Source organism: Ruegeria sp. CF8 (assembly GCF_056537285.1).
Genome location: NZ_JBQFRG010000003.1, coordinates 109,222 through 166,119, shown reverse-complemented (window position 1 = coordinate 166,119; position 56,898 = coordinate 109,222). Strand labels below are relative to the sequence as shown.

At 57.3% G+C, this 56,898-nt stretch carries 50 protein-coding genes and 3 tRNA genes (2 of these 53 cut by a window edge); 28 read left to right on the top strand and 25 right to left on the bottom strand.

Going from position 1 to position 56,898, the window contains the following annotated elements; genetic code table 11:
• The 4 genes from ACR0EV_RS08675 to ACR0EV_RS08660 all read left to right on the top strand — a co-directional run.
• Nucleotides 1-1,119: the 3' portion of a TrkH family potassium uptake protein gene (locus ACR0EV_RS08675; protein WP_480799723.1), read on the top strand. It extends 420 nt beyond the left edge of the window; 1,119 of the gene's 1,539 nt are visible here — the last part of the coding sequence; its start codon lies beyond the left edge, outside the window; its stop codon occupies nucleotides 1,117-1,119.
• A gap of 132 nt (nucleotides 1,120-1,251) precedes the next feature.
• On the top strand, nucleotides 1,252-1,491 hold the full coding sequence (hfq, locus tag ACR0EV_RS08670; protein ID WP_005982826.1) for an RNA chaperone Hfq: 240 nt from the start codon (nucleotides 1,252-1,254) through the stop codon (nucleotides 1,489-1,491).
• The gene (hflX, locus tag ACR0EV_RS08665; protein WP_480799722.1) at nucleotides 1,491-2,762 is read left to right on the top strand and encodes a GTPase HflX; all 1,272 of its coding nucleotides are present in this window, start codon (nucleotides 1,491-1,493) and stop codon (nucleotides 2,760-2,762) included. Before hfq ends, hflX begins: the two co-directional genes overlap by 1 nt.
• A gap of 18 nt (nucleotides 2,763-2,780) precedes the next feature.
• The gene (locus tag ACR0EV_RS08660) at nucleotides 2,781-3,089 is read left to right on the top strand and encodes a putative quinol monooxygenase (RefSeq protein ID WP_480799721.1); all 309 of its coding nucleotides are present in this window, start codon (nucleotides 2,781-2,783) and stop codon (nucleotides 3,087-3,089) included.
• 1 nt (nucleotide 3,090) lies between these two features.
• Here the strand turns inward: ACR0EV_RS08660 and ACR0EV_RS08655 are convergent, their stop codons facing one another.
• From ACR0EV_RS08655 to hemB, 4 genes are all read right to left on the bottom strand, one after another.
• Nucleotides 3,091-3,486 carry a nuclear transport factor 2 family protein gene (locus ACR0EV_RS08655; RefSeq protein WP_480799720.1) on the bottom strand — a complete coding sequence of 132 codons (396 nt, stop codon included), beginning with the start codon at nucleotides 3,484-3,486 and terminating at the stop codon, nucleotides 3,091-3,093.
• A gap of 109 nt (nucleotides 3,487-3,595) precedes the next feature.
• The gene (locus tag ACR0EV_RS08650) at nucleotides 3,596-6,058 is read right to left on the bottom strand and encodes a penicillin acylase family protein (protein WP_480799719.1); all 2,463 of its coding nucleotides are present in this window, start codon (nucleotides 6,056-6,058) and stop codon (nucleotides 3,596-3,598) included.
• Nucleotides 6,059-6,228: 170 nt separating this feature from the next.
• Complete coding sequence (locus ACR0EV_RS08645) at nucleotides 6,229-6,804, bottom strand: lipid-binding SYLF domain-containing protein (protein WP_480799718.1); 576 nt, start codon at nucleotides 6,802-6,804, stop codon at nucleotides 6,229-6,231.
• 144 nt (nucleotides 6,805-6,948) lie between these two features.
• Nucleotides 6,949-7,947 (bottom strand): porphobilinogen synthase, encoded by a 999-nt coding sequence (gene hemB, locus ACR0EV_RS08640; RefSeq protein ID WP_480799717.1) that lies wholly within the window; start codon nucleotides 7,945-7,947, stop codon nucleotides 6,949-6,951.
• A gap of 119 nt (nucleotides 7,948-8,066) precedes the next feature.
• Here hemB and ACR0EV_RS08635 point away from each other — a divergent pair, with 119 nt between their 5' ends.
• Complete coding sequence (locus ACR0EV_RS08635; RefSeq protein WP_171668344.1) at nucleotides 8,067-8,591, top strand: component of SufBCD complex; 525 nt, start codon at nucleotides 8,067-8,069, stop codon at nucleotides 8,589-8,591.
• Between the two features lie 21 nt (nucleotides 8,592-8,612).
• The gene (gene mfd, locus ACR0EV_RS08630; RefSeq protein WP_480799716.1) at nucleotides 8,613-12,071 is read left to right on the top strand and encodes a transcription-repair coupling factor; all 3,459 of its coding nucleotides are present in this window, start codon (nucleotides 8,613-8,615) and stop codon (nucleotides 12,069-12,071) included.
• Between the two features lie 145 nt (nucleotides 12,072-12,216).
• Here the strand turns inward: mfd and ACR0EV_RS08625 are convergent, their stop codons facing one another.
• From ACR0EV_RS08625 to ACR0EV_RS08610, 4 genes are all read right to left on the bottom strand, one after another.
• The gene (locus ACR0EV_RS08625; RefSeq protein WP_480799715.1) at nucleotides 12,217-13,875 is read right to left on the bottom strand and encodes a tetratricopeptide repeat protein; all 1,659 of its coding nucleotides are present in this window, start codon (nucleotides 13,873-13,875) and stop codon (nucleotides 12,217-12,219) included.
• Nucleotides 13,876-13,933: 58 nt separating this feature from the next.
• Nucleotides 13,934-15,142, bottom strand: a complete 1,209-nt coding sequence (locus ACR0EV_RS08620) for a multidrug effflux MFS transporter (RefSeq protein ID WP_480799714.1) — start codon at nucleotides 15,140-15,142, stop codon at nucleotides 13,934-13,936.
• A gap of 76 nt (nucleotides 15,143-15,218) precedes the next feature.
• Nucleotides 15,219-15,878 (bottom strand): DsbA family oxidoreductase, encoded by a 660-nt coding sequence (locus ACR0EV_RS08615; RefSeq protein ID WP_480799713.1) that lies wholly within the window; start codon nucleotides 15,876-15,878, stop codon nucleotides 15,219-15,221.
• A complete protein-coding gene (locus tag ACR0EV_RS08610; protein ID WP_480799712.1) occupies nucleotides 15,875-17,392 on the bottom strand; it encodes a class I adenylate-forming enzyme family protein in 1,518 nt (505 codons plus the stop codon). Before ACR0EV_RS08610 ends, ACR0EV_RS08615 begins: the two co-directional genes overlap by 4 nt.
• Before the next feature lie 65 nt (nucleotides 17,393-17,457).
• Here ACR0EV_RS08610 and ACR0EV_RS08605 point away from each other — a divergent pair, with 65 nt between their 5' ends.
• On the top strand, nucleotides 17,458-18,081 hold the full coding sequence (locus ACR0EV_RS08605; protein ID WP_480799711.1) for a helix-turn-helix domain-containing protein: 624 nt from the start codon (nucleotides 17,458-17,460) through the stop codon (nucleotides 18,079-18,081).
• On the opposite strand, the gene ACR0EV_RS08600 is transcribed toward ACR0EV_RS08605, so the two are convergent.
• Nucleotides 18,070-18,309 carry a hypothetical protein gene (locus ACR0EV_RS08600; RefSeq protein WP_480799710.1) on the bottom strand — a complete coding sequence of 80 codons (240 nt, stop codon included), beginning with the start codon at nucleotides 18,307-18,309 and terminating at the stop codon, nucleotides 18,070-18,072. The two genes, ACR0EV_RS08605 and ACR0EV_RS08600, sit on opposite strands and share 12 nt — an antisense overlap.
• 550 nt (nucleotides 18,310-18,859) lie before the next feature.
• On the bottom strand, nucleotides 18,860-20,689 hold the full coding sequence (locus tag ACR0EV_RS08595) for an extracellular solute-binding protein (protein ID WP_480799709.1): 1,830 nt from the start codon (nucleotides 20,687-20,689) through the stop codon (nucleotides 18,860-18,862).
• 302 nt (nucleotides 20,690-20,991) lie between these two features.
• Between ACR0EV_RS08595 and ACR0EV_RS08590 the strand changes: the two genes are divergently transcribed.
• Together ACR0EV_RS08590 and ACR0EV_RS08585 are read left to right on the top strand one after the other, a co-directional pair.
• The gene (locus ACR0EV_RS08590; RefSeq protein WP_480799708.1) at nucleotides 20,992-21,765 is read left to right on the top strand and encodes a 3-hydroxybutyrate dehydrogenase; all 774 of its coding nucleotides are present in this window, start codon (nucleotides 20,992-20,994) and stop codon (nucleotides 21,763-21,765) included.
• Between the two features lie 64 nt (nucleotides 21,766-21,829).
• The gene (locus ACR0EV_RS08585) at nucleotides 21,830-22,855 is read left to right on the top strand and encodes a patatin-like phospholipase family protein (RefSeq protein ID WP_480799707.1); all 1,026 of its coding nucleotides are present in this window, start codon (nucleotides 21,830-21,832) and stop codon (nucleotides 22,853-22,855) included.
• Here the strand turns inward: ACR0EV_RS08585 and ACR0EV_RS08580 are convergent, their stop codons facing one another.
• The 3 genes from ACR0EV_RS08580 to ACR0EV_RS08570 all read right to left on the bottom strand — a co-directional run bounded on the left by ACR0EV_RS08580 (nucleotide 22,856) and on the right by ACR0EV_RS08570 (nucleotide 25,414).
• Complete coding sequence (locus ACR0EV_RS08580; protein WP_171090313.1) at nucleotides 22,856-23,533, bottom strand: DUF502 domain-containing protein; 678 nt, start codon at nucleotides 23,531-23,533, stop codon at nucleotides 22,856-22,858.
• A gap of 79 nt (nucleotides 23,534-23,612) precedes the next feature.
• Entirely contained in the window at nucleotides 23,613-24,524 is a 912-nt protein-coding gene (locus ACR0EV_RS08575; protein WP_480799706.1) for a pseudouridine-5'-phosphate glycosidase, read from the bottom strand.
• Complete coding sequence (locus tag ACR0EV_RS08570; RefSeq protein ID WP_480799705.1) at nucleotides 24,521-25,414, bottom strand: PfkB family carbohydrate kinase; 894 nt, start codon at nucleotides 25,412-25,414, stop codon at nucleotides 24,521-24,523. Before ACR0EV_RS08570 ends, ACR0EV_RS08575 begins: the two co-directional genes overlap by 4 nt.
• A gap of 169 nt (nucleotides 25,415-25,583) precedes the next feature.
• On the opposite strand from ACR0EV_RS08570, the gene ACR0EV_RS08565 reads away from it, so the two are divergent.
• A complete protein-coding gene (locus ACR0EV_RS08565; protein ID WP_480799704.1) occupies nucleotides 25,584-26,726 on the top strand; it encodes a HupE/UreJ family protein in 1,143 nt (380 codons plus the stop codon).
• Nucleotides 26,727-26,733: 7 nt separating this feature from the next.
• Here the strand turns inward: ACR0EV_RS08565 and ACR0EV_RS08560 are convergent, their stop codons facing one another.
• Nucleotides 26,734-27,354, bottom strand: coding sequence for a thiamine phosphate synthase (locus ACR0EV_RS08560; protein WP_480799703.1), 621 nt, complete (start codon nucleotides 27,352-27,354; stop codon nucleotides 26,734-26,736).
• Between the two features lie 163 nt (nucleotides 27,355-27,517).
• Here ACR0EV_RS08560 and ACR0EV_RS08555 point away from each other — a divergent pair, with 163 nt between their 5' ends.
• From ACR0EV_RS08555 to ACR0EV_RS08540, 4 genes are all read left to right on the top strand, one after another.
• Complete coding sequence (locus ACR0EV_RS08555; protein WP_171668331.1) at nucleotides 27,518-28,261, top strand: RNA methyltransferase; 744 nt, start codon at nucleotides 27,518-27,520, stop codon at nucleotides 28,259-28,261.
• Nucleotides 28,262-28,320: 59 nt separating this feature from the next.
• Nucleotides 28,321-29,466, top strand: coding sequence for a heme A synthase (ctaA, locus tag ACR0EV_RS08550; protein WP_480799702.1), 1,146 nt, complete (start codon nucleotides 28,321-28,323; stop codon nucleotides 29,464-29,466).
• Nucleotides 29,467-29,470: 4 nt separating this feature from the next.
• Nucleotides 29,471-30,940, top strand: coding sequence for a carboxypeptidase M32 (locus ACR0EV_RS08545; RefSeq protein WP_480799701.1), 1,470 nt, complete (start codon nucleotides 29,471-29,473; stop codon nucleotides 30,938-30,940).
• A 439-nt stretch (nucleotides 30,941-31,379) separates the two neighbouring features.
• Nucleotides 31,380-32,075 (top strand): THxN family PEP-CTERM protein, encoded by a 696-nt coding sequence (locus tag ACR0EV_RS08540; RefSeq protein ID WP_480799700.1) that lies wholly within the window; start codon nucleotides 31,380-31,382, stop codon nucleotides 32,073-32,075.
• Between the two features lie 108 nt (nucleotides 32,076-32,183).
• Here the strand turns inward: ACR0EV_RS08540 and gyrA are convergent, their stop codons facing one another.
• Nucleotides 32,184-34,907, bottom strand: a complete 2,724-nt coding sequence (gene gyrA / locus ACR0EV_RS08535; RefSeq protein ID WP_480799699.1) for a DNA gyrase subunit A — start codon at nucleotides 34,905-34,907, stop codon at nucleotides 32,184-32,186.
• Between the two features lie 192 nt (nucleotides 34,908-35,099).
• Here gyrA and ACR0EV_RS08530 point away from each other — a divergent pair, with 192 nt between their 5' ends.
• Entirely contained in the window at nucleotides 35,100-35,369 is a 270-nt protein-coding gene (locus ACR0EV_RS08530; RefSeq protein WP_171090293.1) for an usg protein, read from the top strand.
• Nucleotides 35,370-35,470: 101 nt separating this feature from the next.
• Nucleotides 35,471-36,166: a lipid-binding SYLF domain-containing protein gene (locus tag ACR0EV_RS08525; RefSeq protein WP_480799698.1), complete on the top strand. Its 696-nt coding sequence runs from the start codon at nucleotides 35,471-35,473 to the stop codon at nucleotides 36,164-36,166.
• Here the strand turns inward: ACR0EV_RS08525 and ACR0EV_RS08520 are convergent, their stop codons facing one another.
• Complete coding sequence (locus tag ACR0EV_RS08520) at nucleotides 36,167-37,120, bottom strand: radical SAM protein (protein WP_480799697.1); 954 nt, start codon at nucleotides 37,118-37,120, stop codon at nucleotides 36,167-36,169.
• Nucleotides 37,121-37,284: 164 nt separating this feature from the next.
• Here ACR0EV_RS08520 and zwf point away from each other — a divergent pair, with 164 nt between their 5' ends.
• The 4 genes from zwf to ACR0EV_RS08500 all read left to right on the top strand — a co-directional run bounded on the left by zwf (nucleotide 37,285) and on the right by ACR0EV_RS08500 (nucleotide 42,819).
• Entirely contained in the window at nucleotides 37,285-38,739 is a 1,455-nt protein-coding gene (zwf, locus tag ACR0EV_RS08515) for a glucose-6-phosphate dehydrogenase (protein WP_480799696.1), read from the top strand.
• On the top strand, nucleotides 38,736-39,407 hold the full coding sequence (gene pgl, locus ACR0EV_RS08510) for a 6-phosphogluconolactonase (protein ID WP_480799695.1): 672 nt from the start codon (nucleotides 38,736-38,738) through the stop codon (nucleotides 39,405-39,407). Before zwf ends, pgl begins: the two co-directional genes overlap by 4 nt.
• A gap of 4 nt (nucleotides 39,408-39,411) precedes the next feature.
• Entirely contained in the window at nucleotides 39,412-41,016 is a 1,605-nt protein-coding gene (gene pgi, locus ACR0EV_RS08505; protein WP_480799694.1) for a glucose-6-phosphate isomerase, read from the top strand.
• Between the two features lie 183 nt (nucleotides 41,017-41,199).
• Nucleotides 41,200-42,819 (top strand): long-chain-fatty-acid--CoA ligase, encoded by a 1,620-nt coding sequence (locus tag ACR0EV_RS08500; RefSeq protein ID WP_480799693.1) that lies wholly within the window; start codon nucleotides 41,200-41,202, stop codon nucleotides 42,817-42,819.
• 19 nt (nucleotides 42,820-42,838) lie between these two features.
• On the opposite strand, the gene ACR0EV_RS08495 is transcribed toward ACR0EV_RS08500, so the two are convergent.
• The 3 genes from ACR0EV_RS08495 to ACR0EV_RS08485 form a co-directional block, all read right to left on the bottom strand.
• Nucleotides 42,839-42,913, bottom strand: a tRNA-Asn gene (locus ACR0EV_RS08495).
• A gap of 130 nt (nucleotides 42,914-43,043) precedes the next feature.
• A tRNA-Asn gene (locus ACR0EV_RS08490) sits at nucleotides 43,044-43,118 on the bottom strand.
• Nucleotides 43,119-43,194: 76 nt separating this feature from the next.
• Nucleotides 43,195-44,109 (bottom strand): MBL fold metallo-hydrolase, encoded by a 915-nt coding sequence (locus ACR0EV_RS08485; protein ID WP_480799692.1) that lies wholly within the window; start codon nucleotides 44,107-44,109, stop codon nucleotides 43,195-43,197.
• A 44-nt stretch (nucleotides 44,110-44,153) separates the two neighbouring features.
• Here ACR0EV_RS08485 and ACR0EV_RS08480 point away from each other — a divergent pair, with 44 nt between their 5' ends.
• On the top strand, nucleotides 44,154-45,473 hold the full coding sequence (locus tag ACR0EV_RS08480; RefSeq protein ID WP_480799691.1) for an ATP-binding protein: 1,320 nt from the start codon (nucleotides 44,154-44,156) through the stop codon (nucleotides 45,471-45,473).
• A 98-nt stretch (nucleotides 45,474-45,571) separates the two neighbouring features.
• The gene (locus ACR0EV_RS08475; RefSeq protein WP_171090273.1) at nucleotides 45,572-46,108 is read left to right on the top strand and encodes a hypothetical protein; all 537 of its coding nucleotides are present in this window, start codon (nucleotides 45,572-45,574) and stop codon (nucleotides 46,106-46,108) included.
• A gap of 148 nt (nucleotides 46,109-46,256) precedes the next feature.
• Here ACR0EV_RS08475 and ACR0EV_RS08470 read toward each other — a convergent pair.
• Nucleotides 46,257-46,333, bottom strand: a tRNA-Ile gene (locus tag ACR0EV_RS08470).
• 107 nt (nucleotides 46,334-46,440) lie between these two features.
• On the opposite strand from ACR0EV_RS08470, the gene purM reads away from it, so the two are divergent.
• The 3 genes from purM (at nucleotide 46,441) to rnd (ending at nucleotide 49,352) form a co-directional block, all read left to right on the top strand.
• Entirely contained in the window at nucleotides 46,441-47,487 is a 1,047-nt protein-coding gene (gene purM / locus ACR0EV_RS08465; RefSeq protein ID WP_480799690.1) for a phosphoribosylformylglycinamidine cyclo-ligase, read from the top strand.
• The gene (gene purN, locus ACR0EV_RS08460; protein ID WP_480799689.1) at nucleotides 47,484-48,080 is read left to right on the top strand and encodes a phosphoribosylglycinamide formyltransferase; all 597 of its coding nucleotides are present in this window, start codon (nucleotides 47,484-47,486) and stop codon (nucleotides 48,078-48,080) included. The genes purM and purN overlap by 4 nt, the downstream gene beginning before the upstream one ends.
• 114 nt (nucleotides 48,081-48,194) lie before the next feature.
• Nucleotides 48,195-49,352 carry a ribonuclease D gene (rnd, locus tag ACR0EV_RS08455; protein WP_480799688.1) on the top strand — a complete coding sequence of 386 codons (1,158 nt, stop codon included), beginning with the start codon at nucleotides 48,195-48,197 and terminating at the stop codon, nucleotides 49,350-49,352.
• On the opposite strand, the gene ACR0EV_RS08450 is transcribed toward rnd, so the two are convergent.
• Nucleotides 49,349-49,879, bottom strand: a complete 531-nt coding sequence (locus ACR0EV_RS08450; protein ID WP_480799687.1) for a hypothetical protein — start codon at nucleotides 49,877-49,879, stop codon at nucleotides 49,349-49,351. The genes rnd and ACR0EV_RS08450 overlap by 4 nt on opposite strands.
• A 139-nt stretch (nucleotides 49,880-50,018) precedes the next feature.
• Between ACR0EV_RS08450 and ACR0EV_RS08445 the strand changes: the two genes are divergently transcribed.
• Nucleotides 50,019-50,429 (top strand): SufE family protein, encoded by a 411-nt coding sequence (locus tag ACR0EV_RS08445; RefSeq protein ID WP_480799686.1) that lies wholly within the window; start codon nucleotides 50,019-50,021, stop codon nucleotides 50,427-50,429.
• 2 nt (nucleotides 50,430-50,431) lie between these two features.
• On the opposite strand, the gene ACR0EV_RS08440 is transcribed toward ACR0EV_RS08445, so the two are convergent.
• Together ACR0EV_RS08440 and ACR0EV_RS08435 are read right to left on the bottom strand one after the other, a co-directional pair.
• On the bottom strand, nucleotides 50,432-51,091 hold the full coding sequence (locus ACR0EV_RS08440; protein ID WP_480799685.1) for a DUF1638 domain-containing protein: 660 nt from the start codon (nucleotides 51,089-51,091) through the stop codon (nucleotides 50,432-50,434).
• Nucleotides 51,092-51,330: 239 nt separating this feature from the next.
• Nucleotides 51,331-52,029, bottom strand: a complete 699-nt coding sequence (locus ACR0EV_RS08435) for a corrinoid protein (protein WP_171090262.1) — start codon at nucleotides 52,027-52,029, stop codon at nucleotides 51,331-51,333.
• A gap of 271 nt (nucleotides 52,030-52,300) precedes the next feature.
• Between ACR0EV_RS08435 and ACR0EV_RS08430 the strand changes: the two genes are divergently transcribed.
• Nucleotides 52,301-53,359 (top strand): PA0069 family radical SAM protein, encoded by a 1,059-nt coding sequence (locus tag ACR0EV_RS08430; protein WP_480799684.1) that lies wholly within the window; start codon nucleotides 52,301-52,303, stop codon nucleotides 53,357-53,359.
• A 133-nt stretch (nucleotides 53,360-53,492) separates the two neighbouring features.
• Here ACR0EV_RS08430 and gltA read toward each other — a convergent pair whose 3' ends face one another.
• Both gltA and gltX read right to left on the bottom strand, forming a co-directional pair.
• The gene (gene gltA / locus ACR0EV_RS08425) at nucleotides 53,493-54,788 is read right to left on the bottom strand and encodes a citrate synthase (protein WP_480799683.1); all 1,296 of its coding nucleotides are present in this window, start codon (nucleotides 54,786-54,788) and stop codon (nucleotides 53,493-53,495) included.
• Nucleotides 54,789-54,910: 122 nt separating this feature from the next.
• Entirely contained in the window at nucleotides 54,911-56,311 is a 1,401-nt protein-coding gene (gene gltX / locus ACR0EV_RS08420; RefSeq protein ID WP_480799682.1) for a glutamate--tRNA ligase, read from the bottom strand.
• A 78-nt stretch (nucleotides 56,312-56,389) separates the two neighbouring features.
• Between gltX and ACR0EV_RS08415 the strand changes: the two genes are divergently transcribed.
• Nucleotides 56,390-56,898, top strand: partial view of a ComEC/Rec2 family competence protein gene (locus ACR0EV_RS08415; RefSeq protein ID WP_480799681.1) — the start only. Its footprint extends 1,540 nt past the window's final position; 509 of the gene's 2,049 nt are visible here — the first part of the coding sequence; its start codon is at nucleotides 56,390-56,392; the stop codon falls past the right edge of the window.

Here is a 56,898-nt window from a genome sequence, read left to right as displayed (position 1 = left end):
CTTGTCGGATGGATGGGCGGTTTGGTGATGTGGATCGCCGCGGCCGCGATTTTGGCCCCGCTGTCTCTTGGCGGGTTCGAGGTGACCGCAAAAGGGCAACCCGGACGTCCGGTATCAGGTGTTGCACAAAGCGAACGCGTGGACCCGCGCGGCCGTTTGCTGCGTGTGGCGCGGGCGCTGACGCCGGTATATGCCGGGCTGACTGTAGTGATCTGGGTGCTTCTGCTGATCGCGGGTGAGGCCGGGCTAACGGCTGTCTGTCACGCGATGTCGGTGATGGCGACTTCGGGTATCTCTCCGGTTGGCGGCATGGAAGGCGCACAGGCCGGATTTACAGGTGAAGCAATCCTGTTTCTTTTCCTGTTCTTTGCCCTTTCGCGTCTGACTTTTTCGACGGACACCGCCACTACCGGATATTCACGTTTGGACAGAGACCCCGAATTTCGCATCGGTCTCATGATCGTTCTGGCCGTTGCGTTGTTGCTGTTCTTTCGCGTGGTTGCTGGCGTGACCGAGATCGGCGGGCAGATCGCTCCGCTTCAGGCGTTGCAGGTGATCTGGGGTATGCTGTTCACTGTGCTGGCCTTCCTGACCACGGCTGGGTTCGAAAGTGCGAACTGGAACGATGCCCAGCAATTATCGGGTCTGGGTACGCCAGGGTTATTGCTGATGGGGTTGGCGCTGATCGGCGGCGGGGTCGCCACCACAGCCGGGGGCGTCAAATTGCTGCGGGTCTTTGCATTGTACCTAAACGGTGCGCGCGAGATTGATCGCTTGATTTACCCTTCGTCCGTCAGCGGTGTCGGCGGTGGCAACCGACGCATTCAAAGCGACGGGGCCTTTATCGCCTGGATCTTTTTGATGCTTTTCGCGCTGACGCTGGCGGTGTTTAACCTTTTGCTGGCGGCGATGGGTTCCGGCTTTGAACAGGCAATGGTGCTGAGTGTTGCCACTTTGACGACAACGGGTCCGCTGATCGAACTGGCCACGGATGTCCCAATCCGGCTAATTGATCTGTCTTCTGGGGCGAAACTGACGCTGTGTGCGGCGATGGTGATCGGTCGGCTTGAGACGCTGGCGATCATCGCCCTGATCACACCGTCGCTGTGGCGCGATTGAGCCGAATACGCCCTGCGGACGTTACCGCCTTATTTTTCATCTGGAATATCTCTTCGCGGCACTCCATACTCGCCGGGAGGGAGCGCGTTGGTCCGCAGCGCGTAGCAAGAACAATGGCGAGATTATAAAAATATGGCTTCGGACAGACAGAATCTTCAGGATGCCTTCCTGAACAATGTACGGAAAGCTAAGGTTCCGGTAACGATCTTCCTGATCAATGGCGTGAAGTTGCAGGGTGTGATCACCTGGTTCGACAATTTCTGCGTATTGTTGCGCCGCGACGGACAGTCGCAGCTGGTCTACAAGCACGCGATTTCAACCATCATGCCATCGCAGCCGATCAATCTGTATGAGGGCGAAGACGCCTCTTGATGGAACATGACCGGAGGCGCACCCGAGCGTGGGTGCTGCATCCCGAAATCAAATCAGATGAACAGCGCCGTGTCCCTGAACCGGCGCTGGCCGAGGCGGTTGCATTGGCCGCTGCATTGCCCGACCTGGATGTGATCGGGTCCGAGATCGTGCGCCTGCAACGCGCCCAGCCGGGGCTTTTGTTCGGCAGTGGCAAGATCGAAGAACTGGCCGAACGTCTGCATGACAGCGAAATCGAACTGGTTTTGATCGACGGGCCGGTCACGCCGGTGCAGCAACGCAATCTGGAAAAGGCGTGGAAGGTCAAGATCCTCGATCGAACCGGGCTGATCCTGGAAATTTTCAGCGATCGCGCCCGCACCCGAGAAGGGGTGTTGCAGGTCGAGATGGCGGCACTCAGCTATCAGCGGACGCGATTGGTACGCGCCTGGACCCACCTTGAACGGCAACGTGGCGGGTTGGGATTCGTTGGCGGACCGGGTGAAACTCAGATCGAAGCCGACCGCCGCGCCATCGACGAGCAACTGGTCAGGCTGCGGCGTCAGTTGCAGAAGGTGGTCAAGACCCGGACCCTGCACAGGGCCGCACGTGCCAAGGTGCCGTATCCAATCGTTGCGCTGGTAGGTTATACAAACGCGGGCAAGTCGACCCTGTTCAACCGCTTAACCGGGGCCGAAGTGATGGCCAAGGACATGCTGTTTGCCACGCTGGATCCGACCATGCGACGCGTACAGCTTCCTGACGGTCCTGAGGTGATCCTGTCGGACACTGTGGGCTTTATCTCGAATTTGCCAACCGAGCTTGTGGCGGCCTTCCGGGCAACCCTCGAAGAAGTGCTGGGCGCAGACCTGATCGTGCATGTCCGCGATATCAGCCACGAGGAAACGGATGCGCAGGCGCAAGACGTTGAGGCCATCCTGACCTCATTGGGTGTCGATGAGGAACGGCCACGGCTTGAGGTTTGGAACAAGATCGACCTGCTCAACCCCGACGACAAAGACGCTGCATTGGCGCGGGCCGAACGGGACCCGACGATATTCTCAATCTCGGCTGTAACGGGCGAAGGTGTTGACCCGCTGTTGGCCGAGATCGCCACACTGCTTCAAGGGGCACGGCACGAAGTTGTTCTGAACCTCTCTTTCGCCGAAGGTGACAAGCGGGCGTGGTTGTTCCGTCAGGACGTTGTTCAGAGCGAGGATCAAACCGAAGACGGGTTCCGCCTGACCGTTTTGTGGACAGACAAACAAGCCGCGCAGTTTGGGTCGCTTTGAACAAGGCAAGGGGTGGTCATGTCAGATGCATCGGATCAAAGGGTTTTCCTGAACGGCCATATCGACGTGCCACCCGACCGGCTTGAAGCGGTGCGGTCAGCATTACCGCTCCACATCGCTCTTACACGCGCGGAAAAGGGCTGTATGTCTTTCGAAGTTGTGGAAGATCAGACAACGCCCGGGCGGTTCATGGTGTCGGAAGTGTTTGCAAATCAAGCGGCGTTTGACGCACATCAGGCGCGGGCCAAGGCGTCAGACTGGTTTCAGGTCACACAGGGAATACCCCGCAACTACACGATAGAAACGGCTGAGGATCGAGCGCGTTAAGCTATTTGCCATCAATCTGCCGTTGATAGTCATCTGCGTCGAACCAGCCCAACGATGACTTTACAAGATAGTCTGGTGTCAATTCCCACTCTTCCCAACCGCGCGCGACAACGTGGTTGCCGGTTTCGGCGTGGTGTCCTTCGCGCGTCCAAACAAAGATCGCATGAGATCCGGCCCATCGCATCATGTCGCAGCGGACCTCAAGATCGGGAAAGTCGGCACAGGCTTTGCGCACCATCTCAGCAATGGCGTTGTGCCCGTGAATGGGGTCATTGCCATTCATGGTGATCTGCCCGTCACCTGTAAAGAAAGCTGCAACTGCGTCGCCGTCGCCAGAACTCCATGCAATCGCGTAGTCCCGCGCAAGATTATTCAGGACATCCCGAATGCTGGCCATATTCGCCCCCCTTTGGTCCCACATAATCGGTGGAACGATCATAGGCGAAAAAGGTTCACGGTGCCACGACGCCCCGGAAATCGGGGCGAGGAGTTGCCGAATAGGCGGATTACCGCGGGATCAGATTGGTTACACCAACAGCAGCAGCGCGCGCCAGATCAAGGTCCAATGACATGGGAATATACTCGCCACGCCGCCAAAGCTGCGCCTGATCGTCGTAGTAGCGCGACAGGAAGTGACCCGATTGACCGGTCGCAGTGATAAAGACCGAGCTGTTGGGATCTGCAAAGTCGTACACCCCGCGATACCCGGCACCGTGCACGTTCTGAAACGGATCCGGGCCTTCGCCCGAGGTACGACCGCGGAGCAACGTGTTGTCGCCACCGCTGGTCGATTGGCGGATGTTCACGAAATAGCGCAGGACAGGCACGTCGCCCAGAACCGGGTGATCATGCGTGGCCTGATGCGCATCGCCCCAGCGCAAGGATTCAAGCGCACTGCCATAGCGTTCAGAGATCCAGATCAGGGCGTCGTCCAGCGCCAGTCGGGCCATTTCGGTGCAGGTCTCAACAGGGGCGCTTTGTCGTACATCGCACCAGACGCTTGCTCCGTCGATGTCGCGATAAACGCGTTCGATGAACAGCGGCTCGACGTGTTTGTACTCGCTGGCCAGTGGTCCAAGTTCGTCCGCGATCAGGCGGATCTGAAGGGCGCGCAACCACGCCGCATAAATCAATGGCTCGGGCAGGTGTTCGTTCATCTCACCGTTCCAATCCGCCAGCAGCGACAAGGCGATCTGGCGCTGTCGTTCCGGTGTGCCCTCGGGCGCAGACGCACCGGTGAACCACAAATCCGCTCCGATCAGTGGCAACAGGGACCGCGCCGTAAAACTAACGGTATCAAGCTGCGCTTCGATAAAGCTGTCGCGGGTATGGACCTCGCGCGATTGCATAAGGCGATCCCAGCGGTGCACGCGCTGTGTATCGCCCCATTCATACGAGACATGGTTGGGGAAGGGACGGTCGATTATCTTGTTGTTCGTATTGCCCAGAATACCGCCAACCGGGGCGACGAACTCGGGATTGTCCGCATAGGGCAACCGGCCTTGCCAGCGGTTTGTTTCAATCCAACCGGGGCTTGGAATGCGACCGCGGCTTTGGTTTTGCAAGTCGCGCTGCGGCATGGCACCGATCAGCTTCATTCCGATGGTGGTCCGGTCAACCAGCGACAGGTTCTGTGACGGGGCAATATATTGCTCGCCCGCCTGAATGGCCTGACGCACATTGTCGGAATTCATCAGGGCCATGGACGCGGTCATTGACGTGTCACGGGGGCTCAGCGCTGTCCAGGACAGAGACGCCACATGGCCGGGCGGAGTGATAGTCTCGAGCTTGTAATCCGTGCCGGGCAGCACCGGGCCGTTATCAGTCCAACGCAGCGTTAATGTAACTGGTGCCTCGTCCTTGATGGCGATGATCGATGGGCGGGTCAGAAATTCCTTATAGCCGTCCGGGGTCAGATATTCCTCGGGGTTGTCGGGGTTCAGTTGTTCTATGTGCAGGTCCTGATCATCCAGATAAGAAGAGGTCAGCCCCCATCCCAACCTGTCACTGCGTCCGGTCATAATAGCAGGCACACCGGGTATCGAAGCCCCGATCACACCGCCTTTTTCAAGATCAAGATGCGCCAGATACCAAATTCCGGGTGCCGTGAAACCCAAATGTGGATCGTTTGCAAGAAGTGTGCCGCCACTTGCCGACCGAGACGGGGCGGCGGTCCAGGCGTTCGATGCTCCGGCCAAACCGCGTTTTGGAAGCGGTGAGAGATGTGTTTCGGGTGCCTCGGTTCCGGCGGCATAGCGGGGAAGATTTGGGAAAAGGGAAGCGTATTCCGGCAAAGCCGCGATACCGGGGCCTGGGACGTCAGGCAGGATATCGGCAAGACGTTCTGGGTTGTTCAGCATCAAAGACGTGCGAGCGCGCAGAACCTCATCAGTCAAGTGCCCAGATAATTGCAACGCCATCAACTTTATGATCGCAAGGCTATCGCCTGGTTGCCAGGGCGATACGGGGGCGTTGAACAGGAACATTTCCGGCGCACCGCGACCCAGCGCCTCTTCATTGATTTCTGCCAGCCTTGCATTAACCCCGGCCGCATAGGCTCGCAACGCGGCCTTGGTGTACTCGTCCTGCACCTCGACCGAGCGATGAGCGAGGCCGTAGAGATCCAGCCGACGTAGTAACTTGTCGATGCGGAGAGTGCGTGGACCAAAGACTTCGGAAAGGCGGCCCTGTGCAGTTCGGCGCAACACGGTCATCTGCCATAGCCGGTCCTGTGCGTGGGCGTACCCCAAGCCAAAGAACACGTCGGGATCGGTCTGGCCCAGAATATGCGGCACGTTGGCGGTGTCGCGTACAATCTCGACAGGGGCGGTCAGGCCATCAACTTCAAGGGTCTGATCGTAGTCCGGCAAGGATTGGCTGGCCAAGAAGTAGACAAGGCCTATCGCGGCGAGGATCAGAAAAATCAGACCCGACGCGATGCGCACCAGCCAGCGGAAAACAAGACCCATTACTGCCCCAGATTCTTATTCGGATGAAGGTTGGGCAAAGACTAGAGGATGGTGGGTCTAACCGAAAGAGGAACGCGGCAAGAACCTGCTTGGAAACGCTTATAAATAATTGCCCCGCCGCAGTGTTGTGCTGCGACGGGGGCCATGTGTGGGGGAAGTGGTAATCCGGATTATGGAATGATGCGCGTGTACTTTGTGCCTTCGACGGTCGCGCCGAATTTCAGACCTGCCTGACCAAAGACTGCTGCTAACACCGGCGACCGTAGTGTTGTTGTGTCCGTTGATAAGGAACTCCCAGTTGCGTCAACCACGTATCCAATATCAGCGCCGGCTGTCCATCCGCTGGAACGGCGGAAATCGTTCAGCGCATCTTCGGTCATGAAGAACAGAACATGCGCATATTGCTGTGCACCAATTTGCAGGCCGGCGGTTCCGGAAATCGCGGAATAATAATCGACCGTCGCCCCGTTGATGCGCAGTGCGCCCTGGCCGTAGGCGCCTCCAAAGAAGATCAATCCGGCGTCAGTGATCAGGGGCATAACCAACATCCCGTTGGCTTTGTTCACGATCTCAACCGTGTTGGGATATTTCGCGTACATCTCTGTCAGCGTCGCGTCGACGCGAGCGTCTATCGTGGCCGCGTTCGAATTGCCGACGCCGTTGCCGCAGGCGGTGGTCAGGGTCAGACCTGCCATGCCAAAGGCAAAGCCGCGACGGCTCAGTCGGGGGGAAGGGGAACTGCTCATGGTTTTTATATCTCTGTAACTGTGCCTGATGTGTCGGGTGATCCCGATCTTGGTGGCAAGGATACGCCGATTAGGGCGATGTGTCACGGGAAAGCTGCCTGAAGCAGCGAGTTTGTCGGCGAAAAATTGCGACTCTTTGGGGTTTTAGCCCTGAAGGATGCGTGCGACCTGCGGCGAGAAATAGGTCAGGATGCCGTCACATCCCGCGCGCTTGAAAGCCAGCAGACTTTCCAGCATCACCTTGTCGCCGTCGATCCAGCCGTTCTGCGCAGCGGCCTGGATCATCGCATATTCGCCCGAGACCTGATAGGCGTAAGTCGGCGCGCCAAAATTGTCTTTTACCCGGCGGCAGATGTCCAGGTAGGGCATGCCGGGTTTGATCATCACCATATCCGCGCCTTCAGACAGGTCACGCTCGATCAGGCGCAGTGCTTCGTCCGAGTTGGCCGGATCCATCTGGTAAGTCTTCTTGTCGCCGGTCAGCGCGCCAGAGGCCCCAACGGCGTCACGGAAGGGGCCGTAAAATGCGCTCGCGTATTTCGCAGCATAGCTGAGGATCATGACGTTGTGGTGGCCAGCGCCCTCTAACGCGCGGCGCATTTCGCCAATCCGACCGTCCATCATGTCTGATGGGCCGATAATGTCTGCTCCGGCCTCGGCCTGGGCAAGGGTCATTTTGACCAATGCCTTGACGGTCTGATCATTCACTATCTCACCATCGACGACGTAACCGTCATGTCCGTTGATATTGTAAGGGTCCAGCGCCACGTCGGTCATCACGGCAATATCGGGCGCGGCAGCCTTGATCGCCCGGATGGCACGATTCGACAGGTTGTCTGGATTCCATGCCTCGGCACAGTCTTCGGTCTTCAGCGAAGTATCCGTGTAGGGAAAGATGCAAATCGCAGGAATTCCAAGCGCTTGTGCTTCGGTCGCGGCTTTGGCGATCAAATCCACCGACCGCCGCACAACACCCGGCATCGAAGGTACGGGCTCTTCGATCCCTTCACCATCTCGCACGAAAACCGGCCAGATGAGGTCTTGTGTGGTCAAGTTATTTTCACGCACCAGCCCCCGAATTGCCTCGGACTGACGGGCCCGCCGAAAACGGGTCATGGGATAGGGGGCAACGGTCGGTTTCATGGCGCGTTCTCCTTGAACATTCCAGCATTGGGTGGCATGAATTCACAAAGGTCTCAAGGGTATCAATGGACGCGCCGCCGCGATAAACCCCCCTGAGTTGTTTGAATAAAGGGTTGGGTTTGGACTGGTACTCTTCGATTTTTGAACTCATCGACATGCGCAGTTTTTCGAATCTGTGGTATTGGATTGTGCTGGCGGTGGTCTGGTCGTCGGCAAGCCATTGGGTGATGGGCATTCCGTATGATCTGGTTGTACGCGCGCGTCGGATCGGCGGGCAGGTCGAGATCGATCTTCTGGACATCGTACGCATCAACACGAACCGAATTTTGCTGATCGTTGACATGTCGGGCACCATCCTCTTGGCTTTTGCAAGTTTTATGCTGACAGGTCTGGCGACACTGGGTTTCTATTACGACGTTGAATTTGCGCAGGCTGTGTTTTTGTTAATGTTCCCAATGACGCTGGTTCTTTTGGTGAATATCTCACAGGCCAGGCGTTTGCGTCGGCAGGAACTGACGCTTGAAACCGTCACCAAAACCATTTCCCGCTGCCGTCTTTATACCCAGATCATCGGCATGATCTCGATACTGGTCACTTCGTTCTGGGGCATGTATCAGAACATTTCGATTGGCGTTCTGGGTTAGACTTATCTGAAAGGCGAGGCGATGAAGGCTCCGAACCACGTAACAGTTGGCGGCGCCCCTGAAGGGTTTGACGCACAACTTGTGCTGAACGAAATCGCCCGCAGCAACGGGCCGGTGGCCCATGTCGCGCGTGACGACAAGCGGATGGAAGCGATGCGCGCTGCGCTGGCCTTCTTTGCCCCCGACATGCCGGTCTTTGTATTCCCCGGCTGGGATTGTCTGCCTTATGATCGTGTGTCGCCGAACGCGGATATTTCGGCGGCCCGGGTGGCCACATTGGCCGCTCTGGTCCACCAGATGCCGCAGAAATTTGTGCTGCTGACCACACTGAATGCAGCCACCCAGCGCGTGCCCGCGCGTGACGTTCTGCGCGAGGCGGCTTTTACCGCACGTGTTGATCAGCGCATCGACGAAACCGCTCTGCGAAACTTTCTGGTGCGCATGGGGTTCACCCAAAGCCCAACAGTGATGGAGCCCGGCGATTATGCCATTCGTGGCGGCATCATAGACATATTCCCTCCGGGCGAATCCGGCCCCGTTCGTCTGGATCTATTCGGAGACGTTCTGGACGGCGCGCGCCGCTTTGATCCGGTATCACAGCGCACCACCGAAAAACTGGACGTGGTGGAACTTGCGCCTGTGTCCGAGGTCATTTTGGACGAGGCCGCGATCACCCGGTTCCGTCAGAACTATCGCATCGAATTTGGCGCAGCAGGCACGGATGATCCGCTCTACGAAGCGGTCAGCGCGGGTCGTAAGCATCAGGGCATCGAACACTGGCTGCCGTTTTTTCACGACAGGCTTGAGACGCTGTTTGACTATCTGCCGGACGCCACTATCACCGTAGATGATCAGGTCACACCAGCGCGTCTGGCGCGGTGGGATACGATTGCCGATCAATATGAAACCCGGCGTCTGGCTTTGGAAAACCGATCCCGCATGGACACGGTTTACAAACCCACACCCCCGGGTCTGCTCTACCTGGACGATGCCGCGTGGGAGGCGGCGGTCGCAGATCGCAGGGTTATGCAGTTCAGCCCCTTGCCGCAGGCCTCGGGTCCCGGTGTCATTGATGCAGGCGGACGGATCGGGCGCAACTTTGCGCCGGAACGCCAGCAGGAGAACATCAGCCTGTTTGGCGCTTTGGCCAGCCACATTACAGCCAAGCTCGACAAAGGCCCGGTGCTGATCGCCTCGTATTCAGAAGGTGCGCGCGAACGTCTGACCGGCTTGATCGAAGATGAAGGTCTGGCCGAGGCCATTTCGGTGACGGGCGGCACGCGTATCGGCAATCGCGGCTTGCATTTGGCCGTCTGGGCGTTGGAGCATGGGTTCGAAACCCCTGGTCTGACAGTCATCGCCGAACAGGACGTGCTGGGTGACCGCCTGATCCGCCAGCCCAAGAAGCGCCGCAAGGCCGAAAATTTCCTGACCGAGACCCAATCGCTTAGCCCCGGTGATCTGGTTGTTCACGTGGACCACGGAATCGGTCGTTACATGGGGATGGAAGTCGTCACAGCCGCGGGTGCCGCGCACGAATGCCTGTTGCTGGAGTACGCCGAGCAAGCCAAGCTGTACCTGCCGGTCGAAAACATCGAACTTCTGTCGAAATATGGCCATGACGAAGGTTTGCTGGACCGTCTTGGTGGTGGTGCATGGCAAGCCAAGAAAGCCAAGCTGAAGGAACGCATTCGCGAGATGGCGGACAAGCTGATCCGCATCGCCGCTGAACGTGCCCTGCGCAAGGCTCCGGTGATGGACCCGCCGCCCCATGCGTGGGAGGAGTTCAGCGCGCGCTTCCCGTATCAGGAAACTGATGACCAGTTGCGGGCCATCTCGGATGTGATGGAAGACATGCATTCTGGTGCGCCTATGGATCGCCTGATCTGCGGCGACGTAGGCTTTGGCAAAACCGAGGTCGCCATGCGAGCCGCCTTTGTCGCCGCTATGTCCGGTGTGCAAGTGGCCGTCGTTGCGCCCACCACACTTCTGGCACGTCAACATGCAGCGAGCTTCAAGGAACGGTTCCGTGGCTTTCCACTGGAAGTGCGCCAACTCTCACGGTTTGTTTCCGCGAAAGAGGCGCAGCAAACCCGTGATGGACTGGCACGCGGCACGGTGGATATTGTGATCGGCACTCATGCGCTTCTGGCCAAAGGCATTCGATTCAACAATCTGGGCTTGCTGATCATCGACGAGGAACAGCATTTCGGCGTGGGTCACAAAGAACGTCTGAAGCAACTGCGCAGCGACATTCACGTGCTGACCCTGACTGCAACTCCGATACCTCGGACGCTGCAATTGTCGCTGACCGGGGTGCGCGATCTGTCGATCATCGGAACACCGCCCATCGACCGGCTTGCGATCCGAACCTATGTCAGCGAATTCGATGCCGTCACGATCCGCGAGGCGCTGCTGCGTGAACACTATCGCGGTGGGCAGAGTTTCTATGTGGTGCCTCGTATTTCGGACCTGCCCGAGATCGAAGAGTTCCTGAAGGACCAGCTGCCCGAACTGACCTATGTGGTAGCGCATGGTCAGATGGCTGCGGGCGAGCTCGACGACCGAATGAACGCGTTTTACGACGGCAAATATGACGTGCTGCTGGCCACCACCATTGTCGAAAGCGGGCTGGATATTCCGACGGCAAACACAATGGTTGTTCACCGCGCGGATATGTTTGGTCTTGCGCAGCTTTATCAGATACGGGGCCGGGTAGGGCGGTCGAAGACTCGTGCCTACGCTTACCTGACCACCAAGCCGCGTCAGAGATTGACCGCCACGGCCGAGAAACGCCTGCGTGTTCTGGGCTCGCTCGATACACTGGGGGCCGGGTTCACATTGGCATCGCAGGATTTGGACATTCGCGGTGCGGGTAATTTGCTGGGTGAAGAACAGTCCGGCCAAATGCGCGACGTCGGCTATGAACTTTACCAATCCATGTTGGAAGAGGCGATTGCCAAGATCAAAGCAGGTGAAATGGAAGGCCTGTCGGATGCCGACGATCAATGGGCTCCGCAGATCAATCTGGGCGTGCCGGTTCTGATCCCGGACGACTACGTGCCTGATTTGGATGTGCGCTTGGGCCTGTATCGCCGCCTGTCCTCGCTATCGACCAAGGTAGAGCTGGAAGGCTTTGCCGCAGAACTGATCGACCGGTTCGGAAAACTCCCAAAAGAGGTCAACACTCTGATGCTGGTCGTTCGTATCAAAGCGATGTGCAAACGGGCAGGGATCGCTAAATTGGATGGTGGCCCAAAGGGCGCAACCATTCAGTTTCACAACGACAAGTTTGCCTCGCCTCAGGGGCTGGTCGAGTTCATTCAGAACCAGCGCGGAATGGCCAAGGTTAAAGACAACAAGATCGTTGTGAGGCGCGACTGGAAGAAGGATAGCGACAAGATCAAAGGGGCTTTTGCCATTGCTCGTGATCTGGCCGAAAAAGTGGTCGCAGTAAAGAAAAAGGCCAAGGCAGGTTGATATGTGAGCAGGGGGCGCTGCCCCCGCCGCGCGTTCCGCGCATCTCCCCCGAGGTATTTACGGCCAGATGAAGACGCGGATCCCAGCTTCATCTGGCTAAAAATACCTCCGCCGGAGGCATCGCGCGGCAGCGCGATCTATCCCATTAGTCACGCATCGCAGCCTGCGCACAGAAGCAAGAGGCCGCCACCATTTGGTCGGCTCGGGCCAAGGCCAAGTCGAGCCGCTGTTTGATTTGGCGGATTTCCACCTGTTCGTTCCTCGCTGCGAGGCAGTCGTGCAACCCCTTCAGGCTCCACACATTGTCGGGGTGGATAGAGGCGCGGCTGAGGCTTCCGCCCAAGCCCAGGTCTTCGCGATACACGCCTTCGGCCTCCGCGACGTGGCCTTGTTCGAAAAGCAAAGCGCCAAGCGCGTGACGGGTGGGCTGCATCCAGCCCCAGGGTTCGTCATAGGGCAGGGTGTCGTCCAATTCAACGGAGCGGCGCAAATGTGCAAAAGCAATCTCGAAGTTGCCTTTGCGATACTCGATCTCGCCGCGCAGCATTTCCCGCGCGATCTCCAGCAGGTCGATCACACGGTTGTTGTGCAGCCTGCGGGTTTCGGGGACGCATTCCTTGGCTGCGAGAAACAGGTTCTCTTCAGCTTCGGCGCGAGCGATGTCTCCGGTTGCAGCATGTGCGATAGCGCGGGCGTAATGGGTTGTGGCAGTTAAGGTTCTATACAAGTCCGGATCAGAGGGCAGATCCAGCGCTTTCGCCTCTTCCCAGCGGCCAAACCGGATCAGGATGTGTGGCCCCATGGACATGTAGCTTTCGAAGAAATCCGCCATGGGCGGGCTTTCGATGCGCAGCATTTCTTCCGGCGTCGTATCCCAAATTCCTTGGTTGGCGCGTAGGGCGGGTTCGATCTGTCCCAGAAACAACGCGCCGTAGATTGCAAAATGGTAGTTGTGTTGACGATAGCCGGTGTAGATGTTGAACGCGCCTTCACGTTCGTAATACTTCAGGTCTGCTTCCGACGCTTTTTCGTTCCAGTGCACCACATTTTGGTAGTGGCCGCACAGCACATCTATGTGAGTTGGCATATGCACCAGGTGTCCCGCATCCGGGACCAATGTGCGTAGAACGTCCCCGGCTTTCAGCGCCATCTCGGGGCTGGGAGACATTTCCATCAGATGGACATACAAATGCAGCAGCCCGGGATGTGACATGGCAGCCGGATCATTGGCCATGGCCCATTCCAGCACCTCTTGCGCTTCAAGTGTGGCCGCGCCTTCGGCGGGTCGGCCGGTTTTCAGATCCCACATCTGCCAAGGGGTCAGGTTCAGCAACGCTTCGACATAGACCGTGCGTAGGTCAAGGTGATCTTGGTGCGTTGCAAACGCCGCCCGCATCGCGTCGGCAAAGTCGTGATCCCACTGGTGCATGTCTTCGATTGGATCGGATTGCGGGTAGCGCGCGGGCAGCGCGTGAATCAGAGCCTGCTCCACAGGCGTGCAGGTATCTGCATACTCCAATGCCTTCTGCATTGCATCATAGGCGAGTGCCAGCGCTTTGCTGCGTCCTCGATCATCCTGCAATTCCCAGGGCAGGTTGTAATTCGGCCCTGCGCCATAGGCCACGCCCCAATAGGCCATGGCGCATTGAGGATCATGTTCTGCGGCGCGCTGGAAACACACGACGGCTTCTTCGTGATTGTACCCGTAGGTCCAGTTCAGGCCTCGGTCGAACCATAGTTGTGCTTCGGGGTTCGAAGTGGAAATCGGGCAGGTGTATGTGCCCAGATCGTAATAGTCATTCATCAAAAAACCTCCCCGCAACCTGGGCTTAAGGTAGCGTGTTTCGGGTAGGTTGCACAGATCAGGCTGGCAGTCGCTGTTCCACCCGGCCCATATGCAACATCAGGCCGAAAGCCAGAACGCACATGGTCAGGATGCCAAACGTCAAAGGAGCAATTGACCCATCGAACAGCAATCCGATCGGCGCGGCAATTGCCGCGGCCAACACTGTTGAAATCGATCCGATGACCGAGGCCGCCATGCCAGCAATGTGCCCCATCGGTTCCATCGCGATGGCGTTCAGGTTGCCGATCGTGATGCCTGCCATGAAGAAAACCATGGTTTGCCAAAAGACGAACAGCGCAAATGACGTTGTTGGAGACAGGTTGGTCATGTTCAGGAGAATGACCATTGATGTAATTGCGATCTGAGCGCCAAAGGCAAATGTCACCATCCGCCGCATTCCGACACGGACCACCAACGCGGCGTTCAGCAGGCTGGCCGAGCCAGACATCAGAGCGACAAAGCCGAACCAAAAGGGAAAGCTGTCGGCCCGGCCGTGGATCACATCATAGACCGGCTGTACCATGGTCAGCATGGTGAACAGCATTCCCATGCACAGGGTTTGTACAAGGATCGAGAGGCGCACCGTTGGATGGGCAAACATCTCTTGCACAGCTGCGATCATCAGGGGCAGGCGGAAGGGGCGGCGATTTTCGACAGCGAGAGACTCGGGCAGACGAACGCTCATCCAGCCGACGACGATAAGCGCAAACAAGATGAACGAAACAAAGATACCGCGCCAGCCAAACAAAGCGATGACACCTGCGCCCAGCATCGGTGCGATGGCAGGGACCAGTGTGAAAATCATCATCGCAATCGAGATGATGCGGGCCATCTCACGCCCGGAATAGAGATCCCTGATGATCGCCATGGCGACTACACGCGGACCAGCGGCGCCCAGACCCTGCACAACGCGCGCAATCAGTACCAGTTCCAGCGATGAACTGGCCCACGCAACAGCAGATGCCGCGATGTACAACAGTGCGCCGCCAAAGATCACCGGCTTGCGTCCCACCGCGTCCGAAATTGGGCCGGTAAAGAACGTGCCAATCCCCATGCCCAACACAAAAGACGTCAGGATCAGCTGCGCCCGGTTGACATCATCGGGGCTGAGCTGCGCGCCGATTTCGGGCAGGGCAGGCAGCATTGAATCGATCGAAAACGCGATTGTGGCGAACATCATTGCGATCAGAGCAATGAATTCCGCCTTCGACATGCGGTTGGCCATGAAGCACTCCTAACCCGTTCGCGCTATCATGGCGGGTCAGGTTAGACCAGACTGGAAATTCGCACAGACCTCTGTGCTATTCTGCAGGGGAGGCCTCAAGTTGAGACATGATCTCAGCGATCACTTTCTCCCACATTTCAGGGGGTTGAGCGCCCGGAACTGCATGTTGGTTGGCGACAATGTAGGTTGGGACCGAACTGACACCCATTTCACGCGAATGACTGTCACGTTTGCGAATGTCGTCCCGGTCGGCGTCAGATTTCAGCAATTTCATGACCACGGCAGCGTCCATTCCGGCGCTGTCAGCGATATCTGACAGGACCTCGGGATCACCGATATCACGGGCTTGCACGAAATAGGCATCGAACAGCGCGTCGACGACAGCGTTCTGTTTGCCCTCGATTCCAGCCCAATGGATCAGGCGGTGGGCGTCCAGTGTGTTGGGCGTGCGCTTCATACCTTCGAAATCGATCTTAAGGCCCGCGTTTTCTGCGTGTTCCACCACAGGCGCATAGGCCCGCACAGCGCCGTCTTTGCCGCCGAACTTACGCTCAAGGTATTCGCGCCGGTCCATGCCTTCATCCGGCATGTCGGGGTTCAGCTGAAAGGGATGCCATTCGATGACGAATGGATGATCAGGGATATTGGCCAGTGCCTTGTCCAGATGCGTTTTGCCGATATAGCACCAGGGGCAGATCGGATCGGACAGGATGTCGAGCTTGACGGTCTGGGTCATATGGTTGGTGCCTCGAAATAGGCCGGCAACGCGCGGCGCAGGAGTTTGCCATTGCCGCCAGTGGGCAGGGCGGGCAGGTGGATGAAGGCGCGCGGTTGTTTGTAGCGGGCCAGATTGGCTTCGACATAGGCGCGCAGGGCCGCATCGTCCAGCTTTTCCGGGCCAGTATAGAAGGCTGCTATCACAAATGTGTCCGGTTTGACCTCGACAGCGGCTGCGCCGACCTGCGTGATGCCGGGAAAACGGGACAGCGCGGCTTCGACCTCGACCGGGGACACGCGATAGCCGCCTGCGTTCATCATGTCATCGTCGCGGCCCAGATAGCTGATCTGGCCATCCACTGCCATCGCGCCCTGATCTCCGGTCAGAAACCAATCCCCTTGCATCCGCGCGTCGGCTTCGTCGGGTGCGTTGAGATAGGTCAGCATCAAACCGGGGTCCGAGCGGTGAATGGCGATGGTGCCTTCCTGTCCTTGCGGTACTGGACCATCGGAACCCAGAATGGCCACGCGACGCCCCGGCTGCGGTTGCCCTAACGCGTCGCTACGCGCGGGGTGGGCCGGGCTGGAAGAGATAAAGGTTGAGCATTCCGACATGCCGTAGGCTTCGAACAGGTCGGTGCCGGTGCTGGCAACCCATTTCTCGTGCAAAGAGCGCGACAGCTTCTCACCTGCGCATAAGCCATGGCGCAGGTCGGGCAGGTTCATCTGCTCGGACGTTTGCAGCATCTTCCGAAAGACACCGGGGGCCGCAGCAAAGATCGTAGCGCGGTGCTGGCGAAGTAGTGCGGGCAGCGCATCGATACTGGTGCCGGGTTTCGGGATTAGGGCCGTCGCGCCAATAGTCCACGGGTCCATCAATCCTGTGCCCAGCGTATAAGTCCAGTTGAACGCGCCCGCGTGGCACAAACGGTCGGTTTCGCGCAGACCGTACCAGCCATCAACCATCATCTGCCGCGCCCAAATCGCCCGGTGGGCATGGGCCACCGCACGTGGCTTGCCTGACGTTCCAGAGGTGTAAACCACGTAGGCCATACGCTCGGGGTCGCCCATGTCAAACGCGGCTTGTGGCAGCGTGCGCATGCCTTTCAACGCATCCAGTTCGATTTGTTTCGGATGCGAGATACAGGCGACGTCAGGGTCGCGCAGTATCGCCGTCGGAGAAAGATCTTCGACCATTTTGGCGGTTTCGGGTTCCGTCAGCTGCGAAGATGTCGGTACCGGAACGATACCCACAGAAATTGCGCCCAGATAGGCGATCGGAAAATCAACCGTGTTTCCCAACCGCATCAGCGCAATGTCACCCGGTCTCAGACCGGCCTGAAGCAAACCTGTGCCAGTGCCCAACACAGCGGATTTCAGATCCGAATAACGCCAATTCTGAACCTCGTCTGTGCATAGTACAGACAACGCCACCTTGTCTGCGATGCGATCTGCGTGACCCAGAACATGAGCTGCCAGGTTGAAAGGTTGCGGGCAGGGCGCGGGTGCCCCTTGATCAAAGATGGACAACATGGCCCTTGGCTATCCCGGAGCCTGCCGCGTTGCAAGCGCGGCAGACCGGGCCTATAGAGAAGGGCATGAGCACTCAAGATCCAAAATCCCTGATCCGAATTGCCCGTGACTCTGGCGACCATACCGAAGTCGAGCCGCTGGACCTAGGCGCGCGGGTGCGCGAGCTGCGTAAGGCGCGCAAATGGACTTTGGAACAGGCTGCCACACAGGCGGGGTTGGCACGCTCGACGCTGAGCAAGATCGAAAACGGGCAGATGTCGCCCACGTACGACGCGCTGAAGAAACTGGCGATTGGCCTTGAGATTTCAGTGCCGCAACTGTTCACCCCGCCCCAGCGCGATCAGGTGATCGGTCGCATGGCTGTGACGCGCACTGGAGAAGGCGCGGCCCATGCCACAGCCACTTACGAGCATGAGTTGCTGGCCGAGACGCTAACCAAGAAACATATGCTGCCGTATCGCGCGCGGGTGCGGGCGCGGTCGATGGATGAGTTTGAGGGTTGGGTGCGCCACGATGGTGAGGAGTTCATGTATGTCCTCACTGGCGTTGTTCGGTTGTTTACTGAGTTTTATGAGCCTGTCGAAATGCGCCGTGGCGACAGCGCTTATTACGACGGCAGCATGGGGCACAACGTCATCTCCGTCAGTGACGAAGACGCGACGATTCTTTGGGTCACATCACTTGCTTAGTGATGCGTGCGTGAATTCGCGGTTCAGGCCTTCGGTAAACAGGAAATCTTCAACTTCTTCGTGCGCTTCGTTCATGGTTAGCTGGTGACGCTCTGCCAGATAAGCTTCGAACCCTTTCCGGTCCTTTGACACGCGCATCATGTCCTGATCCCGCAAGTTCGGAAAGCGCCGTTTTGCACGTGCGTAGGCCGCGTTCCAGTCTTGTTTAAGATCCGTCCAGTTCATCATCTTTGAGCTTTCCTTTTGTAGCCATTAGGACTGCTCTCCCCCACAACAGCGTAAGGAATGGCTGCCGTAAGGTAAGACATGACAAAATGTCGCACCTGACTTTCACAATTTATTTAGGGGTGGTGCCCGCTGCGAAAGCTCCGCAACGGGCGGGCGGGCCTGCAGTCGGTGTGAGTGGTGGCGGGCCCGGTTATGCGTTTTCCGGCTTTGCCGGAGTGATCATATGCAGCGCAGAAGTGCAAATGCTTCAGTCCACACCTGATCAAAATCATGAGCGGTGTATACATCTTTCGCCCGTAAAATAAAGACTTTTACGGGGTATCACGCGTAACTCACCGACTGTTGATGTGTTTCTTGCACCAATCCAGCCATCATGAAAGCCGTATTGTGACGGCACGCCGTTGGTGCCTTTTGCAGGCGCTCTGCGACTGGTGTTTGTTCTTGGCGTCTTGCCGAAAATAATCAGCAGGAACTTGCTCAACTATCTATGCGGATGAGAATTGAGGCGGCCCAACCCGGGGTTGGATGTCCCGGGCGAGCCGTCGTCGGCCTAGTTCGCCTCGTACCACCAGACATCGGGCATGTATTGCGGGCCGTCTCCGTAGATAGGCAAAGTGTCGGGGAACTTTAGCTCGCGGCTATGCGCAATGCGCCCGACATCGAAGCTCCAGATCGGGATCACATAGCGGCCTGCGGTCAGGACACGGTCCAAAGCGCGGGTGGCCGTGGTGAACTCTTCGCGCGTCTCCGAGGCCAGCATGGCATCGATCATCGCGTCAACGGCGGGCGAGGAAACACCCATCAAATTGCGCGTACCCGGCGTGTCTACAAATTCGCTGCCCCAGTAGAACCTTTGTTCGTTGCCAGGCGATAAGGACAGCGCGCGGCGGAATGGCGTCATGTCGAAATCCAGTTCGTTCATGCGCGAGGTGTATTGCGCATCATCGACCTTCTCGACCACCAGCTCGATGCCAAGACGTTCCAGAGCGCGAGCGTAAATCTCGGCTATGGTACCAACATCCTGCACGACATTCAGACTGCCCTGGCTGATCACCATTTCAATCTTAAGCGGACGACCTTCCGCGTTTTTGAGAACACCATCCTGAACGGTCCATCCGGCGTCTTCCAGCAGCTTGACTGCCTGCCGAATGTTGCGCCGGTTGCGTTCCGAGCCATCGCCTTGCGGCAACTCATACCCTTCCAATGTGCCGGGCGTCAGTTCGGCCTCAAAAGGATCTAGCAAAGCGCGCACCGGTTCGGTTGCCGGCCCAGGTTGCATCGCCAGATCAGAGCCGGAGAAGTAAGAAGAAATACGAGGCTGTGCGCCGCCCGTGACCGTGTCGTTGATAAATTCAAAATTGAAGGCAAGCGTCAGCGCTTCACGCACGCGCCAGTCATCCAGCGGGGCTTTGCGGGTATTCATCACAAAACCGGTCATCCCCGACGGTTTTCCATGGGGGATTTCAGTCTTGATCACGTCCCCGCGCTGAACAGCCGGGAAGTTGTATTGTTTGTTCCATTTGTCGGCGTTGAACTCGCGCACAGCCGAAAGCTCTCCGGCTTTGAAAGCTTCAAACGCGACAGATCCGTCACCGTAGAATTCAATCCGCAGCTCATCGAGGTTCATGGTGCCGCGACGAAACGGAATGTATGCGCCCCAATAGTCCGGGTTACGCCGCAGGTTCACGTAGCGACCGGCCTCATAGCTGTCGATGACGTATGGGCCGGTACCGATTGGAACGTCCTGCAACGTGGCATTCGCGAAATCCTTACCGTCCCACTGCGCCTTTTGCAGGATCGGGCGCATTCCGGCGAGCAAAGCCAATTCCCGGTCAGGTTCGTTGAACGAGATCCGAACCGAGCGCGGACCGGTCTTTTCAATGCTGTCGATCTTGCCCCACAGCCCACGGTATCGCAGGTGACCCTCGGTTCCGAGGGTCTCATAGGACCAGATCACATCCTCGACTGTGACGGGGCTACCGTCGGAAAAACGTGCCTCGTCTCGAAGGGTAAATTCGACCCAGGACCTGTCCGGCGCTGCCTCAACTGATTCGGCTAACAGCCCGTAAAGTGTGAAAGGTTCGTCCCAGGACCGCCCCATCAGGCTTTCATGGGTCCAAAACGGCAATTGCCACGGAGAGGTGCCTTTTTGCAAAAACGGGTTCAGACTGTTATAGCCGCCGGTGTTTCCGAACACCGCTTTGCCGCCTTTGGGCGCATTTGGGTTGGCGTAGGGGAGGGACACAAAATCCGGTGGTAGGGCCGGGTCCCCATACATAGCTATGCCATGAGACGATTCTGCATGGGCGACAGACATGAGAAAAATGGCGGCGATTCCCGCCGCAAGTGGTCGAAACGGTCGGAGAAAATCCGGGCTCATTTTGGAAACAATCCTGCTCTGGCCTTATTTTGTTGGGATTCATCGTAGTGATGATTTTTCTTATTATCAAACTTTTAGCTTGGACGAAGGCGCAGAATTGCTTATAAAGGATCCACTGCTCGATAGGTTTCTTGCCTGTATGAAACCTGCCTCAATAACTTAACGCCCGCTTCGTGCGGGCGTTTTTTTTTGAGCAGTTTGGGATCTCTTAGTCCGGGATTTCAATTCGACATGTTTCCCCGTTTTCTTTGCAGGTGCAGCATGGCATGGTGCGCGAGGATATCGCATCAGGGAGTTCGGTCATGAGCCTTTCCGGCAAAACGGCAATCATCACAGGATCAAATTCAGGCATCGGTCTGGGGGTCGCACGCGAGTTGGCCAAGGCGGGGGCCAACGTGGTTCTGAATTCTTTTACCGATCGGGACGAAGATCATGCGCTGGCCGCAGAGATTGCAAATGAGACCGGAACCAACGCGCGTTACATCAAAGCGGACATGTCCAAAGGGGAAGAGTGCCGCGCGCTGATCGAGCAGGCAGGTGCCTGTGATATTCTGGTGAACAATGCGGGTATTCAGCATGTCTCTCCGATTGATCAGTTCCCGACCGAGAAATGGGATGCGATTATCGCAATTAATATGAACTCGGCGTTTCACACCACAGCTGCGGCATTGCCGATGATGCGTAAGGCGGGATGGGGCCGGATCGTCAATATCGCCTCGGCGCACGGTCTGACGGCCTCGCCGTACAAGGCGGCTTATGTTGCTGCAAAACACGGTGTGGTCGGGATGACCAAGACCGTGGCGCTTGAGACCGCGCAAGAGCCGATTACATGCAACGCCATTTGTCCGGGTTATGTTCTGACGCCTCTGGTTGAGGCACAGATCCCGGACACAATGAAAGAATACAATATGAGCCGTGAGGACGTGATCAAGAACGTCATGCTGGAGCGGCAGCCCTCGAAGGAGTTTGCCACCGTCGAACAGTTGGGTGGCACGACCATCTTTTTGTGTTCGGACGCGGCGGAACAGATTACCGGGACGACGATTTCAGTTGATGGCGGCTGGACCGCGCTTTGAGGATTCATGGGGGCGCAGCCCCCATACCCCCGGAGTATTTCTGAAAAGATGAAGGGGCTGATGTATGAAACGGATCAATCTGGCATTGCAGGGTGGTGGGGCGCACGGCGCGTTCACGTGGGGAGTCCTTGACAGGTTTCTGGATGAAGAAGACGTCGAGGTCGCAGCCATCACCGGTACGTCAGCGGGGGCGCTGAACGGGGCCGCATTCAAATCGGGTATGGTGCATGCCGGCCGCGATGGGGCTCGGGCAAGTCTGGATGCGGTGTGGGCGCGTATGGGTGCGATTGGCGACATGCGCATGGCCCATTGGTTCCGAGGAGTGGAGCCTGCAGCGATTTCCAGAGCAATGGAGTATTCGGTCCCTTATTCCATAGGCGAGGCGTGGTCTCGAATGGTGTCGCCTTATGCGTATGGTCCGTTTTACAGCAATCCGCTGGAATCGGTGGTCGATCGGTTCAACTTTGCCGAAGTGTGTGCAGATGACGGCCCTCGTTTGTTTGTCTGTGCGACCTGTGTGCGAAGTGGAAAGATCCGTGTCTTTACCGGAGATGAGATTTCGACAGACGCCATTCTGGCCTCGGCCTGTCTTCCGACTCTGTTCAAGGCGGTCGAAATCTATGACCCTGACACCAAGCGGACCGAGGCCTATTGGGACGGTGGCTATACAGGGAACCCGGCGCTTTATCCGTTGTTTGATGACGATCTGCCTGACGACGTGGTGATCGTGAACATCAACCCGCTTGAGCGTGATGAAGTGCCTGTCACGCCGCAGCAGATCCAAAACCGGATCAACGAGATTAGCTTCAACTCATCTCTGTTTCGCGAACTCAGGGCGATCAGTTTTGTGCAGCGGTTGCTGAAAGAGGGCAAACTGAAAGCCGGTGAAATGAGCCGTGTTCTGGTGCACATGATTGCGGATAACGAACTGATGAACAGCTTGTCTGTTGCAACCAAGACCGTCCCCAATCCGGTTATCCTGCACAAGCTCAAGCAGGCCGGGCGCGACGCGGCAGATGGATTTCTTGCGAAACACAAAGATGATCTGGGCCAGAACAGCACGGTGGATCTGCCCGCGATGTTTGGCTGATCACTCGGGCGGCTGGGTCGGGTCTTTTTCGTTGGGGTAAACCAGGCCAGCCGAAATCACCAGTTTCGCCGCGTCTTCGATGCTCATGTCCAGCAGGATTACGTCTTCGGCGGGAAAGAACAGCAGGAAGCCAGAGGTCGGGTTGGGCGTGGTCGGCACAAAGACGCTGAGCAATTCGCCCCCGGTTTCGGCCCGTTGGCTGACCTCGCCGCGCGCGCTTGTCGAAACAAATCCGATGGCCCAGATGCCCCGGCGTGGATACTGGATCAGGCAGGCTTTTTCAAAGGACCGTTCGGTCTGCGCAAAAACCGTTTCCGAGATCTGCTTGATCCCGGAGTAAACCGATCGCACGACGGGCATGCGGTCGACCAGGCTTTCGGCGAAATGGATCAGCGAGCGGCCCAGAATACCCTTGGCGATCCACCCCACGATGATTGTGAAGATCAGGAAGATCACCACACCCACACCGCGCAGGTTGATGCCCACATATTGTTCTGGTTGGAATTGTTGTGGAACCAGCGGCAGAACGGCACTGTCGATCCAGCCGACCACAGACCAGATGAGCCAGACGGTCAACCAGACAGGTGCAATAACGACGATGCCGGTCAGAAAGGACCCGCGCAGCCGTGAAAGCAGGCCGGGGCGGCGATGGGGCTCTTCGTCGAAAGGTGTGTTCATTGCAGGTCCGAGTGAGCAGTTCCGAATGGTTTCCGGGGTTTAGGTAGTCAATCCGTCGCTTTCGTACAATAGGGCTGCGTCAACCCTGCTGCACCAGCGATTGCGCGATTTTGGCGGCAAGGCGTGCATTATTGCGGACCAGCGCGATATTGGCGGTTAGCGAACGGCCTTCGGTTTTCTCAAAAATGCGTTGCAGCAGATAGGGGGTTACGGCTTTGCCGGTGATGCGGTGTGCATCCGCGTCGGCCTGAGCCTCGGCGATGATCGGGGCCAGTTCCCCGGCCGGTATCTGATCGGCGGTGGGGATCGGGTTGGCAACCAGTTGTCCGCCAGGCAGACCCAGCGCCCGCCGCGTGGCATGGGCTTTGGCGATGGCTTCGGCACTGTCCATACGCAGAGGCGCGGTAAAAGGTGATTTGGCCGACCAAAATGCAGGGAACTCATCTTGCCCATACGCGATGACAGGCACGCCCAAAGTCTCTAGCACTTCAAGCGTTTTGGCGAGGTCCAGGATAGCTTTGGCCCCGGCAGCAACCACTGTGACCGGCGTATGGCCCAGCTCGTGCAGGTCGGCAGAAATGTCGAACGTTGTCTCTGCGCCCTGATGCACGCCACCAATGCCACCAGTGGCAAAAACCTCGATCCCGGCGTACTGCGCGGCGATCATCGTGGCGGCGACGGTTGTGGCCCCGGTGCCTCCGGTCGAGATGCAGGCCGCCATGTCTGCGCGTGAGATCTTGGCGACACCCTGCGCCTGACCCAACCATTGCAGTTGGTCGGGTTCCAGCCCCACGTGCAGTTTGCCTTCGATCACCGCCATGGTGGCCGGAACTGCGCCTGTGTCACGGATATCCTGTTCGACCTGCGCCGCCACTTCGACGTTTTGCGGATAGGGCATTCCATGGGTGATGATGGTGCTTTCCAGCGCAACGATGGGTTGGCCTGCTTCTTTGGCGGCGCGGACCTCAGCTGAGTATTGAATGTCGATCACAGTGGGGTTTCTCCGGAAACATAGGTTGCAGCGGCGTGCAGAGCGCGGGTCAGGGCCTCATCACTCGATGCGCCGCTGGATTCTGAGGCGATATGGGCCGCCATGAAGGTATCCCCGGCACCGGTCACGCGGGTGACCAGGACGGACGGGGGTGTTTGGGTCAGGATTTCGTCAGAACTGCCGACGGTGGCCGAGTTGCCGCCATCGGTGACCAGCACGCGAAGCGCGCCACGATCCAGCAAGCCCTTGGCTGCGCTCTCAGAGTCGGTGAATTCGCGTTGGCACAGGATGCCGGCCTCTTCGAGATTCACGTAAAGCGTCGCGCGAGCGTGCTTGAGGAAAGGCAGCAGCCGTTCAGCCTTGCCGGGCGAGGCCGGCGCCACGCGCAGATCGGCGCGGGCAAAGGCGGGGCTTTGGGCAATTTCTTCCAACAGGTCCAATGTCAGGTTGCCGTCCAGCGCTATGGGGCCTTCAAAGGGCGTATTCTCATAACCCAGTGGCCCATGCATCAAAGGGCGCAGGATCTTTGCACCCGCAGCTTCCAGCGAGTGCGCGTCAGCAATGGCAGCGATCAACCCGTTTGCGCCTTCGACTGCCATATAGCGGTCGGTCGGCAAATCCTGAGAGCGATAGATGTGATCCGTCACCATGCCCAGCCGCGAACAGGCGTGGACAAGCTCATCACCCTCGGGATCGCGCCCGATTGCAGTGAGCAGGGTAGGGGTCATACCAAAGCGCACCAGCGTCATTGCGATGTTCATCGCAACACCGCCGGGCAAACGGGTGATCCGCCCCGGCACGTCCGAACCTTGTCGCATAGCGCTTGCTGATCGTCCGATCACGTCCCACAGGACCGAACCGATACATAGTATATTGGTGTTCTGAGTCATGAGGATGTCATGCCGCAGCGGTGATGCCCGTGCAAGTCAGAACGTTCCTGCCAACGGATATTCCCGGATCATCAGGCAATTGCACCTTTTGATCTTGCGATCTAAGGCCCGCGCGGGAACAATTGCCCGCAATGATTGGTGATTTGTTTCTTTTACCGGAGCGTTTCGTATGAATGGCCATGGTTCTCGTGCCATCCTTCGTGCCCTTACTGTCTTCTTTTTGTATATTTTCGTCCTGACGTTCTTTCATGCGGGTCAAGGACGGGCGCAATCCACACCGCCGACCGTGATTGATTTCTGGATCGCCGAAGAACAGTTGTTTCTTGAGGTCAGTTTGAATGCCGAGGCTCTTTTAGTCGGGCTTTACCCAACGCAGCATCAAGCGCTTTTGAATGATCCGCAGTATCAATCCTTAAGGGAAATGACGTCATCAGATTTTGAGCCGCTGATCAAAGGTTTTGTTGAGAATTGGGTACAGGATGTTGAAGTCGAGGTGCCCGAACGACTTGCGCTGTCTTATGCAGGTGCGCGCGTTCCTGATCCGGGTGAAGTAGAAACTGCGCGTGTTTCAATTGTGTACCTGACCGCACCCTTGGAAGAGAATGCTTCGAACCTTAGGCTGCGCTGGCCAACAGAGGGCGGACCGATCGTGCTGCGCCAGCAGGGCGTTACGGCCCCCTACACGGGTTATCTGACCGCAGGTGAGTCCAGCCCGCTTATACCGTTGCGCGGTGGGGCGTCTCTGACACCGCAACAGACCTTGCAGACGTATTTTGCACTGGGGCTCAACCGCTTCACGCAAGCGCCTTTTGCGCCGTGCCTGTTGGCTGCCTGCCTTGCGTTTTTGTCGTTGTCCTTGCGCCCCGTTGCAGTGCAGGTGGTGTTTCTGTCTGCTGGCGTGTTCCTCGGGCTTGGGTTGGCTGTTTACGGCGTGCTGAATCCAATCACTTATTTGCCAGTCCAGGCGCCACCAGTATTCATCATTATTCTCGCTTTGTGGAACCTAGTAGCCCGCCGATTACAGGTCTCGCGGCTCCTGACGGTGTTTGCGGCAGGAACGGTGTTTGGGTTGGGCTTGGCCACGGCCTTAAAGACCATTGGCGTGCCGCCAGACCATCAGCTTCCAGCGATGTTGGGCTTTGGGGCGGGGGTTGTTTTCCCGCTCATTTTCACGGCATCAGCTGCGTTTGGTCTGGCTCTTTTGCTTGCAGGCGGGTCGCATAGGGCGCGGGGCCGAATTTCCGCGCTGGCCTCGATCCTGATTGCGGGGCTCGGGGTCTATTGGCTGGCCGAGCCTTGGATGCTGGGGTGAGGCCCGGTTAGGACATCGCTGCTGTCAGGGCGTTCAGCTTGCCGAGCGGATCGTCGCTGTTCCAGATCTCGTCCCCAATGCCGAAGAAATCGGTGCAGGGGGCAAGGGCGCGGATCAGGTCGGGCGTTAGCCCACCTTCGGCCACAACCGGAACTTCGATCATCTCGGACCACCACTGGAACAGATCCTTTTCGGCACGTGTGCCGTCGCCCAAAGCGCCGGTGCCAACCGGACCGAAGGCCACATAATCGGCACCGTTTTCTCCCGCTGTCATACCATCATGGCTTGAGGCACTGCAAAAACTGCCAACAATTGCATCTGCGCCCAACTCCTTGCGCGCAGCACGGACCGAGCGTGCACCGTCGTCCAGATGCACCCCGTCCAGACCCAGACGTTGCGCCAGCAGTACATGGTTCGAAATAACGATGGCCACATCGCGCGCATGGGCAACTTCGCGGCAGGCATCTGCCGCACGGGAAAGGGTGTCTTCGTCGCTTCCGGCCAGCGCCAGACGGATGCAGGCGATGTCGGCCCCGTCAAGTACCGTCGCCAGTTTGTTTGTGAACGTGCTCAACTCAATGGTCGGAGGCGTGATCAGGTAAATCTGCGGCTGCTCGGGGGTGTCCATGGGCGCGTCCTTCGGCTTTTGGTCTTTGGCGCGGTTTAGCGGATTGCGGCGGGGAAGCAAACTTTTTAGCCCGCCAAGCAGGTATTTGGAAACAGAAGAAGCGGATCGGCTTGCCCTGTTAACGCTGTCGGATTAGAGCGGGCGGAACTTTTCGGAGACAGCCATGCCCAGCGATACATCTCAGCCCTCTTTCGTGCTCGTGCGCCCGCAGATGGGCGAAAACATTGGGGCCGCCGCGCGTGCGATGTGGAATTTCGGTCTGGACCGTATGCGCATCGTGGCCCCGCGCGACGGCTGGCCGAACCCCAAAGCCGTGGCCATGTCCAGCGGGGCGGGGCGGCTGCTGGATGAGGCCCAACTGTTTGACGATCTCGCCGGATCGCTGGCCGACAGCACGTTTGTCTTCGCGACCACAGCCAGGCAACGCGGGTTGACCAAACCGGTCTACAGCCCAGAGCGTGCGATGCAGATCGCGGCTGAGAAAGTCGCAGCAGGTGAGAAAGTCGCCGTGCTGTTCGGTCCCGAGCGTGCAGGGCTTGAGAATGAAGACATCGCAAAGGCCAACGCGATCATATCCGTTCCGGTGAACCCGGAATACGCCTCGCTGAACCTGGGGCAGTGCGTGTTACTGACCGCCTATGAGTGGATGCGCCAGACCGGAGACGTCGTGCACGAGACCACCGATTTGGGCAAGGGCGACTGGGCCACTGGGATCGAAGTGGAAAAACTCGTCGAGCATTACGAGGATCGTCTGGAAGAAGCCGGGTTCTTCTATCCCCCCGAAAAAGCAGAGGGTATGAAAGTCAATCTGCGTAATCTGTGGTCGCGGATGCGGATGACGCGGGCTGATGTGCAGATGCTGCATGGGATCATGCGGCAGATGGTCCGCTGGAAAGACAAAAGCTGAGGCTGGACCTATCTTCCACCAAGCCCTAGCTTGCGACAAAATCAGGACATGAGGACAGCATGAGCGGTAAGCGCAGCATCTTCGAAGAGGTCTCGGACACCGAAAAACAACAAGCCGTGCAACCGGGAATGATAGACCGGCGACGCGGTGGTGCACGTCAGGCGATCCGCATTTGGCTGATGGTCCTGTTTGCTTTGGTTGTTGTGATGATTGCGGTTGGTGGCCTGACGCGTCTGACTGACAGTGGCCTTTCGATCACGGAATGGCGGCCGATCACCGGGGCCATCCCGCCGATGAATGAGGCGGATTGGCAGGCGGAATTCGACAAATACAAGCAGATCGACCAATGGCGCATACAAAACCAATGGATGGAGTTGAATGATTTCAAGTTCATCTACTGGTGGGAATGGGGCCACCGTCAACTGGGCCGTGTGATTGGTTTGGTTTGGGCCGTTGGCTTTTTCGGTTTCCTTGCGGCGCAAAAAATCCCAACCGGCTGGACCGGTAAGCTGTTGATTCCAGGTCTTTTAGGTGGCGTTCAAGGTGCGGTCGGCTGGTGGATGGTCGCCTCGGGTGTGACGCAGGGCGAGGGGATGACCGCCGTTGCAAGTTATCGACTGGCCACGCATCTGGGACTTGCCTTTGTGATCCTGGGCTTTCTGGCGTGGTACATCTTTGAACTTGGCCGCGCAGAACGCGACCTGATGCAGGCGCGCCGCGCGAAAGAGGCGAAACTGTTCTCGCTTTCCACCGGTCTGATGCATTTCGCCTTTTTACAAATACTCATCGGGGCGCTGGTTGCCGGGATTGACGCCGGGCGGTCTTACACCGACTGGCCCTTGATCGGTGGGCAAGTTTTCCCACCGGATGCCACAGCGCTGGAGCCAATGTGGCGGAATTTCTTTGAAAGTCCCGGATTGGTGCAATTCATCCACCGCTGTGCGGGATATCTGCTGTTCATCTTCGCTTTCATCGTTTGGCGTCGTGGCGGGACCAGCGCGCATCCGCAGACACGTTTTGCCTTCAACGCCGCCTTTGCTGCGCTGGCATTGCAGGTTGTCGTCGGCATCGTGACTGTTGTCTACGGTGCGCCCTGGCAGATCGCTATCTTCCATCAGTTCATGGCCGTTGTCGTCTGGACCCTGATCCTGCGCGCCCGGTTCTTGACCGCTTATCCCATCGCAACATCCCTGCGCGGAGTATGATCCTATGACCGCTTTCAACGAGCTTATGGCCTTTCAGCGTGAAACCTCGGCTTTGGGCCAGATTGCCGGGCGGCTTGGCTGGGATCAGGAAACCGTCATGCCGCGCGGTGCGGCCCCACAGCGTGCCGAAGAAATGGCGGCGATCGAGGCTGTGCTTCACGCACGAAAATCTGACCCACGCGTGGCTGAGTGGCTGGAACAGGCGGCACCTCAGGATGAGGTCGGTAAAGCGCAAATTCGTGAAATCCGCCGTGCATATGAACGCGCTGTGAAAGTGCCAGCCGATCTGGCAACGACAATTGCCCGTGTCACGTCCGCTGCACAGGGAACCTGGGCACAGGCCCGGGCGGATGAAGACGTTTCCGCATTCCTTCCGGTTTTGGAAGAAGTGGTCTCACTCAAGCGTCAGGAGGGTGAGGCATTGGCGCAGGGGGGTGACGTCTATGACGCCATGGTCGAGGATTATGAGCCCTATACAACCGGCGCACAAATCGCGGCCATTTTTGATGAAATGCGCCCACGTCTGGTGGCTTTGCGCGCCGCCGTACTGGACCGACCGGAACCGGCAGCCCTGAATGGCAGCTTTGATGAACAAACTCAGATGCGCCTGACGCAAAAGCTGGCGACAACTTTTGGCTATGACCTGAATAACGGCCGCGTGGACAAAGCGGTGCATCCGTTCAGCTCGGGCAGCGGTTTGGACGTGCGTATCACCACGCGCACCAGTGAAACGGATCCGTTCAACTGCTTCTATTCCACCATTCACGAGGTCGGCCATGCTGCCTATGAACAGGGTATCGATGAAGCCTACCTGCTGACCCCGCTTGGGTCCGGCGTTTCAATGGGTGTGCACGAAAGCCAAAGCCGGATCTATGAGAACCAGCTTGGCCGTTCGCGGGCCTTTACCGGTTGGCTGTTCAGCCAGATGACTGAGGCTTTTGGAGATTTCGGCATCGCCAATGCAGATGCGTTCTATGCGACCGTTAACCGCGTCCACAACGGATACATCCGCACCGAGGCTGATGAGGTTCAGTACAACCTACACATCATGCTGCGTTTTGATCTGGAACGCGCCTTGATGGCCGGGGATTTGCAGGTGAGCGAACTTGAAACCGCGTGGAACGACCGATTCAAGGCAGATTTCGGTTACGCTGTCGACAAACCTTCGAATGGCTGTTTGCAGGATGTGCACTGGTCTGTTGGGCTGTTCGGCTACTTCCCGACCTATTCCCTTGGCAACGTTTACGCTGGCTGCCTTTATCAGGCTCTGCGTGCAGCCGTACCGGGACTGGACGCGCAACTGGCCAAGGGTGACACCTCGGGCGCTACAGGCTGGTTGCAGGATCAGGTTCAGCAACATGGCGGCCTATACGCACCACGTGACATCATCGCGCGTGCCAGCGGTGTAGAGCCGGGGCCAGAGCCATTGCTTTCGTATCTGGAAGAGAAGTTCGGCGCACTATACGGTCTGTGAGCCGCCATACACGCGCCCTTTGCGTTCTGAGTTCTGGCACTATCCCCCGCTTGCAAGCGCGCGACGGGTTAGTTTTTGTTTTTACTTATTTATTTTTCTACCTGAAGTTGTTTTTCGTCCAAGACGGCATCGCTTTGCACAGGGCTGAAATTATCTGTTTCGCCTGTGAGGTGTTTTGTTTAGTCGCGTTACAGTCGCAGCACATTGTTGGCATTGCCCGAGCAGTTTTTTCAGTGAATTCATTTGTTTCCAACTTTCCGGCAATAAGTGGTGAGTGAAAGATTGTTGCGCTAAAGTTTACAGAATTACTAAAATTCACCTGAAATTTGGCGCAAAAGTGGCCAAAATGTGGTGCGCCCATTATAGATTTTGGACGTTTAGTCGAACACTCTAAGCGGGTGTGGCTGGTAAAAAGTGATTCAAGGTAGGGGTTGAAAACATGGCGCTTAGACGAAACGTTGCCGCGATTGCGGTTGCCGGGATGATTGTTGGCAGCGCGGCTTCGGCATTGACGGTATCGGGGATAACGCCGTCATGGAACAACGTGAATCCGACGACAGGCGTGACTGAAAGCACAACGGGTTCAACGATCTCATTGCGTTGGGGAAGCGGCAGCAGCCAGAGCGGGTATGATTTCACACCTACCGGCACACCGATTGCCGGGTTGCTGCCAAACACGGCTTTCGAGCTTGGTGAATTCACGCATCTGAACTTTCCTATCTATGGACCGACCTTGAACTCTGTTGACCTCTCAGTTGATATTCTCATTGAAAACGGTCCGCTCGTGTCTTCGACATTCGCTCTGACGCATGATGAAACCCTCAATCGTCCGAGCAACTGCCCTTCGAACACAACGCCATGCGATGACATCGTGACAATCACCAATGCGCTTGGGTCTCAGAATTTCACCTTTGGCGGTCAGAACTTTGTGTTCTCGGTACTTGGGTTTTCTCAGGATGGTGGCAGCACGATTTCCAACGGCTTCTTGACTGTGGAAAACATGCAGAACACCGCAACGCTGTACGGCCAATATACAATTGCGCCTGTTCCATTGCCTGCCGCTGGTTGGTTGCTTTTGGGTGGTATTGGTGGCCTGTTCGCTTATGGTCGCCGTCAAAAGAGGAAAGCGGTCTAGTCACTGATTTTGCTCTGTGCGCTCGTCAAAGCGATCAGCAGGGCTTAGGAAACAAAAAAACCCGAGGTGTGCTCACCTCGGGTTTTTGTTTGTCACGGTTTGGACGGGCTACTCTTCTGTCTCGTCCTCACCCTGATCGGCGATCCAGGCTACGCTGACAACCTCTTCGCCTTTACCAGTGTTGAAGACACGGACACCACCCGCACTGCGAGACCGGAAGGAAATTCCTTCGACCGGAACGCGGATTGACTGGCCTTTGGACGTGGCCAGCATGATCTGATCGTCGATTTCAACCGGGAAGGATGCCACAAGCTCACCGCCGCGCATCGCCTTGTCCATGGCTGCCACGCCCATACCGCCGCGTCCGCGGACAGGGTAGTCGTGGCTGGAGCTTAGCTTGCCTGCGCCGCCTGTGGTGATGGTCAGTATCAGGTTCTCGGCGGCCGACATTTCGGCATAACGTTCCTGAGTGATCGAGCCGGGGGCTGCTTCATCCTCGTCCGTCTCACCGTCGTCGGCAATGCCGGCCACAGCGCGGCGCATCTTGAGGTATGCCGCGCGTTCGTCCGGGTCGGCCTCGAAATGGCGAATTACGGACATCGAGACCACGCGGTCGCCGTTTGTCAGTTTGATGCCGCGCACACCGGTGGATTCGCGCGAGTTGAAAACGCGCACGTCGGTGGTGCGGAAGCGGATCGCGCGGCCCGAATTGGTGACCAGCATCACGTCTTCGTCTTCCGAACAGATGCGGGCATTCACCAGTTCCACATCCTCGGGCAGCTTCATCGCGATCTTGCCGTTGCGGCGGACATTGGTGAAGTCCGACAGACGGTTGCGGCGCACGTCGCCCGCGCTGGTGGCGAAGACGATTTGCAGGTTTTCCCATTCTTCATCCGGCACATCCACGGGCATGATAGCGGCGATGGACACACCGGTCGGGATCGGCAGGATGTTGACGATCGCCTTGCCCTTGCCGGTCCGGCTGGACTGCGGCAAGCGCCAGGTCTTGAGCTTGTAGACCATACCTTCGGTGGTGAAGAACAGCAGCTGGGTATGCGTGTTCGCCACGAAGAGGTTGGTAACGACATCCTCTTCCTTGGTCTGCATCCCCGACAGACCCTTGCCGCCACGTTTCTGAGCACGGAAGTCGGCCAGCGGCGTGCGCTTGATGTAACCGCCCGAAGTGACGGTCACGACCATGTCTTCGCGCTCGATCAGGTCTTCGTCTTCCATGTCGCCGGACCAATCGACGATCTCGGTGCGGCGGTCGACGGCGAATTGTTCACGGACACTGCGCAGCTCATCTGCGATGATGCCCATGATGCGCTCGCGCGAAGACAGAATATCCAGATATTCCTTAATCTTGGCAGCCAAGTCTTCCAGCTCGTCCGTGACTTCTTTTACACCCAATTGGGTCAGGCGTTGCAGGCGCAGTTCCAGGATCGCGCGGGCCTGAACTTCGGTCAGATTATAGGTGCCGTCGTCGTTCATCTTGGACAACGGATCGTCGATCAGGCGCAGGTAGCCTTCGATCTCGGATGCCGGCCAACGGCGGGTCATCAGTTTTTCGCGTGCTTCGGCGGCGTCAGCAGATGAACGGATGGTGGCGACCACCTCGTCCACGTTCGACACGGCCACGGCCAGACCACACAGGATGTGGCTGCGTTCGCGTGCTTTGCGCAAGTCGTAAGCGGTGCGACGGGCAACAACGTCCTCGCGGAAGTCGATGAAGGACGTCAGGAACCGGCGCAGGGTCAATTGTTCAGGGCGGCCTCCATTCAAGGCCAGCATGTTGCAGCCGAAAGATGTCTGCATCGGCGAGAATCGATAAAGCTGGTTCAGGACCACCTCGGGCGTGGCATCCCGCTTAAGCTCGACCACGACGCGTACGCCATTACGGTCGGATTCGTCCTGCACGTGGCTCACACCTTCGATGCGTTTCTCACGCACCGCTTCGGCGATCTTTTCGATCATCGAGGCTTTGTTCACCTGATACGGGATCTCGTCCACGACAATCGCATATCGATCCTTGCGGATTTCTTCGACACGGGTCTTGGCGCGGATGATGACGCTGCCGCGGCCTTCCAGATAGGCCTTGCGCGCACCAGAACGGCCCAGCATCACTCCGCCGGTTGGGAAATCAGGGCCGGGGACGTATTCAATCAGTTGCTCTGAGGTCAGGTCAGGATCGTCAATCAGCGCCAGCGTGGCGTCGACCACCTCGCCCAGATTGTGTGGCGGAATGTTGGTCGCCATCCCAACGGCGATACCACCGGCGCCATTGACCAGCATATTTGGGAAACGCGCGGGCAGGACGGTCGGTTCTTTGTCCTTACCGTCGTAGTTATCCTGAAAATCGACCGTCTCTTTTTCGATATCGGCCAGCAGGGACGCGGCAGGTTTGTCCATGCGTACTTCGGTATAGCGCATCGCCGCTGGGTTATCGCCGTCCATTGAGCCAAAGTTGCCCTGACCATCTAGCAAAGGCAGCGACATCGAGAAATCCTGCGCCATTCGTACCAGCGCGTCATAGATAGCTGAGTCACCGTGCGGGTGGTATTTACCCATTACGTCGCCAACGGGGCGCGCAGATTTGCGGTAGGCTTTGTCGTGGGTATTCCCCGTCTCGTGCATGGCGTACAGAATCCGGCGATGCACCGGCTTCAGCCCGTCGCGCAAATCAGGGATCGCGCGGGATACGATGACCGACATGGCGTAGTCCAGATAGGACGTGCGCATTTCGGATTCGATGGAGACCGTCGGGCCGTCGTACACTGGGCGCTCTGGCGGGGTTTCGTCCATGTTTTCAGGAATTTCTGGCGTATCGCTCACGTAAACTGCCCGATCTTTGGCTTGGGTCTATATCTTGTGGATGCACCTTATCAGACCCGGCACATAAGGTGCAAGCAAGCAGCGCATTGAGCGCGAAAAACCACGGTAACGTCCCGGTAACATATTGTTATCCAAGAATTAGAAGGTTTCTGTGCTAGCCTGAAGAGACCTTGCAACAAACCGGAGGTCCGCATGAACCCAAGCGAAACCGAATTGATGCTTAAAGGGTACGGTCTGACAACGGCAGAATTCTTCTACCATATGCCCGACTATATCCACGTCTTGAACACGTTCATCTGGCAGGAATACGACCTTGCGCCGGATCATCCGAAACTGTTCGAATTCATCGATTTCTGGCAGCGAGAGATCGAGGGTCCGCTACATTCCGTCAAGTTTACCCATCGCAAAATGATCGCGCCGGGCGAATGGCGCAACATGGTGGGTGAGTTTCGGGTAAACTAAGCAGATGTGAAAGTCTGACTGAGCATCGAAATACCCGTTCTTATTTAAAGCAAGTCGGGTATGGTGGCAGCCAATTCGTTGGAGCCACAGGATAAAAAACGATGAAACGAGCGGTACTTTTTACTGCAATGCTGAGCCTGAGTGGCCCCGTGTTTGCCGAAGGCGTTCTGGACAAAATCAAAAAAGGCGCTGAAAACACCGCAGATGCGATTGGTCGTGGCGCGGAAAGCGTCGGTGAAACAATTGGCAAAGGCGCTGAGGCCGTCGATGAAACCATAAATTCCACGTCGGACTTGTTGTCCAACGAAGCTACACCGGAAGAAACGCGTACCAAGCTGGACGTGATGGCAGGAGAGATCCTTGATCAGCTGCTTGCCGAAAACCCCGAAGCGCAATCTCTCTATGACGTCAGCGCAGGCTATGCGGCCTTCGACTCGCGCAAGATTTCGGTGTTTCCGGTATCAGCGGGATACGGGCGCGGTGTGGCCGTTTCGAAAGACACCGGGCAGCACACTTATATGAACATGGGCACAGGTGGCGTGGGTGCAGCCATTGGCATTGGTGGCTTTGAGACCAAGTTTGTGATCCTGTTCGAAACCCCGGCAGACCTGGAACACTTCATAACCCATGGCTATGACGCAACGGCGGAAACCGGCGCCATGTACGGGGAAGACCAATCAAGCGAAACCGTGCGTTTTACAAATGGGCGCTCTTTCTTTGTGCTCAGTAAAAAAGGCTGGCGCGTGTCGGCTGGTGCATCCGGCACCAAATTCTGGAAGTCGCCCGAACTGAACTGATCAACCCGAGCAACTGGCACCGCCCAGAACGCAGAACTTGGCGCAATGGGGATGGTTGAGGTGAACATCCGCCTCGGCTTCGGCCAGGCTGTGCCCCATCTCGAATTCGGGTTCATACGGCAGCAAGGTGCAGGCCAGAACGGCAGGGCGATCCGCACCTTTGCGTTTGACCACCATACGTGAACTTGCACACATCACCGCATTGGGGGATTTGTCCAGAATTCCCCAGCAGGCCGTTGTGATTTCCGGCACTTCCACGGTCTCGTCCATTTCCGGGAACAAAACGGTCTGCGCTGGATTGTTCGGGTCGATGTCAAAGCGATTCTTGGCGAAGAACGCCGCATAGCCCGCGCGGCTTTCTGCATCCGTGTCCCCCCAAACAGTTCTGCCTGCGATGGCCATGTTGAAGCCGTGATCTCGCAACCACTCCATTCCGGCAACGGTTTTGTCGAAACTGCCTTTGCCACGCTCTTCATCGTGCAGGTCGGGGCGGTGGTGATCGACCGAGATACGCAGGGTCAGTTTGTCGTTGTACTTGTCTTGCAGGTCCAGCAAACCTTCGCGCATCTTGCGGCGCATCATCGGGGCCATTGCATTGGTCAGGATCAGGACTTCATAGCCACGCTCCAGCGCGGAACGCGTCATCTCGATCATCTCGGGGTTCATAAAGGGTTCGCCGCCGGTAAAGCCGATCTCACGCACGGGCCAATTGCGATCTTCAATCTGATCCAGATAGTCGCGAACCTCTTCAGCGGTCAGATACACCAAAGCGTCATTAGTCGGGCTGCTGGCGATGTAACAGTTGACGCATTCAATATTGCACAGCGTACCTGTGTTAAACCACAGCGTGTCTGGCTGGGTCAGTGAAACTGTTGCGCGGGTCTGCCCGTCCGCCGTCACCAATTTGTCTTGAAACTTGCCGATATTGGCGAGCTGTGGGGCGTTGTCTCTCATTCCCGCATCCGGTTTTTTTGAAGTCGTCGGTTTGAACTAGCGTGTTGTTTGGGATTTGGTAAGGGTGACGCGACGGTTCTGACAGAGTTTTGATGAGCTTTGAGTTTTCAGATTTGATTGCGCTAACATTGGACATGCCGAATGGGGCGAGGTAAGGACAGCTTATGGTTTCACGCGTCATCCCAGTTGATCCTTTTGATCTGATTATTTTCGGCGGTACCGGCGATCTGGCGCAGCGGAAAATCCTGCCTGCGCTGTTCCGGCGGTTCTGTGCAGGGCAATGGCATGAGGATGCAAAAATACTGGCAGCCGCCAGGGCGAACCATACAGCGGAAGAGTTTCGTGAGATGGTTGCCGTCTCTTTGCGCCAACACGCACCGAAGCGGGCGCAGGACAGCCGGGCGCTGACGCGGTTTTTGCAGCGGGTCGATTACGTGTCACTGGATGCAATGACCGCAGAAGGCTGGGATGTTTTGGGCGAAAAGCTGTCGCCGGACAGGATAAGGGCGTTCTACTTTTCGGTTGGTCCAGGTTTGTTCGGCCCGTTGGCCGAGCGGGTCAGGGCGCATGATCTGGCGACGGACGACACCCGCATCGTGGTGGAAAAACCGTTTGGGCATGATTTGGACAGTGCGCGGGCCCTGAATGCCACGCTGGCTGCGCATTTCGACGAAAGCCAGATCTACAGGATCGACCATTATCTGGGTAAGGAAACCGTGCAGAACCTTATGGCTGTGCGCTTTGGCAACATGCTGTTCGAACCCTTGTGGAACAGCCAATATGTCGACCACATCCAAATCACGGTTGCGGAAACCGTCGGGATTTCGGGGCGCGAGGAGTATTACGAGCGCGCAGGCGCAATGCGGGACATGGTGCAAAACCACCTGATGCAATTGCTCTGCCTGATCGCGATGGAACCTCCGGCCAAGTTTGATCCTGACGCAGTGCGCGACGAGAAACTCAAGGTAATCCGTGCGCTTGACCAGGTAGAGCCCCATCACATTGTGCGCGGCCAGTTTGCATTAGGGCCAGATGGGCCGGGATACCGGGACTGCGTTGGCAATCCACGCTCGACCACCGAAAGCTATGTGGCGCTGAAGGCCCACATCAGCAACTGGCGGTGGGCTGGTACGCCATTCTATCTGCGCACAGGGAAGCGGTTGGTGGCACGGTCTTCGGTGATCAATGTCATGTTCAAGGACGCGCCGCATTCGATCTTCGGGGAAGAAGCCGGACGGCACGCCAATGCGCTGTCGATCCGCTTGCAGCCCAACGAAGGGATCACCTTGAAGGTGACGATCAAGGAACCGGGACCGGGTGGGATGCGTCTGGTCGATGTTCCATTGGACATGAGCTTTGCCGAAGCCTTGGGACCAGAAAATCAGGATCCGCCGGATGCTTATGAAAGGTTGGTGATGGATGTGATCAGGGGCAACCAGACGCTTTTCATGCGCGGGGATGAGGTCGAGGCCGCCTGGGCCTGGACCGATCCGATCATCGCTGGCTGGCTGGCGCGCGGGGACGTGCCGAAACCTTATGACAGCGGCAGCACAGGGCCGGGCGACGCCGAGCTGCTGATGAAAAGAGACGGTCGCCGTTGGCAAGGAATCAAGCCATGAATATTCTGGAATATGCAGACCGAGAAATGCTGGCCATCGACGTGGCAAATACTCTGGCGGGTGATCTGGAGTCTGCTTTGCTACATCATGAGACAGTCGCCTTGGCCGTTCCTGGTGGGACAACCCCTGGGCCGGTGTTTGATAGTCTCTGTGCTGCTGATTTGGCGTGGGACCGTGTGCGTGTTTTGCCCACCGATGAACGCTGTGTACCAGCCGATCACGAGCGTTCGAACGAACGTTTGATCCGTGAAAGACTGCTGACCAACCGAGCTTCTGCCGCGCATTATATCCCGCTCTATGTACCCGGTGAGGAACCCGAGGCGGCGTTGCCCGAAATCGAATCCCTGATCGCACCGGTGTTGCCGTTGTCGGTTTTGGTACTTGGGATGGGTGACGACATGCATACGGCCTCTTTGTTTCCAGGGATGGATGGGCTGGCCGAGGCGCTGGACAGTAACGCGCCAACGCTGGCTGTTGCTCGTACAGAGGTGCAGCCAGAGGCGCGCATTTCGCTGACAGCACCGATTTTGGACGGCGCGCTGTCAAAGCACCTTATCATCTACGGTCAGGCAAAGCGCGATGCTTTGGAAAAAGCGATGTCGCTGCCACCGGAAGACGCGCCCATCGCCGCAGTACTGAGCGGCATGACAGTCCATTGGTCGGAGTAAGCTTATGCAACTGGACGCTTTAAAGGTATTGGCAGACGCGGACGGCCGTATCTTGGATCTGTTTGAGGCGGACGCGAACCGGGCCGAGGCTTTTTCGGCTTCAGCCGGGGATATGCTTTTTGATTACTCCAAGACGCAGATCGACGAAAACGTGCGCGCGGGGCTGATCCAACTCTGCGTAGACGCCGGTCTTGCGGCGCGGCGCGACGCGATGTTTGCCGGTGAGAAGATCAACGAAACCGAGGGTCGCGCGGTGCTGCACACGGCCTTGCGCAATCTGGACGGTGGGCCGGTCGACGTGGATGGTCAGGACGTCATGCCCGAGGTTCTGGACACGCTGCAACGAATGCGGGTCTTTGCCGAAGAAGTCCGCGGTGGTGCGATTGCGGGGGCAGGGGGCAGCTTTACCGATGTGGTCAATATCGGCATCGGCGGGTCGGATCTTGGTCCTGTCATGGCAACACACGCGCTGGCGCCGTATCATGATGGGCCGCGTCTGCACTATGTTTCGAACGTGGATGGCGCGCATATCGCGGACACGCTGCGCCAGTTAGATCCGACGCGGACTCTGGTGATTGTCGCCTCGAAAACCTTCACGACCATTGAGACAATGACCAATGCGCGCACTGCGCGCGCCTGGATGTCCGAAGGCGGAGGCGATCCATCCCGGCAGTTTGCCGCCGTATCCAGCGCATTGGACAAGACGCAGGCGTTTGGCATTCCCGAAGCGCATGTATTCGGTTTCGCCGATTGGGTCGGTGGGCGTTATTCGGTCTGGGGGCCAGTGGGCCTGCCGGTCATGATCGCTGTCGGCTCAAACGCGTTTGATGCGTTTCTGCGTGGTGGGCAGGCGATGGATCTGCATTTCCGCTCGGCGGATTGGACCGAGAACATGCCCGTCATGCTGGCGCTGGTCGGTATCTGGCATCGTCAGGTTCTGGGCCATAGCAGCCGCGCCGTGCTGCCCTATGATCAGCGGCTGTTGCGGCTGCCAGCCTATTTCCAACAGTTGGAGATGGAATCGAACGGCAAATCAGTAGCCATGGATGGGTCTTCGCTGACTATTCCGTCGGGTCCTGTGGTCTGGGGCGAGCCGGGCACAAATGGTCAGCACGCGTTCTACCAATTGATTCATCAAGGCACGGATGTCATCCCTTGCGAGTTCATGGTTGCCGCCGAAGGGCACGAACCCGAGCTGACCCATCATCACCGCCTGCTATTGGCCAATTGTCTGGCGCAGTCCGAAGCCCTGATGCGCGGCCGGTCACTGGACGAAGCGCGGGACCGTATGGCGGCAAAAGGGCTGACAGATGCGGAACTGGAGCGACAGGCGCGGCATCGGGTTTTCCCCGGCAATCGCCCATCCACCACTCTGATCTATCCGAAGCTCACACCATTTGTACTGGGTCAGATTATCGCCCTTTATGAGCACCGGGTGTTTGTAGAAGGAGTGCTGTTGGGTATCAACTCTTTCGACCAATGGGGGGTAGAGCTGGGTAAGGAACTGGCTACTTCACTTGGCCCAATTGTGGATGGAGCAGAGAGTGCCGAAGGCAAGGACGCGTCCACCGCTTCGTTGGTCGCGTATGCGTTGAAACATCGGGGCTAGCGTCTAAAAACGCAGCGCTTCACTGGCGCGTTGCATTCTTTTATTGTCAGACAATTAAATGCTTGGCAGGGTTCCATCCTAGGAGACGTCTGGATTGACGCAATGGGGCCTGCCCCTAGCTGTTAATGTCAGATGGATAAGGCAGGGGTCATCCAAGACCCCGCCAATGACGGGAGGATGTCCATGCTGGGACAGATGATGACGCAGCCTTTGCTGATTTCGTCGCTGATTGATCACGCAGAGCGCTACCATGGCCAGACCAGTATTGTCTCGGTCGAGACGGATGGAACTGTGACCAAAACCAACTGGGCCGAGATTGCGGTGAACGCCCGACGCCTGGCATCGGCGCTGACAACACTGGGGCTGGAACCGCAAGACAGGATCGGGACTCTGGCTTGGAACAACCGGCGGCATCTGGAGATATACTACGCCACGTCAGGCTCTGGCTTTGTTTGCCATACGGTCAATCCGCGCCTGTTCCCCGAGCAAATGACCTACATCATCAATCACGCTCAGGATCGTGTGCTGTTCTTTGATGCAACTTTCATTCCGCTTGTGGCCGCACTGCATAGTGCGCTTACCGAAGTCAGGCACTTCGTCCTGATGGGGCCACGCAATGAAGAGGCAGCGTCAAAGATCCCTGATCTCAAATTCTATGACGAACTGATCGAAACAGGAGACGCCGGGTTCGTATGGCCTGACTTGGATGAAAACACCGCATCAAGCTTGTGTTATACCTCCGGCACGACGGGCAATCCGAAGGGCGTGTTGTATTCCCATAGGTCTACGATGCTGCACAGCTTTGCGTCGAACACAAAAGATGTAATCGGATATTCCGCGATGGATGTCGTCATGCCTGTTGTGCCGATGTTCCACGTCAACGCCTGGGGGTCGCCCTATGCTTGCGCAATGTCAGGCTCGCGCCTTGTTTTGCCGGGGCCGGATTTACATGGTGAGGCTTTGGTCAACCTGATCGACACTTATGGTGTGACGTTGGCCATGGGGGTGCCCACAATTTGGCAAGGTCTGCTGGCCCATGCCGCCAAATGCGGGACCGAGTTGAAAAGCCTGGATCGAACAGTGATTGGCGGGGCAGCCTGCCCGCCCTCGATGATCGAAACCTTCCGCGAAAACTATAGCGTCGACACGGTTCACGCCTGGGGCATGAGCGAGATGAGCCCTCTGGGTACAGCAAACTACCCTCTGGCCAAACACATGCAGTTACCGTTGGAAGAACAGCACGCAGTCCGTCTGAGCCAGGGCAGACCGCCCTTTGGGGTCGAGCTGAAAATCGTCGATGATGATGGCAATGATCTGCCGCATGACGGCGAAACTCAGGGCGATCTGATGGTGCGAGGGCATTGGGTTCTGGACAGCTACTTTTTGTTGCAGGATCAGCAGCTTCTGCAGGACGGCTGGTTTGCCACTGGCGATGTCGCCACGCTGGACCCGGATGGCTATATGACCATCCGTGACAGATCCAAAGATATCATCAAATCCGGTGGCGAATGGATCAGTTCGGTCGAGCTTGAAAATATCGCGGTCGCGAACCCCAAGCTTGCAACTGCCGCCGTTGTGGGCGTGCCGCACCCGAAATGGGATGAAAGGCCCTTGCTCGTCGCTGTGAAGGCTGAAGGCGAAGACCCAAGCGAAGACGAATTGCTGCGTTTCTTCGAAGGCAAGATTGCCAAGTGGCAAATCCCGGACAAGGTGGTGTTTGTCGATGCGCTGCCGCTGAACGCCACCGGCAAAGTCCTGAAACGTAACCTGCGCGCGGATTTCGAGAATACCCTGACGGGTTGAAATCAGTGTAAGGGGAGAATGGCTCCGGCGGTAGGGATCGAACCTACGACCAATTGATTAACAGTCAACTGCTCTACCGCTGAGCTACGCCGGAACGGTTCGCGCCGTATAGCAACCTGTTTCTGCGGCGTCCAGAGGGCGATTTAGATTTTTCGACGAAAAAACTCGCAACGTCTCCCATGCGCTTACATGGCCTGCTGATCGGATCTGGATCTGGGGGATTTTGGCTCCGGCGGTAGGGATCGAACCTACGACCAATTGATTAACAGTCAACTGCTCTACCGCTGAGCTACGCCGGAACTGAGGCGCGTATAGCAATCCGGATTCCCGGCGTCCAGAGGGGAAGCGCGCGAAGCGCAAAAAATTTTCTACGTTTCAGGCGACGCGATGAAACTGGGCTGTGGCAGACATTTCTCCGCGTGGGAGAACCTTGTTTTTTCCCGCAAGATCAACAAGGTGCGCAAATACGTTCCGTTCGGCTGCCGGTAACAGGGCGGCGGGTGTGTCGGTATAGATACGCTTGGCCAATTGCCGGGCTGTGCCGTCTGCCTGTTCCAAAGCAGACAGAATCTGCGCCTCGCGGGTTTGCCTGTGGTGGATCAACCAGTCCAGGCGCTCGGCAGGGTTTGTGATCGGTGCCCCGTGTCCTGCATGGAATACGGACCAGTTCCGGGCGCGCAAGCGGTGGCACGCCGCCATGAAATCCGTCAAATCTCCGTCCGGTGGTGAGACCAATGAACTGGCCCAACCCATCACGTGGTCCGCGGTGAAACAGGTGTCTTGCCAGCCCAACGCGATGTGATTTCCAAGATGGCCGGGGGTGTGAATGACTTCCAACTGCCAACCATCACCGGCAATGACTTCGCCGTCTGCGACTTCCACGTCCGGGCGAAATGCTGTGTCGATACCTTCGCCACCTCCGGTCATACCTTGCGTAACCAAATTGGTCATGACGTCGCTTCGGCCGGCCTCTGGCCCGCCAAAGGCATAGATCGCCGCGCCCGTCTGTGCCGCCAAAGGAGCGGCGAGGGGTGAATGATCCAGATGCGTGTGTGTCACGACAATGTGGCTTATCTTCTGCCCCGGCTTCAAAGCATCGAGAATCGCAGTCAGATGCGCCTCGTTTTCAGGTCCGGGGTCAATCACCGCGATGTCTCGATCACCAAGCAAATAGGTGTTGGTACCACGATACGTCATAGGCGACGGATTCGGGGCCAGAACGCGCCGCAGCCCCGGTTGCAGATCGACCGCAACACCTGCGGTTGGATTGAAATCGTCAGGTGCCTGCATTCTGCGCTCTTCCTCTTGTCCGGGCGGCCCGCTAGGTTTAGCCCATGTCTTCGCAATGGCTCAAACCCTATCTGCCTCGCAGCCTCTACGCCCGCGCCGCCTTGATTCTGGTTTTGCCGGTGATCGTGCTGCTGCTCGTGGTGGGAATCGCGTTTATTCAAAAGCATCTGGAAGATGTCACCGGGCAGATGACACGTGCTGCTTCGCGCGAAGTGACCCTGATCACAACGATGATCGCGGATGCTGAAACCCAGCAAGAGGCTGTGGCTGCGATGCGTCCCGATTTGCAGGCCCTCGAAATGCAGGCGCGTTTTCTGGGTGTGAACGAAGAACCGATGATCGGTGCGCGGCGCTGGTATGATTTCATCGCGCCGCAAGTTCGGGCTGACCTTCAGGCGAACTTGCCTGATCTGGTTGCTGTTGCTTTGCCAACCAGCCGCGAGGCGCGGGTTTACATGCAGACTCATTTGGGAATTTTGCAGCTGACGTTTGACCGACGCCGGTTATCCCCGGTCGCGCCACATCAGCTGATCGTGACGATGGTGTTTTTCGCCGTGATCATGACTACGATCTCGTTTCTATATATGCGCAATCAACTGCGACCTATCACGCGGTTGGCCGATGCTGCGCAGGCGTTTGGTCGGGGACGGGTCGTGCCGTACACCCCAGGTGGTGCAATCGAAGTTCGTGCGGCCGGGAATGCGTTTCTGGACATGCGCGCCCGGATCGAACGTCAGATCGAGCAAAGGACTCTGATGCTGTCGGGTGTCAGCCATGACCTGCGTACGCCGCTGACCCGTCTGAAGCTCGGGCTGTCCATGCTGCCCGAGGATGAGGCCGCACCTTTGCAGCAGGACGTGACAGAAATGCAGTCTTTGCTGGATGCTTTTCTGGATTTCACACGCGGGGCTGCGGAAGGGTCCCCCGAAGAAGTGCAGCCCGACGTGTTTATCCGTCAGATCGTCGACGATGCCAAACGTGCAGGGCATAAGGCCCAACTGATCAGCGTCGAGGGGCAGGGAACTGTAATGTTGCGACCTGTAGCCATTCGTAGGGCGGTCGAAAATCTGATCGGAAACGCAGTGCGTTATGGTACGCAGGCCGACATCAGCCTGACGCTTAACCCCAAGTCCCTACGCATTCGTGTCGAAGACGATGGGCCGGGCATCCCAGTCGAGGAACGCACCGAAGCGGTCAAGCCTTTCACCCGACTTGACCCGGCGCGCAATCAGAACAAAGGCAGCGGCGTAGGGCTGGGTTTGGCGATCGTGGCGGATATTGCGCGTGCTCATGGCGGAACCTTGCGGCTGGCAAACAGCGAGCGTTTGGGTGGGCTTTGTGCCGACATTATCATCGGTCGATAGCTAAGATTCCCTTGCTAATTAAATGCATGCAATTTTGTGATTTTGTATAAGCATGTCATTCTGACCCCAGTTTTCAAACGACGTGGGGTTCAGAGAAAATGATTAAAGCAGCTCTCAGCAATATCGAGAAAGTAGTCGTTACCGTTACATCATTGTTTGCGCTTGTTCCGATCACGCAATTTGCACGGGAAGCCGAAGATCGAAAATTCGAACGCATGGCCAGCTTCATTGCGCTTGGGGATACTTGCAGCAATTGGATGCAGGAAGAAGTGATTCAGGGGATGGCGTTTGAGCTGAAGCACTTTGTCCAGGAAGATGCAGACGAGTTCGCACCTATTCCGGTTCAGGTCCGAGCAAACCAGGTGATCTATTGCTCATACGTTCTGGATTACTTCCAAGCCGAGTTTGCGAAGGTCTATGGCCCACCAGATCCGGATCAGGAATATTACGAACCAACTGCGGATGAATACTTGGCCATGCTGTATGACGCATCACATTGGTCCGTGCCGATCGATTTTAAAGACTACCTTGTGACCGTCAGAAACCTGCCAAATTCGGCTGGGACACATACGTTCTACGAAACACAAAGCCCCTGGTGGCTGGCTGATAGTGTAGAAGAGTTTCTGGAGTATTAATTCTGCCGGTCTGCGGTGTTTTGGCATGATCTACGTTTTGTATCGTAGTGCAAACAGGCCAGACATTTTGACTTCGCGGGGTTCGGCACGCCAATTGGCTCAAGGGCGACACGTTTATCATTTTCTGTCAAAGCGTTAGGCGGTAATTTGGTAGGCCCGGCAGGACTTGAACCCGCAACCAAAGCGTTATGAGCGCTCTGCTCTAACCAATTGAGCTACAGGCCCGCCACGGCGTCTTGCCTATCACGGTGAACGCCCGCGTCAAGCCTGACCGTTGCAACATGTTGCACAATCGACTAACCCGCCCGCAAAGCATTCATGAGGGACCGACCATGACAGCGGGTAAGAACGGAATCACCTATGCCGATGCAGGCGTGGATATTGACGCGGGCAACGCTTTGGTCGATCGGATCAAGCCTGCAGCCAAGCGGACCAACCGCCCGGGCGTGATGAGCGGGCTGGGTGGCTTTGGCGCGTTGTTCGACCTGAAAGCCGCTGGGTATCAGGACCCGATTCTGGTGGGCGCAACAGATGGTGTCGGAACGAAACTTCGGATCGCGATTGATACCGGCGTCGTGGATGGCGTTGGCATCGACCTGGTGGCCATGTGCGTCAATGACCTGATCTGTCAGGGGGCCGAGCCGCTGTTCTTCCTAGACTATTTCGCGACTGGCAAGCTGGACACTGACACGGCGGCGCGGATCATAGAAGGCATTGCCGAGGGTTGCGCGCAATCCGGCTGTGCGCTGATCGGGGGCGAGACGGCTGAGATGCCGGGCATGTATCCCGATGGTGACTTTGATCTGGCGGGTTTCTCGGTTGGTGCGATGGAACGTGGTGCAGATTTGCCCGCAGGCGTTCAGTCGGGTGACGTGCTTCTGGGTCTGGCCTCGAACGGGGTACATTCCAATGGTTATTCTCTGGTGCGCAAACTGGTCGAACTGTCGGGGCTGGGTTGGGATGTGCCGTCGCCATTTGGTGAAGGTTCTTTGGGTGAGGCTCTGCTGACGCCGACGCGGCTTTATGTCAAACCAGCTTTGGCCGCGATCCGTGCCGGTGGCGTTCACGCGCTGGCTCATATCACAGGCGGTGGTTTGACTGAAAACCTGCCGCGCATTTTGCCTGAAGGGCTGGGGGCCGAGATCGATCTGGACAGCTGGCAATTGCCACCCGTCTTCAACTGGATGGCGGAAACCGGCGGCATCGTCGAGGCCGAAATGCTCAAGACCTTCAACTGCGGCATCGGCCTGATTGTGGTGTGCGAGGCAGGCAAGGCTGATGCGTTGTCGAGCTTGCTGTCCGACGCCGGTGAAACTGTCGCGCGGATCGGCACCGTGACCGAGACGCCTGGCGTTGCCTATTCGGGCAAATTGCTGTGAGCCATAAGCGCGTCGCGATCCTGATTTCCGGGGGCGGGTCGAACATGGTGTCTCTGGTCGATAGCATGACCGGGGATCATCCGGCGCGGCCCTGTTTGGTGCTGTCTAACGACGCGCAGGCAGGCGGGCTGAAAAAAGCTGCGGACCGTGGCATTCCGACCGCAGTGGTTGATCATCGCCCGTACAAAGGGGACCGCGGCGCGTTTGAGGCCGAGCTTTTGAAGCCCTTGCAAGAGGCACAGCCGGACATTGTGTGTCTGGCGGGTTTCATGCGCGTGCTGACAGGTGATTTTGTGTCCATGTTTCAGGGGCGGATGCTGAACATCCACCCCTCTTTGTTGCCGAAATACAAGGGTTTACATACACATGCCCGCGCTATCGAGGCGGGTGATTCCGAACATGGCTGCTCGGTCCATGAAGTCACCGCAGCGTTGGATGACGGTCCGATTCTGGGGCAGGCAAGGGTGCCTGTTGAACGCGGTGATACCCCGGAGTCACTGGCCGCGAGGGTGTTGGTTCAAGAGCATGTTCTGTACCCCGAAGTGTTGCGCCGTTACGCCGAAGGCAACAGGTTGCCCGTCCTGTTGCCCTGATCCCGCTCTGGGTGATTTACACCTGCCCGATAATCGGCCTATGGTCGTCGGTAACGCTCGGGACGAAGAAAAAAACGGGCAGTCACAAAACCAAGAGCGATACTAGTACGGCGCATGAAAACCCTGACGACGACGCAAGAGCTGGCCGACTTCTGCAAGGCCGCTGCAGGCTATCCTTATATCACTGTCGACACCGAATTCCTGCGCGAGCGGACGTATTATTCCAAACTCTGCCTTGTGCAATTGGCGGTCCCTTCTGAAGACGAAGACAGCGCGGTTCTGGTAGATCCCTTAGCCGATGGTCTGTCGCTTGAACCGCTTTACGAGCTGTTCCGTAACGAAGATGTGGTCAAAGTATTCCATGCTGCGCGTCAGGATCTGGAAATCTTCTGGGTTGAGGCCGGCGTGTTTCCTAACCCTCTGTTCGACACGCAAGTCGCGGCAATGGTCTGCGGCTTTGGCGAGCAAGTGGGTTACGAGACCTTGGTGCGCAAGATCTGCAAGCAAGGGGTCGACAAGACCTCTCGGTTCACAGACTGGTCGCGGCGCCCGCTGACAGACGCACAGAAATCATATGCGCTGGCTGATGTGACCCATCTTCGCAAGATTTACGAATATCTGGCGGCTGAGCTTACTAAGACCAGGCGCAGCCATTGGGTGGGCGAAGAACTGCGGACGCTGACGCAAGCCGCGACCTATGACATCCGCCCGGAAGAGGCATGGAAACGGGTCAAGACGCGGACAAACTCGGCCAAGTTTCTTGCGATTGTCAGGGAACTTGCTCAATTTCGCGAAGCTTACGCGCAAGAAAACAACGTCCCACGGAATCGGGTGTTTAAGGACGATGCACTGATTGAGCTGGCGTCAACAAAACCCAAGACGCCCTCGGATCTGGGCGGATCGCGTCTGTTGCTGCGAGAGGCGCGTAAAGGCGCCATTGCCGAAGGAATACTGGCTGCAGTCAAACGTGGTGTGAATTGTCCGGCAGACAGGCTGCCCAAGATCGATACATCGCGCGACAAGCTAAAGGTAAACCCGGCACTAGCCGACCTGCTTCGTGTTCTTCTGAAGTCGAAAACAGAAAGCTCGGGTGTAGCTGCCAAACTGATCGCCACAAGCTCTGAACTGGATCAGATTGCAGCCGGCGAACGCGATTTGCCCGCCATGTCTGGCTGGCGGTTCGAGGTCTTTGGCGAAGACGCTCTGAAACTCTGTGAAGGCAAGATCGCGCTGGCAGCCAAAGGCCAATCGGTCAAGGTCGTCTCTCTTTAGCGCCGTCGTGATTCCAACACATTCTGCTGTCCGACCACGCGAACCAGCCGAATTCCTTCAAGATCCTGACGGCTGACATTCACTGCGTCCGAGACCATTCGTGTGCGTTCGGACCCTTGCGGTGTCTGTTGTTCGGGATAGTCGACGCGAAAAACAAACTCCAACGTGCCGTTCTTGGTGTTCTCTTCGTTGACCACCGGGACAAGACGCGCGCCAAAGGCCCCCTGACGAATGGCCGTGCCCGAGGCATAGATGATTGCGCCTGTAGGTGTGGGTTCAATGCGCAATTCATCAATCTTACCGATCGGTACGCTGGTATCCACAAATTCGGGACGGGAAAACAATCCTCTGCCACCGCTTTGTTTAGGAACAAGAGCGTCCGCTGCATTGGGGTCCGGCGGCGTTTCGGCTTCGACCGATCTGCTGGAACCGAACCAGTTTGACGGGTTCACCCGAGAATCACGCCAGCCGCTGCATGCAGTCAGGGTCAGCGTGGCGATGATAAGAACGGACAGAGATTTTTGCATAGACCCACAGCTTTTCACACGAATTCAAGCAATGGGTTAGCGCAATTTCCTCGCGTTGAAAAGCCACTGCGGGGCTGGACAGCAGGTGGTCGTCGGCATAGGTCACTGGTGGTATCGCAACCAAAAGGATCGCCGCGCCATGGCCACGCCCGCCTTTGAGGACATTGTCGAGGATTTTGAGTTTCTGGAGGACTGGGAAGACCGGTATCGCCACGTCATCGAACAGGGCAAGGCAATGGACGCCTTGGACGACGCGTTCAAGGTACCGGCCACCAAAGTGAACGGGTGCGCCAGTCAGGTTTGGCTGCATCCCATGATCGAAGGGGGCGTGTTCAAATTCGATGGCGACAGCGATGCCCTCATCGTGCGCGGACTGATTGCTGTTCTTCGGTCTTTGTACAATGGATTGCCAGTAGCAGCGGTGCCCAAAGTCGATGCAGGGGCCGAGTTGGCGCGTCTGGGTCTCAACGATCACTTGTCGGCACAGCGATCCAACGGCCTGCGCGCCATGATTGAACGCATTCGTCAGGTGGCGCAAGAGAACGCATGACTTCAGGTTGGGCGGTTTGCCCAATCTGCCAATGTGTTTTCCAGATCGCCGTAGCCCGTGAAACGGCGCTCAAACTCTAATCCCATACGGTCTGCACATTCCCGCGCGCGTGCGGTCAGATCCGGGCTGTCGATCTGGGCCTGATAGATCAGCTTTGTGTAGTTGCCAAAATACATGTCGCGCAGTTCCGGGTGACGATCCAGCCCCAAGGGCTTCCAGACAAAGGCGTCAAATTGACGGGCCAAAAAATCTGTCAGGTAAAAGGCCGTCGTCTCGTCTTCGCCGCGCGCATGAAAGGCTTCGTTCCCCTCGAAGAACGAGTAACAATGGGGGCCTTTCACCATCTCGACGCCCAGCTTTTCGCAGGCTTGTTGCAGCAGGCCACCGGTCCCACAGTCAGCGTAGACCACATAGATCTTGTCGAACTTATCTCGGTGTTTGGCCACCGCATCTTTCACCGCCTGCGTGATCCGTTCCGGATGAACATGCAGAATCGCGGGCAGGCAGGTCAGTGCCATATGGTCCCATCCGTTGCGTGATTTGATGTCCAGAATCTCTCTGGCCAGAGCCCCGCAGGCGATCAGAAGGATACGGCCCGACTCGGTGCTGGAATAGCCTTTGGTTGTTAGACTGGCATCATCGGGCAGGGCGTCTTCTTGCATGGTGTTGCGTCCTCTGAATCTGCCTCTAAATGACGACGAATACCAACATTGAGCAAGCCTTGTTCCGACCTCTGAAGGCAGGCTGCCGACGTTCTTGGTTTGGATTTGCAGCCTAAGGTTTGTCTCTGAGGCCCTTTTAAAGAGGGCGATCCCTATTGTTACAGATTTTCATCCCTGAGGTTTGAAACGAAAAAGGGCCGCCCAAATCGGACGGCCCTTTGGATGAAAGTTCAGGCGGTTTAGCCAGCCAACTGATTGTGCTTGCGGCCAACAAAGTCCTTTGCGGTTTCCACTGCAACCGCAGCATCACGGCAATACGCATCTGCACCGATGGCTTTGCCAAACTCTTCGTTCAACGGTGCTCCGCCGACCAGAACGATATAGTCATCACGGACGCCTTGTTCGACCAACGTGTCGATAACCACTTTCATGTAAGGCATTGTGGTGGTCAGCAGCGCGGACATGCCCAGAATGTCAGGCTGTTCGGTTTCCAGCGCTTCCAGATAGTTTTCGACCGGGTTGTTGATGCCGATATCAACAACTTCGAACCCAGCGCCTTCCATCATCATCGACACAAGGTTCTTGCCGATGTCGTGAATGTCGCCCTTAACGGTGCCGATCACCATCTTGCCAACGCGCGGCGCGCCGGTTTCGGCCAGCAGGGGTTTCAGGATCGCCATACCGCCCTTCATGGCGTTGGCGGCCAGCAGAACTTCGGGCACGAACAGGATGCCGTCGCGGAAGTCATGGCCCACAATGGTCATGCCACCGACCAGAGCTTTGGTCAGAATGTCATAAGGGGTCCATCCCCGCTCCAGCAGGATGTTGGTTCCTTCTTCGATCTCTTCTTTCAGGCCGTCATAGAGATCGTCGAACATCTGCTCGACAAGTTCGTCGTCGTTCAGTTCGGACAGGATGATGTCTTCTTCGTCGGACATGGGGTATTCCCTGTGCTGGGCGGGCCATCGGCCCGTGGTGGCATTTTTTCCGTTTTGGCTAAAACGTCGCATCCTGACTGTGACGATTGCGACGTCGGTCGTTTCGAGACCGACCTATATGTTAAAAAAACCGGCGGCTCGAATGAAAAATCTGCATGATTATCGTGCACTCCGCTTGATTGCGCCTAACTGGACTGAGACGGAGTTGACTTGCGCCCGGTGAATGGTTCATGCGAGAACATAAAGAGAACAAATTGCTAAAGTGAACACTGTGTCGACACCAAAAGCCAGAGGAACACATTCAAACAAGGCCGGGCGGTTCGAGCGCTTTGCCACCGTCGCTGTCGATGATGGATGGGACGTCGAAGAAGACTTACCGCCTCTGCGAACCGAAACACGGGATGAGGTTGCGCGCAGCGCGATTACGTACAACCGATCTCCGGATTTGCCGTTTGATCGTTCAATTAATCCCTATCGCGGTTGCGAGCATGGTTGCGTCTATTGTTTTGCCCGGCCCAGCCACGCCTACCTGGGTCTGTCCGCCGGGTTGGATTTTGAAACCCGCCTGACGGCCCGCCCCAATATGAGTTGCGTTCTGCGCAAAGAATTATCGTCCAAGTCCTATAAGGTTGCTCCGCTGGCCATTGGCACCAACACGGACCCATATCAACCGATCGAGAAAGATCGTTGTATAACAAGATCCTGTCTTAAGGTGCTGCAAGAATTCAATCATCCGGTTGCTATTGTCACCAAGGGCGCTCTGATCGAGCGGGATCTGGACATTCTGACTGAAATGGCCAGCCGTGGATTGGTGCGCGTTGGTATCTCGCTGACCACTTTGGATGCCGCTTTGTCGCGCCGGATGGAACCTCGTGCACCGTCACCGCAGCGGCGTCTGCGCATGATCCGTACATTGACCCGAGCAGGGGTTCCAGTGCGTGTGATGACGTCGCCGATTGTGCCCGGGCTGACGGATCATGAGCTTGAGAACCTGCTGGATGCGGGGCAGGAGGCAGGCGCAGATGCTGCCAGCTGGATCATGTTGCGATTACCGCGTGAGGTGTCGCAGCTGTGGCAGGATTGGCTGGCCGAACACCAACCCGCACGGGCGGAAAAAGTGATGTCCAAGCTGCGCGACATGCACGGGGGGCGGGACTATGATCCGCGTTGGGGTCACAGAATGCGGGGTGAGGGCGAATACGCCGGGATCATTGCCCAAAGATTTTCGAAAGCCTGCAAACGTTTGGGGCTGTCCGTGAAATCTGCGCACCTGCGTTGCGATCTGTTTGCTATTCCACCGCAACCGGGCGACCAGATGAGTTTGTTCTGAACCCAAATTCCACTTCGGTTTTAGCCAAAGGTTTTTACTGTGAAAGCAACCGGTTGCGCTGATTGCGGAGTGTTCGATGTAAAAAAGACCCCGTCAAAACGGGGTCTTAAAAGCGTTCGTGAACTTTGATGTATCAGCGGTTTTCGATATCCACGTAATCCCGCAGCGTTTCGCCCAGATACAGCTGGCGCGGACGCCCAATCTTGTTTTGAGGATCGGCGATCATCTCTTTCCACTGGCTGACCCAACCCACGGTGCGCGACAGGGCAAAGATCGGCGTGAACATCGAGGTCGGGAAGCCCATCGCTTCGAGGATGATGCCCGAATAGAAGTCCACGTTCGGGAACAGCTTCTTTTCGGCGAAATACGGATCTTCCAGCGCCTCGCGCTCCAGCTCCTTGGCAACCTGCAGTTTCGGGTTGTTTTCAACGCCCAGCAGGTCCAGCACTTCGTCGGCCGATTGCTTCATCACTTTGGCGCGCGGGTCAAAGTTCTTATAGACACGGTGACCAAAGCCCATAAGGCGGAACGGATCGTTCTTGTCTTTGGCGCGCGCGATGTATTCTGGGATGCGATCCACAGTGCCGATCTCTTCCAGCATCTCCAGGCACGCCTGGTTGGCACCGCCATGCGCAGGACCCCAAAGGCAGGCGATACCAGCGGCAATACACGCGAACGGGTTCGCGCCCGAGGATGACGCCAGACGCACGGTCGAGGTCGAAGCATTCTGCTCGTGATCGGCGTGTAGGGTAAAGATACGGTCCATCGCGCGGCTGAGGATCGGGTTTACCTCATATTCCTCGGCAGGCACGCTGAAACACATGCGCAGGAAGTTGGACGCATAGTCCAGATCGTTGCGCGGATACACGAAGGGCTGACCGGTGTGATATTTATAGGCCCAAGCCGCAATCGTCGGCATCTTGGCGATCAGGCGATGCGATGCGATTTCACGCTGCTGAGGGTCCGAAATATCGGTGGAATCGTGATAGAAAGCCGACATCGCACCGACAACACCAACCATGATCGCCATAGGGTGCGCGTCACGGCGGAAACCGCGATAGAAATACTGCATCTGTTCGTGCAGCATGGTGTGACGGGTGATCGTTGTTTCGAACGTCTCCAGATCTTTTGCCGCCGGCAATTCTCCGTAGAGCAGCAGATAGCAAACCTCGAGGAAGTGCGATTTCTCGGCCAGTTGGTCGATCGGATAGCCCCGGTGCAGCAGCTCGCCTTTTTCGCCGTCGATATAGGTAATGGTGCTGTCGCAGCTCGCAGTCGAGGTAAAGCCCGGATCGTAGGTGAAGACCCCGGCTTGTCCGTAAAGCTTGCGAATATCGACAACATCAGGCCCGGCGGTCGGGGAATGAACTGGCAACTCGTATTCTTTGCCGTGAACAGTCAGAGTGGCTGTTTTGTTGCTGTCAGTCATAGTTGTCCCTTCTTCATTCATGCGCACGCCGGACAGACCGCCAGCGATACGGGCAACGACTGCGCGCGGACGCGCAATCCGGGTGTTAGCGGAGCAGCGTTACCCGTTTATGAAGATTGGGTTTATTTCGCTGCCTCAGAAAGCCGCGCCAGGGTTTCATCCCGCCCTAGCACCAGCATCATGTCAAAAACCGACGGTGTCACCGCCCGACCTGCCAGCGCAGCCCGTAGCGGACCTGCCAGCTTGCCGAACTTGAGCTCCTTTGACTCAGCAAAGGAATTCAGGGCCTCCTCCAGTTCGTTCCGGGACCAGCTAACATTTTGCAGCTGCGGCGTCAATTCCGACAGTATACCATCGGATACAGATGCCAGCGTCTTTGCAGCCTTTTCATCCGGGACAATTGGGCGCTGGGTCAGTGCAAAATGCGCTTTTTCAAGGAGTTCCGGGAAAGTGCGCGCCCGATCCTTGAGGCAATACATCGCACGTTCCAGATCACCAGATTGTGTCGGAGTGAGAGCCGGAAGGTCTGCTGCCGCGAGGTAATCTTCAATTTCTTGCCGCAGTGCAGCATCATCCGAGATTGCGATATGCTGCCCGCAGAGATTCTCGAGCTTTTTCAGATCGAAACGGGCCGGGCTTTTGCCGATTCCGTCCAGATCGAACCACTCTTTTGCCTGCGCATCCGTGAAGAACTCGTCGTCACCGTGGCTCCAGCCCAAACGCGCCAGGTAATTGCGCATTCCAGCCGCGGGATACCCCATGGCTTGGTACTCCTGCGCACCAAGCGCGCCATGGCGTTTCGACAGCTTTTTACCGTCGGGTCCGTGAATCAGCGGAATATGCGCCCAGACCGGAACGTCCCAGCCCATTGCCTCATAGATCATCATCTGACGCGCGGCATTGTTCAGGTGATCGTCGCCGCGAATAACATGGGTGACGCCCATGTCGTGATCGTCAACCACCACTGCCAGCATATAGACCGGTGTTCCGTCCGAACGCAGCAGGATCATATCGTCCAACTGATCATTGCGGATGGTGACATCGCCTTGAACCTGATCGCGGATCACGGTCGCACCGTACTGCGGGGCCTTGATGCGAATGACAAATGGCGCATCGGGATGTGTTGCCGGATCAGCGTCGCGCCAAGGGCTGCGGAACAGGGTCGATTTACCTTCGGCTCGTGCCTGTTCGCGGAAGGCAGCAATTTCTTCCTGCGTCGAGAAGCACTTGTACGCCTTGCCCTCGGCCAGCAATTGACGCGCGACCTCGGCGTGGCGGGCCGCCCCTTCGAATTGGCTGATCACGTCGCCATCATGATCCAGACCCAGCCATGCCATGCCCTGAAGGATTGCAGCGGTTGCTTCGGGGGTCGAGCGTTCGCGGTCGGTGTCTTCAATCCGTAACAGGAATTTGCCGCCACGGCCCCGAGCATAGAGCCAATTGAACAGCGCGGTACGCGCGCCACCTATGTGCAGAAAACCGGTGGGTGAGGGTGCAAAACGAGTGACGACCTGGTCGGACATAATGGGGATTAACCTTTTGGTAACCGTATCTGGCATAGTTTGACGCCTGTCTAACGAGCCCGAAGGACGGGGGCAACCATGCGTGTTCTTGCACGGGTCGAGGCCGCGCTGCTATGCCAAACGGGGTATCTGTTCCCGTGGACGCCGGTCTTGCTTGCTACCGGGATCGGTCTGTATTTCGGCATTCGGGCTGAGCCTGAATTGCTGGACTATGCTGGTTTGGCCGGCCTTTGCGTGGTTCTCATCACTGTGCGCCGCTGGCTTCTGCCGGGGGTGGGTTCGTTGGCCATCGGGGGGGCGCTGATCGCTGCTGGATTCTGCCTGGCAGGTGCACGCGCCCATATGGTGGCAGAGCCGGTTCTGTCATGGCGATATTATGGCCCTGTCGAGGGGAGGGTCGTCACCATGGACCGGTCTGCCTCGGATGCGTTGCGGTTGACGCTTGATCAGGTGCGCATAGGGGACGTACCGCAGGAGCGAAGGCCGCAGCGCATCCGTCTTTCCGTTCATGCCCCAACCGGTCCTATCGCACCGGGGCAGAGAATCATGACAACGGCACATCTGTCACCGCCACAAGGCCCGGTGGA

Excerpts from the sequence above, each read along its gene's own strand:
- purM (WP_480799690.1), top strand. The coding sequence starts at position 46,441 with ATGACAGCGGGTAAGAACGGAATCACCTATGCCGATGCAGGCGTGGAT.
- ACR0EV_RS08645 (WP_480799718.1), bottom strand. The coding sequence starts at position 6,804 with ATGAGCAGTTCCCCTTCCCCCCGACTGAGCCGTCGCGGCTTTGCCTTT.
- gltA (WP_480799683.1), bottom strand. The coding sequence starts at position 54,788 with ATGACTGACAGCAACAAAACAGCCACTCTGACTGTTCACGGCAAAGAA.
- pgi (WP_480799694.1), top strand. The coding sequence starts at position 39,412 with ATGCAACTGGACGCTTTAAAGGTATTGGCAGACGCGGACGGCCGTATC.
- ACR0EV_RS08475 (WP_171090273.1), top strand. The coding sequence starts at position 45,572 with ATGATTAAAGCAGCTCTCAGCAATATCGAGAAAGTAGTCGTTACCGTT.
- ACR0EV_RS08615 (WP_480799713.1), bottom strand. The coding sequence starts at position 15,878 with ATGACCCAGACCGTCAAGCTCGACATCCTGTCCGATCCGATCTGCCCC.
- ACR0EV_RS08500 (WP_480799693.1), top strand. The coding sequence starts at position 41,200 with ATGCTGGGACAGATGATGACGCAGCCTTTGCTGATTTCGTCGCTGATT.
- ACR0EV_RS08435 (WP_171090262.1), bottom strand. The coding sequence starts at position 52,029 with ATGTCCGACGAAGAAGACATCATCCTGTCCGAACTGAACGACGACGAA.
- ACR0EV_RS08595 (WP_480799709.1), bottom strand. The coding sequence starts at position 20,689 with ATGAGCCCGGATTTTCTCCGACCGTTTCGACCACTTGCGGCGGGAATC.
- ACR0EV_RS08480 (WP_480799691.1), top strand. The coding sequence starts at position 44,154 with ATGTCTTCGCAATGGCTCAAACCCTATCTGCCTCGCAGCCTCTACGCC.
- ACR0EV_RS08520 (WP_480799697.1), bottom strand. The coding sequence starts at position 37,120 with ATGAGAGACAACGCCCCACAGCTCGCCAATATCGGCAAGTTTCAAGAC.
- hflX (WP_480799722.1), top strand. The coding sequence starts at position 1,491 with ATGGAACATGACCGGAGGCGCACCCGAGCGTGGGTGCTGCATCCCGAA.
- ACR0EV_RS08450 (WP_480799687.1), bottom strand. The coding sequence starts at position 49,879 with ATGCAAAAATCTCTGTCCGTTCTTATCATCGCCACGCTGACCCTGACT.
- ACR0EV_RS08650 (WP_480799719.1), bottom strand. The coding sequence starts at position 6,058 with ATGGGTCTTGTTTTCCGCTGGCTGGTGCGCATCGCGTCGGGTCTGATT.
- ACR0EV_RS08600 (WP_480799710.1), bottom strand. The coding sequence starts at position 18,309 with ATGATGAACTGGACGGATCTTAAACAAGACTGGAACGCGGCCTACGCA.
- hemB (WP_480799717.1), bottom strand. The coding sequence starts at position 7,947 with ATGAAACCGACCGTTGCCCCCTATCCCATGACCCGTTTTCGGCGGGCC.
- ACR0EV_RS08540 (WP_480799700.1), top strand. The coding sequence starts at position 31,380 with ATGGCGCTTAGACGAAACGTTGCCGCGATTGCGGTTGCCGGGATGATT.
- ACR0EV_RS08545 (WP_480799701.1), top strand. The coding sequence starts at position 29,471 with ATGACCGCTTTCAACGAGCTTATGGCCTTTCAGCGTGAAACCTCGGCT.
- ACR0EV_RS08660 (WP_480799721.1), top strand. The coding sequence starts at position 2,781 with ATGTCAGATGCATCGGATCAAAGGGTTTTCCTGAACGGCCATATCGAC.
- ACR0EV_RS08525 (WP_480799698.1), top strand. The coding sequence starts at position 35,471 with ATGAAACGAGCGGTACTTTTTACTGCAATGCTGAGCCTGAGTGGCCCC.
- ACR0EV_RS08555 (WP_171668331.1), top strand. The coding sequence starts at position 27,518 with ATGCCCAGCGATACATCTCAGCCCTCTTTCGTGCTCGTGCGCCCGCAG.
- ACR0EV_RS08625 (WP_480799715.1), bottom strand. The coding sequence starts at position 13,875 with ATGAATGACTATTACGATCTGGGCACATACACCTGCCCGATTTCCACT.
- ACR0EV_RS08590 (WP_480799708.1), top strand. The coding sequence starts at position 20,992 with ATGAGCCTTTCCGGCAAAACGGCAATCATCACAGGATCAAATTCAGGC.
- ACR0EV_RS08585 (WP_480799707.1), top strand. The coding sequence starts at position 21,830 with ATGAAACGGATCAATCTGGCATTGCAGGGTGGTGGGGCGCACGGCGCG.
- rnd (WP_480799688.1), top strand. The coding sequence starts at position 48,195 with ATGAAAACCCTGACGACGACGCAAGAGCTGGCCGACTTCTGCAAGGCC.
- ACR0EV_RS08530 (WP_171090293.1), top strand. The coding sequence starts at position 35,100 with ATGAACCCAAGCGAAACCGAATTGATGCTTAAAGGGTACGGTCTGACA.
- ACR0EV_RS08620 (WP_480799714.1), bottom strand. The coding sequence starts at position 15,142 with ATGGCCAACCGCATGTCGAAGGCGGAATTCATTGCTCTGATCGCAATG.
- ACR0EV_RS08570 (WP_480799705.1), bottom strand. The coding sequence starts at position 25,414 with ATGACTCAGAACACCAATATACTATGTATCGGTTCGGTCCTGTGGGAC.
- ctaA (WP_480799702.1), top strand. The coding sequence starts at position 28,321 with ATGAGCGGTAAGCGCAGCATCTTCGAAGAGGTCTCGGACACCGAAAAA.
- ACR0EV_RS08440 (WP_480799685.1), bottom strand. The coding sequence starts at position 51,091 with ATGCAAGAAGACGCCCTGCCCGATGATGCCAGTCTAACAACCAAAGGC.
- hfq (WP_005982826.1), top strand. The coding sequence starts at position 1,252 with ATGGCTTCGGACAGACAGAATCTTCAGGATGCCTTCCTGAACAATGTA.
- mfd (WP_480799716.1), top strand. The coding sequence starts at position 8,613 with ATGAAGGCTCCGAACCACGTAACAGTTGGCGGCGCCCCTGAAGGGTTT.
- ACR0EV_RS08560 (WP_480799703.1), bottom strand. The coding sequence starts at position 27,354 with ATGGACACCCCCGAGCAGCCGCAGATTTACCTGATCACGCCTCCGACC.
- ACR0EV_RS08445 (WP_480799686.1), top strand. The coding sequence starts at position 50,019 with ATGGCCACGCCCGCCTTTGAGGACATTGTCGAGGATTTTGAGTTTCTG.
- ACR0EV_RS08655 (WP_480799720.1), bottom strand. The coding sequence starts at position 3,486 with ATGGCCAGCATTCGGGATGTCCTGAATAATCTTGCGCGGGACTACGCG.
- gltX (WP_480799682.1), bottom strand. The coding sequence starts at position 56,311 with ATGTCCGACCAGGTCGTCACTCGTTTTGCACCCTCACCCACCGGTTTT.
- ACR0EV_RS08580 (WP_171090313.1), bottom strand. The coding sequence starts at position 23,533 with ATGAACACACCTTTCGACGAAGAGCCCCATCGCCGCCCCGGCCTGCTT.
- ACR0EV_RS08605 (WP_480799711.1), top strand. The coding sequence starts at position 17,458 with ATGAGCACTCAAGATCCAAAATCCCTGATCCGAATTGCCCGTGACTCT.
- ACR0EV_RS08485 (WP_480799692.1), bottom strand. The coding sequence starts at position 44,109 with ATGCAGGCACCTGACGATTTCAATCCAACCGCAGGTGTTGCGGTCGAT.
- ACR0EV_RS08565 (WP_480799704.1), top strand. The coding sequence starts at position 25,584 with ATGAATGGCCATGGTTCTCGTGCCATCCTTCGTGCCCTTACTGTCTTC.
- ACR0EV_RS08610 (WP_480799712.1), bottom strand. The coding sequence starts at position 17,392 with ATGTTGTCCATCTTTGATCAAGGGGCACCCGCGCCCTGCCCGCAACCT.
- pgl (WP_480799695.1), top strand. The coding sequence starts at position 38,736 with ATGAATATTCTGGAATATGCAGACCGAGAAATGCTGGCCATCGACGTG.
- zwf (WP_480799696.1), top strand. The coding sequence starts at position 37,285 with ATGGTTTCACGCGTCATCCCAGTTGATCCTTTTGATCTGATTATTTTC.